At 40.6% G+C, this 57,671-nt stretch carries 49 protein-coding genes and 5 pseudogenes (1 of these 54 only partly in view); 27 read left to right on the forward strand and 27 right to left on the reverse strand.

Translation table 11 applies throughout. The annotated features are described in order from the left end of the window. Positions 1-30 precede the first annotated feature (30 nt). From KA717_23980 to KA717_23990, 3 genes are all read right to left on the reverse strand, one after another. Positions 31-441 carry a DUF1816 domain-containing protein gene (locus KA717_23980; protein ID UXE59005.1) on the reverse strand — a complete coding sequence of 137 codons (411 nt, stop codon included), beginning with the start codon at positions 439-441 and terminating at the stop codon, positions 31-33. 163 nt (positions 442-604) lie between these two features. After that, complete coding sequence (locus KA717_23985) at positions 605-1,282, reverse strand: bifunctional 4-hydroxy-2-oxoglutarate aldolase/2-dehydro-3-deoxy-phosphogluconate aldolase (protein ID UXE59006.1); 678 nt, start codon at positions 1,280-1,282, stop codon at positions 605-607. A gap of 275 nt (positions 1,283-1,557) precedes the next feature. Continuing rightward, the gene (locus tag KA717_23990; protein ID UXE59007.1) at positions 1,558-1,776 is read right to left on the reverse strand and encodes a BrnA antitoxin family protein; all 219 of its coding nucleotides are present in this window, start codon (positions 1,774-1,776) and stop codon (positions 1,558-1,560) included. 126 nt (positions 1,777-1,902) lie between these two features. On the opposite strand from KA717_23990, the gene KA717_23995 reads away from it, so the two are divergent. The 12 genes and pseudogenes from KA717_23995 to KA717_24050 all read left to right on the forward strand — a co-directional run bounded on the left by KA717_23995 (position 1,903) and on the right by KA717_24050 (position 19,135). Beyond that, complete coding sequence (locus KA717_23995; protein UXE59008.1) at positions 1,903-2,133, forward strand: hypothetical protein; 231 nt, start codon at positions 1,903-1,905, stop codon at positions 2,131-2,133. Positions 2,134-2,230: 97 nt separating this feature from the next. Next, on the forward strand, positions 2,231-2,458 hold the full coding sequence (locus tag KA717_24000) for a hypothetical protein (protein UXE59009.1): 228 nt from the start codon (positions 2,231-2,233) through the stop codon (positions 2,456-2,458). After that, the gene (locus KA717_24005) at positions 2,458-2,742 is read left to right on the forward strand and encodes a type II toxin-antitoxin system mRNA interferase toxin, RelE/StbE family (GenBank protein UXE59010.1); all 285 of its coding nucleotides are present in this window, start codon (positions 2,458-2,460) and stop codon (positions 2,740-2,742) included. The genes KA717_24000 and KA717_24005 overlap by 1 nt, the downstream gene beginning before the upstream one ends. A gap of 232 nt (positions 2,743-2,974) precedes the next feature. Beyond that, the gene (locus tag KA717_24010; GenBank protein UXE59011.1) at positions 2,975-7,231 is read left to right on the forward strand and encodes a hypothetical protein; all 4,257 of its coding nucleotides are present in this window, start codon (positions 2,975-2,977) and stop codon (positions 7,229-7,231) included. A 65-nt stretch (positions 7,232-7,296) separates the two neighbouring features. Then, positions 7,297-7,862 (forward strand): annotated as a pseudogene (locus KA717_24015) (ISKra4 family transposase). Positions 7,863-9,462: 1,600 nt separating this feature from the next. Next, the gene (locus tag KA717_24020; GenBank protein UXE59012.1) at positions 9,463-9,927 is read left to right on the forward strand and encodes a DUF29 domain-containing protein; all 465 of its coding nucleotides are present in this window, start codon (positions 9,463-9,465) and stop codon (positions 9,925-9,927) included. A 306-nt stretch (positions 9,928-10,233) separates the two neighbouring features. Then, the gene (locus KA717_24025; protein UXE59013.1) at positions 10,234-11,205 is read left to right on the forward strand and encodes a transposase; all 972 of its coding nucleotides are present in this window, start codon (positions 10,234-10,236) and stop codon (positions 11,203-11,205) included. 59 nt (positions 11,206-11,264) lie between these two features. Next, positions 11,265-12,546, forward strand: a pseudogene (locus tag KA717_24030) (ISKra4 family transposase). Between the two features lie 36 nt (positions 12,547-12,582). Next, the gene (locus KA717_24035; GenBank protein ID UXE59014.1) at positions 12,583-13,059 is read left to right on the forward strand and encodes a hypothetical protein; all 477 of its coding nucleotides are present in this window, start codon (positions 12,583-12,585) and stop codon (positions 13,057-13,059) included. A gap of 112 nt (positions 13,060-13,171) precedes the next feature. Continuing rightward, a complete protein-coding gene (locus KA717_24040; GenBank protein ID UXE59015.1) occupies positions 13,172-16,261 on the forward strand; it encodes an alpha-mannosidase in 3,090 nt (1,029 codons plus the stop codon). A gap of 568 nt (positions 16,262-16,829) precedes the next feature. Then, positions 16,830-17,123 carry a hypothetical protein gene (locus tag KA717_24045; protein ID UXE59016.1) on the forward strand — a complete coding sequence of 98 codons (294 nt, stop codon included), beginning with the start codon at positions 16,830-16,832 and terminating at the stop codon, positions 17,121-17,123. A 455-nt stretch (positions 17,124-17,578) separates the two neighbouring features. Further along, the gene (locus KA717_24050; GenBank protein UXE59017.1) at positions 17,579-19,135 is read left to right on the forward strand and encodes a hypothetical protein; all 1,557 of its coding nucleotides are present in this window, start codon (positions 17,579-17,581) and stop codon (positions 19,133-19,135) included. Between the two features lie 19 nt (positions 19,136-19,154). Here KA717_24050 and KA717_24055 read toward each other — a convergent pair. Then, positions 19,155-20,436, reverse strand: a pseudogene (locus KA717_24055) (ISKra4 family transposase). A 223-nt stretch (positions 20,437-20,659) separates the two neighbouring features. Here KA717_24055 and KA717_24060 point away from each other — a divergent pair. The 3 genes from KA717_24060 to KA717_24070 all read left to right on the forward strand — a co-directional run bounded on the left by KA717_24060 (position 20,660) and on the right by KA717_24070 (position 25,547). Beyond that, complete coding sequence (locus KA717_24060) at positions 20,660-24,604, forward strand: hypothetical protein (protein ID UXE59018.1); 3,945 nt, start codon at positions 20,660-20,662, stop codon at positions 24,602-24,604. A gap of 129 nt (positions 24,605-24,733) precedes the next feature. Further along, the gene (locus KA717_24065; GenBank protein UXE59019.1) at positions 24,734-25,075 is read left to right on the forward strand and encodes a DUF4164 domain-containing protein; all 342 of its coding nucleotides are present in this window, start codon (positions 24,734-24,736) and stop codon (positions 25,073-25,075) included. 172 nt (positions 25,076-25,247) lie between these two features. Next, positions 25,248-25,547, forward strand: a complete 300-nt coding sequence (locus tag KA717_24070; protein UXE59020.1) for a DUF4090 family protein — start codon at positions 25,248-25,250, stop codon at positions 25,545-25,547. A gap of 47 nt (positions 25,548-25,594) precedes the next feature. On the opposite strand, the gene hisD is transcribed toward KA717_24070, so the two are convergent. From hisD to der, 12 genes are all read right to left on the reverse strand, one after another. Then, on the reverse strand, positions 25,595-26,902 hold the full coding sequence (gene hisD / locus KA717_24075) for a histidinol dehydrogenase (protein ID UXE59021.1): 1,308 nt from the start codon (positions 26,900-26,902) through the stop codon (positions 25,595-25,597). A 311-nt stretch (positions 26,903-27,213) separates the two neighbouring features. Further along, positions 27,214-27,552 (reverse strand): YbaB/EbfC family nucleoid-associated protein, encoded by a 339-nt coding sequence (locus tag KA717_24080; protein UXE59022.1) that lies wholly within the window; start codon positions 27,550-27,552, stop codon positions 27,214-27,216. A 286-nt stretch (positions 27,553-27,838) separates the two neighbouring features. Continuing rightward, a complete protein-coding gene (locus KA717_24085; protein UXE59023.1) occupies positions 27,839-28,090 on the reverse strand; it encodes a hypothetical protein in 252 nt (83 codons plus the stop codon). A gap of 84 nt (positions 28,091-28,174) precedes the next feature. Then, complete coding sequence (locus tag KA717_24090; protein ID UXE59024.1) at positions 28,175-28,819, reverse strand: type I restriction endonuclease subunit R; 645 nt, start codon at positions 28,817-28,819, stop codon at positions 28,175-28,177. A gap of 134 nt (positions 28,820-28,953) precedes the next feature. Further along, positions 28,954-29,214, reverse strand: a complete 261-nt coding sequence (locus KA717_24095) for a Txe/YoeB family addiction module toxin (GenBank protein UXE59025.1) — start codon at positions 29,212-29,214, stop codon at positions 28,954-28,956. After that, entirely contained in the window at positions 29,211-29,465 is a 255-nt protein-coding gene (locus KA717_24100) for a type II toxin-antitoxin system Phd/YefM family antitoxin (protein UXE59026.1), read from the reverse strand. Before KA717_24100 ends, KA717_24095 begins: the two co-directional genes overlap by 4 nt. 227 nt (positions 29,466-29,692) lie before the next feature. After that, positions 29,693-29,929 carry a DUF2283 domain-containing protein gene (locus tag KA717_24105; protein UXE59027.1) on the reverse strand — a complete coding sequence of 79 codons (237 nt, stop codon included), beginning with the start codon at positions 29,927-29,929 and terminating at the stop codon, positions 29,693-29,695. Further along, a complete protein-coding gene (locus tag KA717_24110; GenBank protein ID UXE59028.1) occupies positions 29,920-30,219 on the reverse strand; it encodes a hypothetical protein in 300 nt (99 codons plus the stop codon). Before KA717_24110 ends, KA717_24105 begins: the two co-directional genes overlap by 10 nt. Positions 30,220-30,257: 38 nt before the next feature. Then, on the reverse strand, positions 30,258-30,659 hold the full coding sequence (locus tag KA717_24115) for a hypothetical protein (GenBank protein ID UXE59029.1): 402 nt from the start codon (positions 30,657-30,659) through the stop codon (positions 30,258-30,260). A 37-nt stretch (positions 30,660-30,696) separates the two neighbouring features. Further along, complete coding sequence (locus tag KA717_24120; GenBank protein ID UXE59030.1) at positions 30,697-34,260, reverse strand: DUF4020 domain-containing protein; 3,564 nt, start codon at positions 34,258-34,260, stop codon at positions 30,697-30,699. Between the two features lie 77 nt (positions 34,261-34,337). Further along, complete coding sequence (locus KA717_24125; GenBank protein UXE59031.1) at positions 34,338-34,790, reverse strand: DUF29 domain-containing protein; 453 nt, start codon at positions 34,788-34,790, stop codon at positions 34,338-34,340. 26 nt (positions 34,791-34,816) lie between these two features. Then, the gene (der, locus tag KA717_24130) at positions 34,817-36,175 is read right to left on the reverse strand and encodes a ribosome biogenesis GTPase Der (GenBank protein ID UXE59032.1); all 1,359 of its coding nucleotides are present in this window, start codon (positions 36,173-36,175) and stop codon (positions 34,817-34,819) included. Between the two features lie 280 nt (positions 36,176-36,455). Here der and KA717_24135 point away from each other — a divergent pair, with 280 nt between their 5' ends. Next, positions 36,456-37,523, forward strand: coding sequence for a trypsin-like peptidase domain-containing protein (locus KA717_24135; GenBank protein ID UXE64767.1), 1,068 nt, complete (start codon positions 36,456-36,458; stop codon positions 37,521-37,523). 326 nt (positions 37,524-37,849) lie between these two features. On the opposite strand, the gene KA717_24140 is transcribed toward KA717_24135, so the two are convergent. From KA717_24140 to KA717_24155, 4 genes and pseudogenes are all read right to left on the reverse strand, one after another. Beyond that, positions 37,850-38,314: a hypothetical protein gene (locus KA717_24140; GenBank protein ID UXE64768.1), complete on the reverse strand. Its 465-nt coding sequence runs from the start codon at positions 38,312-38,314 to the stop codon at positions 37,850-37,852. Positions 38,315-38,570: 256 nt separating this feature from the next. Beyond that, a pseudogene (locus KA717_24145) lies at positions 38,571-39,908 on the reverse strand (IS5 family transposase). A gap of 252 nt (positions 39,909-40,160) precedes the next feature. Next, complete coding sequence (locus KA717_24150) at positions 40,161-40,454, reverse strand: hypothetical protein (GenBank protein UXE59033.1); 294 nt, start codon at positions 40,452-40,454, stop codon at positions 40,161-40,163. Between the two features lie 402 nt (positions 40,455-40,856). Further along, a pseudogene (locus tag KA717_24155) lies at positions 40,857-41,162 on the reverse strand (ISKra4 family transposase). Positions 41,163-41,319: 157 nt separating this feature from the next. Between KA717_24155 and KA717_24160 the strand changes: the two are divergent. The 3 genes from KA717_24160 (at position 41,320) to KA717_24170 (ending at position 44,197) form a co-directional block, all read left to right on the forward strand. Beyond that, positions 41,320-42,377, forward strand: a protein-coding gene (locus KA717_24160; GenBank protein ID UXE64769.1) for an ISKra4 family transposase whose coding sequence is annotated in 2 segments (ribosomal slippage) — positions 41,320-41,476 and positions 41,476-42,377 — 1,059 coding nt in all. Because the reading frame shifts where the segments join, the coding sequence is not laid out codon by codon here. A gap of 432 nt (positions 42,378-42,809) precedes the next feature. Further along, complete coding sequence (locus KA717_24165; protein UXE59034.1) at positions 42,810-43,004, forward strand: transposase; 195 nt, start codon at positions 42,810-42,812, stop codon at positions 43,002-43,004. A gap of 17 nt (positions 43,005-43,021) precedes the next feature. Next, positions 43,022-44,197, forward strand: coding sequence for an IS4 family transposase (locus tag KA717_24170; GenBank protein ID UXE59035.1), 1,176 nt, complete (start codon positions 43,022-43,024; stop codon positions 44,195-44,197). On the opposite strand, the gene KA717_24175 is transcribed toward KA717_24170, so the two are convergent. The 3 genes from KA717_24175 to KA717_24185 all read right to left on the reverse strand — a co-directional run bounded on the left by KA717_24175 (position 44,194) and on the right by KA717_24185 (position 48,149). After that, positions 44,194-46,182 carry an AarF/ABC1/UbiB kinase family protein gene (locus KA717_24175; protein ID UXE59036.1) on the reverse strand — a complete coding sequence of 663 codons (1,989 nt, stop codon included), beginning with the start codon at positions 46,180-46,182 and terminating at the stop codon, positions 44,194-44,196. The two genes, KA717_24170 and KA717_24175, sit on opposite strands and share 4 nt — an antisense overlap. A gap of 155 nt (positions 46,183-46,337) precedes the next feature. Further along, a complete protein-coding gene (locus KA717_24180) occupies positions 46,338-47,591 on the reverse strand; it encodes a competence/damage-inducible protein A (protein UXE59037.1) in 1,254 nt (417 codons plus the stop codon). A 240-nt stretch (positions 47,592-47,831) separates the two neighbouring features. Beyond that, the gene (locus KA717_24185; GenBank protein UXE59038.1) at positions 47,832-48,149 is read right to left on the reverse strand and encodes a transposase; all 318 of its coding nucleotides are present in this window, start codon (positions 48,147-48,149) and stop codon (positions 47,832-47,834) included. 121 nt (positions 48,150-48,270) lie between these two features. On the opposite strand from KA717_24185, the gene KA717_24190 reads away from it, so the two are divergent. Continuing rightward, a complete protein-coding gene (locus tag KA717_24190) occupies positions 48,271-48,471 on the forward strand; it encodes a helix-turn-helix domain containing protein (protein UXE59039.1) in 201 nt (66 codons plus the stop codon). Here KA717_24190 and KA717_24195 read toward each other — a convergent pair. Both KA717_24195 and KA717_24200 read right to left on the reverse strand, forming a co-directional pair. Continuing rightward, positions 48,448-49,053 carry a hypothetical protein gene (locus tag KA717_24195; protein UXE59040.1) on the reverse strand — a complete coding sequence of 202 codons (606 nt, stop codon included), beginning with the start codon at positions 49,051-49,053 and terminating at the stop codon, positions 48,448-48,450. The genes KA717_24190 and KA717_24195 overlap by 24 nt on opposite strands. Before the next feature lie 66 nt (positions 49,054-49,119). Continuing rightward, on the reverse strand, positions 49,120-49,812 hold the full coding sequence (locus KA717_24200; GenBank protein ID UXE59041.1) for a hypothetical protein: 693 nt from the start codon (positions 49,810-49,812) through the stop codon (positions 49,120-49,122). Between the two features lie 143 nt (positions 49,813-49,955). Here KA717_24200 and rpsO point away from each other — a divergent pair, with 143 nt between their 5' ends. The 4 genes from rpsO (at position 49,956) to KA717_24220 (ending at position 52,395) form a co-directional block, all read left to right on the forward strand. Next, positions 49,956-50,225, forward strand: coding sequence for a 30S ribosomal protein S15 (gene rpsO, locus KA717_24205; protein ID UXE59042.1), 270 nt, complete (start codon positions 49,956-49,958; stop codon positions 50,223-50,225). Between the two features lie 22 nt (positions 50,226-50,247). After that, complete coding sequence (locus KA717_24210; GenBank protein UXE59043.1) at positions 50,248-50,724, forward strand: PAM68 family protein; 477 nt, start codon at positions 50,248-50,250, stop codon at positions 50,722-50,724. Between the two features lie 79 nt (positions 50,725-50,803). Then, positions 50,804-51,865 carry a 3-deoxy-7-phosphoheptulonate synthase gene (aroF, locus tag KA717_24215; protein ID UXE59044.1) on the forward strand — a complete coding sequence of 354 codons (1,062 nt, stop codon included), beginning with the start codon at positions 50,804-50,806 and terminating at the stop codon, positions 51,863-51,865. A 101-nt stretch (positions 51,866-51,966) separates the two neighbouring features. Further along, positions 51,967-52,395, forward strand: coding sequence for a hypothetical protein (locus tag KA717_24220; GenBank protein ID UXE59045.1), 429 nt, complete (start codon positions 51,967-51,969; stop codon positions 52,393-52,395). A 190-nt stretch (positions 52,396-52,585) separates the two neighbouring features. On the opposite strand, the gene KA717_24225 is transcribed toward KA717_24220, so the two are convergent. Continuing rightward, positions 52,586-53,776, reverse strand: coding sequence for a tetratricopeptide repeat protein (locus tag KA717_24225; GenBank protein ID UXE59046.1), 1,191 nt, complete (start codon positions 53,774-53,776; stop codon positions 52,586-52,588). Between the two features lie 156 nt (positions 53,777-53,932). Between KA717_24225 and KA717_24230 the strand changes: the two genes are divergently transcribed. Genes KA717_24230 through KA717_24240 form a run of 3 tightly spaced genes read left to right on the forward strand, consistent with a single transcriptional unit; the run spans position 53,933 to position 56,431 of the window. Then, positions 53,933-54,973 (forward strand): hypothetical protein, encoded by a 1,041-nt coding sequence (locus tag KA717_24230; GenBank protein UXE59047.1) that lies wholly within the window; start codon positions 53,933-53,935, stop codon positions 54,971-54,973. Positions 54,974-55,028: 55 nt separating this feature from the next. After that, complete coding sequence (locus tag KA717_24235; GenBank protein ID UXE59048.1) at positions 55,029-55,895, forward strand: TIR domain-containing protein; 867 nt, start codon at positions 55,029-55,031, stop codon at positions 55,893-55,895. Then, entirely contained in the window at positions 55,892-56,431 is a 540-nt protein-coding gene (locus KA717_24240) for a hypothetical protein (GenBank protein ID UXE59049.1), read from the forward strand. The genes KA717_24235 and KA717_24240 overlap by 4 nt, the downstream gene beginning before the upstream one ends. Positions 56,432-56,767: 336 nt before the next feature. On the opposite strand, the gene KA717_24245 is transcribed toward KA717_24240, so the two are convergent. Beyond that, positions 56,768-57,671, reverse strand: partial view of an IS630 family transposase gene (locus tag KA717_24245; protein UXE59050.1) — the 3' portion only. 140 nt of this gene lie beyond the right edge of the window; the window shows 904 of its 1,044 coding nt (coding positions 141-1,044); its start codon lies off the right edge, out of view; the stop codon is at positions 56,768-56,770.

Below are 57,671 nucleotides of genomic sequence, written 5' to 3' on the forward strand. Positions count from 1 at the left end.
TAATCAGAACCCGCTAAAATCTCCTCTTCGCTACCATTCTTGAGTCAGGGTTTGAGGATGACACTGCTTAATCTGTACAGAAATATTATCGGCTCCCTCCTGCTGAAGATCTTCCACATAGCCCGTTTGATGGTACTGAGCTTCTGCTTCACTGTTGAAAGGGCCAAAATAGTAAAGACAACGGGGATTATCGGTATAAACTTCTAACCACCAATCCAGATTAACCGTGGCTAAAAGCAGGGAAACGGGTGTAATACGGAGAATTTTGACTCCAAGACAGGTAAGCTGACGAATTTCTTGGCTAAGACGGGTAACGGGAACTTTGAGGAACCATTGTCCTCGGCGTGGAGAAAGTCCGGTCAAGGTTTTACCAGGGGATTGGGACGCAAGAGTTACTTCTAGCAGAAAAAGCTGGCTGTCGGCTCCGTTATTGATCACCATATATAATCGTTACGTTCAATTGATAAAATCCATAAACAGAGTTTGCCCTTCATCGAAATAGGCGGTTAGGACTCGTCTGGAGAAAGGCTGATCAGAGATTAAGAAGACCGAACTTCTTAACTGTCACCCTATTATTGACCAAAAAGGGACATTCGGCTGAGTGTTACCAGGAATTCCCTGACATATTCTTAAGTTGCTCACATAGCAATCTTGCCTTTTGAGTAATGGCTGTCCAATTTTGTGCAGCAATCAGATCGGGGGGAAATAATTGACCGGATAGACCCACCGCGATCGCCCCCGCCTGAATAAACGGTAAGGCATTATCAAGGGTCACACCGCCGGTCGGAATGAGAGGAATATTTCCCAATGGCCCCTGCAACGCTTGAATATAGTCTGTCCCGCCCAGGGCCTGTACCGGAAAAACCTTGATGGCACTGGCTCCCATTTGCCAACCTGTGACAATTTCGGTCGGAGTGAGAGCACCTGGAATAATAGGTATTTCTGCCTGAAGGGCCCGCTCAATTAAGCGAGAGTTAACATGGGGCGTAAAACAAAATTGGCTACCACAGGCGATCGCTCCTTCCAAATCTTCTAGAGTTAATACCGTTCCCGTGCCAATTAAACAGTGGGGTAGGGTTTCACGAAGAGAGGCAATAATCTGTTCAGGATGGTTACTGTTCCAGGTAATTTCGATCAGGCCCATTCCCCCTTGGGCTACGGCAGCAGCTAATACTTGACCTAAAGAAACATCCCTAACACGCAAAACGGCGATCGCTCGGTCTTGTTGCAAACGTTGCAGCCAAGCTTGGGCATAGGAATGAAGAGGGGCAAAATCAGACAAAATTTCCACCTGTAAATAATTAGTTGATGATTCTGAAGGGGCGACAAGACCATGTTAATCCCTTACTAGATAAGCATTCTAGCCTGTCGAGTTTCTGAAAGATGCTCTTTTTTAGTGCGTACTAACTAACAATAGAATGCGGATATTGTCAAAAAACGGGCGGCAGAAGTCCGAAGGCTAGAAATTAGGTCAGAATGTCGTGAGGCTTTGGCAGAGTACCGAACAGGGGATTTAAAACCAATGTCGGCGGAAGAAGTTATCGCAGAATTAAATCGTTATCTAGAAAGTGATTCAGTCAGTGAGCGTTCAATAACGGATTGTAAAGATATTCCTAAGTGTTGAGCTTCTTTTTCTAAGGCTTCTAGCATCCATTGGGGCAGATCAATGTTGATAGGTTTCTTTTCTAAACCAGGGCGTTTGAGATTAGCTAGATCAAAAAATTCTAGAATGTCTTCACCGTCATCAAATCGTCGCTCTAATTCTTCAGCTTTCATACAGTTTTACCTCGCTTTTGCACGAACGTCTAACGGAAATAATTCTTAGCTTTAAATTATAGCAGTGTAAATTATGCCTATTGTAAGTTATAAAATAAATTAGGCTATTAACAGGGAGTTTTTAAGATGGTTACTTTAACGGATGTTCTGGAGGCGGTGGAACAGTTAACGGACGAGGAACAAGAAGCATTTGCAGACATTATTCGTCAACGTCAAATTGAGCGGCGACGGGATGAAATTGCGAGAGATGCTCAGGAGTCAAGGTTGGCTTATCGGGCGGGTTTATTGCCTTCCTATACCGCAGAAGAGGCGATCGCCCATTTAGAGATGGTACTCGAAACGTCTGATGAACTATGAAAAAGGTTATTGTTTCCCAAAATTTGACCGTGCTTTCTGATTTTTAAATTTAGATTTATACTGAATTGAGAGATTAAATTGAAACTCAGGAGTCAAGATGATTACGTTTGAAAATGCGTTAGAGGTGGTCAGTCAACTACCCAGAGAACAGCAAGAATTATTGGCTGATATTGTCAAAAAACGGGCGGCAGAAGTCCGAAGGCTAGAAATCATGGAGGAATGTCGTGAGGCTTTGGCAGAGTACCGCACAGGGAATTTGAAACCAATGTCGGCAGAAGAAGTTATCTCAGAATTACGTTGTTATCTGGAAAGCGATGAGGATTAATGAGAGAGTTAATTTTAACGGCTAGATTTAGGCGATCTTTTAAAAAGTTTGTCCAGCGTAACACGGCATTACAGCGACAAGTTGAAAAAACGTTGCTGCAAATGAGGGAGGATGTATTCGCGCCCAATTTGATGACTCATCGCCTAAAGGGTGAGCATGATGGGCTAAGGGCTTGTTCTTGTGGATATGATTGTCGGATTATTTTTACGATTCAAAAAAACGAGCAGACGACTCAAGATGAGATTGTTTTGCTTAATATTGGGACTCACGATGAGGTTTATTGAGGGTTGTTAATTGTAATTAGATTATCTGTTAGAACGGAAAGGCGGTTTTGGTGGCTCTGAGTCTAATGATAAGATGGAAACAATCTTGGGAATGCGCTATCCGACTTAGGCGAAAAAGAAGAAGCGATCGCATTTGAATAACGTGCAGTCTTAATGAGTTATTGAAAATATGCTAGAGTATTAACTCAAGATATACGAGAGACTGGCTATGTCTAGCGAAAATGTAGATGTTTTGATTGTTACAGCCCTCAAGCAAGAATTTGATGCTCTACTTGAAGTAACGGGGGGTGAAGCAGAGTGGGAAAAAATTACTGATGAGCGCAATTTTTCTCAGTATTATGTTCGTAATTTTGACAGTGAGCAGGGCTTCTCCTTTCGGATAGCGGCAATGTGGGCAAATCAGATGGGAACGACATCTGCGGCAGTGTTAGCAACAAGGTTGACCGAGCAACTTAAGGCAAGATGTATCGCAATGTGTGGAATTTGTGCGGGAAAGCGTGGAGATCTTTTTTTAGGAGATGTCATAGTCGCGGATCGTATTTTTCGATATGACGAAGGTAAGCTCAAAAAACAAGGTGAGAATGAAATTTTTCAGCCCGATATTACTACATTTAATCTCAATCCAAACTGGAAACGAGCCGTTGAAGAAATTCAGAATAAATGGCAACCATCATTTATTAGTGAAAGACCGCTTTCTATAGACTATCAATCTAAATGGTTGTTACGAGCATTATATGATTGTAAGCAAAATCAAAAATTATCAATTGAAAATTATCCTGGTCTTCAAGAATATTGTCACAAACGCAAAGAAGCGATTAAAAAGTTAAGACAAGAAGGATGGATGAATTTAAGTGGCTTTAGTTTGACTTCAGAAGGACAGGAAAAAATAGAAGAAGAACTATTTTGTGATAAGAGTTTTCCTGAGAAAGATCCTGCTTTTAATATTCACTTAGGAGTGGTCGGTACGGGAAACAAAGTCATACAAAATTCTTCAATATGGGAACAAATTTCTACTTCAGGAGAAAGAAAAATTATTGCTCTAGAGATGGAGGGAGAAGCTATTGGAATAGTTTCAGCCATTCAAGAAGTTGACTATATGATTTTTGTGAAAGGTGTTTGTGATTATGCCGATGAGTTTAAGGATGATTCTTTTCATCATTTTTCGGCTAAAGCTTCGGCGGCTTTTTTGATTGATTTTCTGAAATCTTATTTACCCAAACAAGAGCCAGCAAAAAATTCTCTAAAAGCTGACCAGATTAAATTACAAAAAAAAAGTCAACAAGTAATCGAGCAAGTCTCGAATAAAATTGGGGGCGAAGTCTATTTACTAAGAACCAATCAGTTAGAGAAATTAGAAAAAAACACGGTTGACAACACTGTAACAATAATTGTTGGTGCTTCAGGTGTTGGCAAGTCTTCGTTAGTAAGAGATTATGCAGAGACACAAATTCAAAAAGATGAAACTGTTTTATGGTTTGATTCTCGCTCGTTTGAAAAAATAGATTTTGCGGCTTTTGAATCTGATTTACAGCTTGCAAATTCCCTAGATAAAGTAGTTCAGTCACTATCCACTAAAAAAGGATTACTGGTTCTTGATGGACTTGATCGCCTCTACAATACTGACTCATTTAAATTGCTCTCAACTTTTCTGAGATTATTTGATTTTCATCAAGAGCAACCACAGTGGCGGCTTTTAATAACTTGTCAAAACCAAGATTTATCACGATTGAGCGAGAAATTAATTCATACATTACCACGTATTAGTTTTAATGAGTTTATTTGTAAACCTTTGTTAATAAAAGACTTAGAGCCACTTTGGTCTAGCTTTCCTAAAGCCAGCAGACTCAAGTATCAAACTCAATTACAAGATATTCTTGGCAATTTAAAAATTTTAGATTTGGTAGCAACTAGACTTAATTTAGATGACGATATTCAAGTTGATCAATGGGTCGGTGAATCAAGTGTAATTGAATGGTTTTGGAATTCCTATATCAAAAATACGGAACAAGGTATTTCTAAATCTTGTTTGGTTCAAAAGGTTGCAGAATATCAAGCGGATAATCTCAAACAGAGATTTCCCCTATTACAGACTGAACAATCACAATTAACAATCATTGAAGGTTTAATTAAAGACAAAATTTTTAATCAAACACAAGATAATAGTATTGTGTTTCAACATGATTTATATGGTGATTGGTTTCGGTTGCAACTTCTTATTTCCCATTCTGATAATCTTGCCAGTTATCTTAAAGATCGTCTTGTCTCTCCAATGTGGCATCGTGCTGTTCGTCTTTATGGGCAGTATCTCTTGGAAAACTGTCGGGACGTTGAAAAATGGACTAATACCCTTGACAATCTTAAAAATAATGACATTTTACTTGCCCAAAATCTTTTACTCGAATCGCCAATTTTTGCGGCTGATCCTTTTCCATTGTTAGTATTGATATACCAGAGCTTAATCGCTAACGAAGGTCAATTACTGAAACGCCTACTAGCCCAATTTTTGATTTCTGCAACATTGCCAGATCAACAAATGCTTGAAATCAGTCGTTCTTTAGGACATAACGAAACCGAAGCTTCAGCAAACTTTCGTATTCCTTACTGGCCATTATGGTTGCCAATACTTCGTTTTATTAATGATTATCGTGATGAGTTAATCAACATTGCCCCTATTGAAATTTGCCAAGTTGTTCATTTGTGGCTTGAGCATATTCCTCAAAATTCAATATTTCGATCGGAAGTAGCTGAAATCGGATTGATGTTAGGAAAAAAAGCTTTATTGGCAAAAGATAATTATAAATCGGTTTTCCACAAGAATCGTAAAGATTTTTATCGTGTAGCTTTAATGGGAGCGAGAGAATTTCCCGAACAAATTAGTGATTTTGCCTTAAGAGCAAGTGAAAGAATCGCAAGAGCTAATACTCCTGAAGAGGATGAGGAATTAAAATATATTCCTGACAAAAGATTTTTTCCCTTATCTTTTGATCCGACTGAACCTTTACCCGAACCTTGGCCAGATGGGCCAAAAAGAAGAGTTGACGATGATTTTCGCCATGTAGTTCTTGAATTACAAACAATTTTGCCATTAATTCAAGTTGATCCTTCCGTAGCACGAGAAGTTATTTTAGCAGTCTTGATTAGTGTTCGTAGAAGACTGAAAAAATATTTAATTCGTACTTATGAAGTTCAATTTGACATCGAAAAAATTCAAGATTGGCATATACCTACATATTGTCACGGGCCTTTTTTACGCTTTTTACAGATTGACTTTAAAGAAGGATTAGAATTAATTGCTCGCCTTGTAAACTTTGCAACCGATAGGTGGTTATTTGATGCTATTTTAGGTGCAAATGAGTATGCTTCACAATCTCAAAGAGAATTTGATAACGCTATATCCCATTTCATTAAAAAAGATTGTTGTTATCCACAGCCCCTAAGTATTGTAGTTAATCAGTGTAAATATGAGTTTATCGGTGATTCTAGGGTATATGGATGGTCATCTGGATTGGGAACAATTCCCCCTGATGAAGTTGTTGTTGCTCTAATGGCTCTTGAGCAATATTTTTATCTTCGCATCGAACGAGAAGAAAACATTGATGAAGAGATAACTCTTGTTTTAAAAAAAGTGAAAAGTACCGCAATTTTAGGACTTTTGTGTAATGTCGGAAAACGATTACCGATGCTTTTTGAGGGGCCTCTCAAACCTCTTCTTGGTATTCCTGAACTTTATTTTTGGGATATTGAAGTGATCATAGGTAGGCGTAATCATTTAATGATTGGCTCTTTTTTTGAAAGTAAAATTATTATCGAGTTATCACACAAATTTAATCAGTTAGAACATCGAAAAAAGGATTTACGTCATCTGGCTTGTGAATTATTTTTAACTAGCTCTAATATAAGAGATTTTTTTGAAGATATTAGACCTCAATGGGAACAAAGATTATCTATGAATGTCGAAAGTGAGTTGCGTGATTTTCTCAAACAACTGATTATCACTTTTGACATAAATAATTTTGAAATTCAACAACATTCAAAATTTGGTCAAGTAATTGTTAATGTAGCCGCTCAAAAGTTAGAAGAAGAAGAAAAAGCAGAAGAAATACAAGCGGCCAAAATGAATATGCTAATTTCTGTATTTCCATATCGTTGCAGAGAAATACTCAAAAAAGATAAATGTTTAGAAACGGATGAATTAGAGCTATTGTGTCAAGAACTTCAACAAATCGAACTTATCTATATTCATAAAGATCAATATTTACAATACTCTGTTAATCAATTAGCTGCTTGTATTTTAGGTGGGATTTCTGTATTTATCAAGTTTCATCAAAGTTGGTTGGATACATACTCAGAGCGTAAGCAATGGTGCTTTAATTATATTAAAAATTTTATTTTTGAGCGGGAGCATCTCACTTATGCAATAAGTATTAATACTTATGGGCAGAAAAATAAGACTTTGAACTTTATCGAACTTTATCAAAAAAAGAAATGAGAGTATAATAGTCGAGACCCACTTTCCAAAATCTATCCCAATTGAGGAACAATCTCATGTTATCAGTGTTATCAGAAAATGAAAAAAGGATTCAAGAGTTATGTCAAGAGTTGGGAGAATGTCTCTATCAACAATCTCAAGTTAAAACATTTAATAATTTGGGAGAAATAGAGGAGACTGTCAGAGACTTAATGATTCAGTATGTCAACCCAGAAATAGGTATTTTTTTGTCAAAACAAGTACCGAGGAAACCACAGGTCGGATACGAACAGTAAAAAGTATTTTGGGGGAATTGCCCATTACAGAAAAACAAGCGAAGAAATTAGAACTAAAGCCTCGAACTCAGATGAGTCCAATGTTAGAGAAGAACTGTTTGCTACTGAGTGGCGATGAGTCTTATGAAAAAGCAGCTAAGAAAATCCAATCATTGACGGGAATTGCTGTTTCTCACAGTACGCAACAACGCCTTGTACATCGCTATCATTTTGAAGAATTACCCTCTAACACAGAAGTCGAAGAAATTAGCATAGATGGTGGGAAGGTACGACTCAGAACTCCCAAGGGAGAACCCTTAATTTGGCGTGATTATAAAGGAGTCAGTTTTCATCAATTGGGGGTAGCTGCCTTTTTTTTTGAGCCGCCATCATCGGAACAATTTGATGTGCCTGAATCAATAGGGGATACTCATTGGGATTGTTTTCTTGCAGAAACACTTCCTTTAATATGGCGTGAGAATATCAACGATAAAAATATTCGTGAGCTTATTGCAAGCATGGTTTTTACTTACCATTATAATGCAGTGGATATTTTCTTCTGCCGTTGTAGTGAGTTCCGCGCTCTTGCTGGCAAAGATTTCACTCGATTACGCCGACTTTTATTTGAATGGGCTTTTGTGAGAAATCGTATTATATCTGTTGAACAAATTCAAGACTTAACCGATCAAAAAGTAATTGATAAATTTTTTGAGGATTTGAATCAATGGATAGAAAAGCAAATTAAAGCATTTGTTGATAAAAAAATAGAACCTATTATCAAAAGTTGGCCATTAATGGATCAACCCCAAAGTTTTCGTGCTATTGATAAAGTATTACCTCAGTGGAGACAGCAATATTTTTTAGATTTTTCACTTATAGAAGCAGGTCACAGTTGGTTTCCTAATTTAGATAAAACAGTTAGTGACGAAGAACGTCGTGACATAATATCTTTCTGGCAAGAAGCATTAGCTTACATAATCAAACCTATTTCAGAACCACGAGAAAAAAATCAATTATATAGGGAAAATTTTGTTCCACATGGTTACGAAGTATGGGTATTAGAAAATATTGCTAAAATCATACAATATATGGATTTAAGTGAATGTCCTCGAAAACTATGGCAACCTATCTTAAATCTTCCTGAAGAAGCTCATTATTGGCCTGAGTATTTTCTTCGAGGCTTCCACCGTTATGGACTTCAACAAAATCCAATCTGTCCTTCTTATATACCAGTTCTTAGGTCGATTATTGACTATTTATTACCTTCAAATCGTAAAAATTTTACTAAATGGTCATACCATGATGATGTTTGGAGCGGACTTATCGGTTTAGATCAAGTCTCTATCCATTATTGGGAAGAACACAACACTTATCTCGTTCAAGAAATACAAGATTTAATTGAATATTGGTTTAAAAATGTTCCAGTCTATAGTCAGCAAGTAGATCGTTTTGCTCGATGGTTAAAGACAGCCGCAGCACAACCAATTCGCCTACAAGGTATAGTTTGGGTTGAACAAGTTATAAATCAGCAAAACAATAATCATCTTCTTAAGGAAGAATCCGTAATGGATTCTATTGCTTCTTTGCTAAATGTTGCATGGAATAATGATCAAAAACAACTCCGTCAAAAAGACTTATTTTTTGATGCGTTTAAATCCTTGTTGTATCTTCTTTCCGAAAGACAAAATAAAGTTGCAATCGAACTATCAAGGCTTTTAACAAGTTAACTTCCTTTTTAATTTAAAAATGAATGTGATCACCTTTTTATTTTTAATAAAACCTAAAAGCCTCTCATATCAACAGATTAAATCCTATGTTGAAATAATTAATCACAAACCCCTTTGGCAAAAAAATAAACCTCAGATTCGCTCAAAAAAGGTGATCGCGGCTTAAACCTGACATCAAAAATAACAGCGATCATTCAAAATCGTTACAATAATTCTTGTTATTAAAAACTTTTATTAGGAAGAACAAAAAATGCCGACAACCTCAACCCAAGACCAAACAATCTATGACCGTGATATTTTGCTATGGGTAGAAACCACCGTCGCTAAACTCAAAGCACGGGACTTTGAAAACCTAGATATAGACAACTTAATTGAGGAGGTAGAATCCTTGGGAATTTCGCAAAAAAAAGAACTTCTCAATCGCTTAACCACTCTATTAGAACACCTGCTAAAACGAATTTATGTTGATATTCCCTACGACTATAACGGTTGGGAAAGAACCATTCGCACCCAACGCAAAAAACTAGAAGTCTTACTCGTTCAAGTTCCTAGCCTTAAAAGCAAATGGGAAATTACCTTTGATCAAGCCTGGAAAATTACTCTCAAAACCGTCAAAGCCGAATATGCTCAAGTCAACTTTCCCGAATCCTGGCCCTTTACTTCAGACCTCGAAGCCATGCTTAATCATCAATTTTGGCAAGAAATTAATCCCTAAAACACTTAGGAAAAAAGGCGATCTCGGCTTAAACCTGACAAAAATAACGGCAATTATTCAAAATAATTATAATAATTCTTGTTATTTAAAAACTTTCATTTGAGAGCATAATCAATGCCAACAACTTCAAACCAAGACCAAATAATCTATGACCATGATATTTTACTTTAGTTTAGAAACTGGACAGTGGGAAGTTCTCGAGCAGGGTAAGTGAGAAAAGAAAATCGGACATGCGATACCCAAGAGTGCCGTTATGTCCGAAACTGGCTGATATAGAAAATCGATAGCCAGTGCTATCTATCAATTATGCAACTATGTCAGCGACTAGAGCAAATCCTAGAGAATCTCCGTCCCGCCTTTAGCCGAGAAGCAACGTACCAATGGTTTATCCTATTAGCCTGGGGAGTAGTGCTCAACAGCCAACCGAGCGCAATAACAAGCTATGTCAATGCCTTAGGGTTAACAGAGAGCTACTACCATCAGGCACTACATTGGTTTGAATCCAAGGCATTTAACGTCAAAGGACTGACCTTGGGATGGTCGAAGTGGGTAAGTCAGCATGAAAATCTATATCGAATCAAGGAAAAACGAGTGTATGTGGGGGATGGAATCAAAGTGGGGAAAGAAGGGCGCAAGATGCCAGGGGTAAAACGACTACACCAAGAATCCGGAAATGTGGCGAAGCCAGAATGGATAAGGGGGCATTACTTCAATGCCTTGAGTGTTTTGGTGGGAGCAGGAAAAGCCTGCTTTGCCTTGCCCTTAGTGTTGCGGCTAGACGATGGCATCAAGTCCAAAGCAACGGTAAAGGAAGGGAAAAAAGGCAGCAAAAAAGAGAAGACTACTCTAGTCACGAAAATGGGGGAGCTTTGCACTACCTACGCAGAGGCGGGAAGCTATGTGATTTTGGATGCTTACTTCGCTTGTGGAGCAGTGCTCAAAAGTTTTCGCCAAAATGCCTTGCATCTCATCACCCGAGTGCGTTGCTCTACAGTGGCATATGCTCCCTTTTCTTCCGTTCCGACCTTGAGGGGGAAAGGACGACCACGGCTTTGGGGGAGTTCAATAAAACTAGAAAGCCTGTTTGCTCTTGTGGAGGATTTTCCCACCGCTAAAGTCTGGCTCTATGGTCAACAAGTCTCCGTTTCTTATCAGTGCTTTGAGTTCCACTGGGATAGTCCCCATCAGCTCGTTAAGTTTGTCCTCACCCAATTGCCCAACGGACAAAGACTGATTCTGCTTTCTACTGACCTCTGTTTGACTGGGTGTGACCTTTAGTTGATGAAGGAAAAGAAAAGTGTTAACATGGGATGAAAAGTGACAAAGAGGAAACAATGATGACAGCAAAACTAATTAATGTAGAGGGTTCAAAGATAAAAATAGAACTAACATTAGAACTCAGTCGTTCAATGTTGGATACAGAAATAAATATTCAAAAAGGCTTAAACGAAGTAGGTTGCATCGCCAGCAAAGAAGCCTTGAAATATTTAGATACAGATGGTTCACCCTTAAAAATCGGTGAAGAAATCTGGAAGAGTAAGGGAGAGCAACCGAAAGAATATCAAACACCTTATGGTGAGGTTATAGTGAATCGTCATGTATATCAGCGTTCACCTTTGAGGAAAAACGTATTGCCCCTTAGAAAGAGAAGCAAGGATAATCATAACATCAACGCCATTATTGGCAAAACAGGTATCCTCAAAAATGTCAGGGATGGCAGGCAAAGAGGTGAAAAATGATTTATTAGAAAATCATGGTAGAAAAGTAGCGCTATCCTATATCCAAAGATTGAGTGAAGCAGTAGGAAGTGTGGTACAGGCAAAAGAAGAAGCGTGGAGTTATGCCCCGCCCAAGGAGGATAGCCAAATTGCAACAGTGGGAATAGGATTAGATGGAACCTGTATGCTGATGTGTGAGGATGGCTACCGTGAAGCAATGGTGGGAACCGTTTCCCTATACGATAGTGAAGGCGAACGTCAACCTACAATCTATCTAGGTGCGGCACCAGAGTATGGAAAAAAGAGTTTTCTAGAAAGATTAGAAAGAGAAATTGAGCGAGCGAAAAACCGTTATCCAGAGGCAACATTGGTCGGGATAGCAGACGGGGCAGAATCAAATTGGAAGTTTTTAGAAAAGCAAACGGAAGAACAGATATTAGATTTCTATCATGCCTCTGGTTACTTAGGTGCCTTGGCAGAAGCGTTGCATCCGAATACCGTGTCAAAACAAAAAGAATGGTTGACTGAAAATTGTCGAGAACTCAAGCATGAAAAAGGAAAAGCAGGAGAACTGCTAAATCTGATGAAAGAAGTCAAAGAAGAAAAAAGTCATTCTAAGAATCTTACCGAGAAACTACAAGCGGCGATTACTTATTACGAGAATCATCAGCATCAAATGGATTATGCTGAATACTTAGAAAAAAAGTATCCGATTGGTTCAGGTGTTACGGAAGCAGCTTGTAAGACGTTGGTCAAACAACGATTATGTTGTTCAGGGATGCGATGGAAGGAAAAAGGAGCAGGAATTATTTTGAGCCTACGAGCTTTGGTATTGACCAAGGAACGATGGAGTCAATTTTGGGCAAAACTTGATCAATATGGGTTCCCTGTAGAACCCTGATTACAACAGCTTTTATCAACTAAAGGTCGCACCCGTTTGACTGGACCTGAGATTATTGCCGCTTACGGTCTCCGATTTAAGATTGAAGTCACTTTTCGTCAATTAATCCATCTTTTGGGCGGCTTTGCCTATCGTTTTTGGCTTAAGGCTCTTCCTACTTTACCGACCTGGCCTAGCAATCTTATCCTCCCTGACTATCCCCAAACTGTTCAGACTCAGATTTTAAACAAAGTAGAAGCCTTTGAGCGTTTTGTTAATCTTCATGTCATTGTTCTCGGCTTACTTCAAATTCTTTCCTTAGAGTTACCCCAGGGGATTTGGGCTAATTTCCCTCGCTGGTTTCGGACTCTACCCTCCCATGGCTATCCTAGTGAACGCATTGCTCAACTAGCCATCCAACATCAAGCCCCAATGATTTTTCCTCAAAGTCCACCTAGTCTGCTTTTGCCTAAATTCCTTGCCGCTAAACTTGACCCTTTTCCAAGTCCTGATAGACTTACTTTGGCCGCATAGTCATTACCTTCTCTGCCATCCATAAACTTCCCACTGTCCAGTTAGAAATAAAGTTCACATTTTTGATAAAATTAAGATTCCAGGTAGTCCATAACTCTCAATTTTCCCAGCCGTGAACAATATTGAAGCCATCTCTCAATACCTCAATAAACTCCGTCAACTGACCCAACTTGATATTCAGTCCCAATGGTATTTAAGCTCAGAAATGAGTCTGACCAATCCGACCGAGGAAATTCTAGAAAATATTGCTCCTCTGAATGAAAATCATTATATTACTTGGGAAAAAGGTCATCAAGTTCAATGGTTAACCCAGAAAGTAACTATTCCTTTCCATTTAGCAGACTATCCTCTTGATGGTTTTAGCCTGAGATTATCCCTTGCCTGGTGGGCCGAAGATGCTCAAATTTATGTTAATAGTAAGCTGGCTCAAGCAGGGGATTTATTCGATTCTAGTACGCGAATTGTTCTGGCAGAATCGGCTCAACCAGGAGAGAGTTTTAACATTGTTTTGCGTCTAGTTAGCCCTGGCCATGATATAGGCGGTTTAATGCGATCGCGGCTAATCTATGAACGAGAATTTCCAGCTATTGATCCTGGCTTCGTTGCCGATGAACTGGCCGTCTTAGCTCAATATTGGCAAGCCTTTGAAGCAGAAAAATTAGAAAACTTATTAATAGCTTTAAATGGCATAAATTGGGAAAAAGTTGGTGATAGAAATTTATTTGATCAATCCTTAGCAAGATTACGACAAAACTTAAAACCCCTAGCCCAAAACATCAAAGAACGGGAATTTTACCTTCTAGGTCATGCCCATTTAGATATGGCTTGGCTTTGGCCATTGGCAGAAACCTGGGAAGTGGGAGTCAGAACCTTTCGTTCGGTGTTGAATTTACAACAGGAATTTTCAGATTTAACCTTCGGTCATACCAGTCCTATTTTATATGAATGGATTGAGCAATATCAACCTGAACTATTTAAAAAAATTCAAAAAGCTGTCAATGATCAACAATGGGAATTATTAGGTGGAATGTGGGTTGAACCGGATGTTAATTTAATTTCAGGAGAATCCTTAGTACGCCAATTACTCTACGGTCAAAGCTATTTTAAACAAAAGTTTAATCAAATCAGTAAAGTAGCTTGGCTACCCGATAGTTTTGGTTTTTGCTCTCAGTTACCGCAAATATTCAGTCAAGCTGGCATTGAGTATTTTGTGACCGGCAAACTACACTGGAATGATACAAATAAATTTCCCTATGGCGCGTTTTGGTGGCAATCTCCCGATCGCAGTCAATTAATGACCGTCTGTTCGCCGCCAAATGTAGCGGGGGTCATGGATACCAATCCCATAACCATGAGCAATTATAGTGTGCAATGGGAACAACAGACCGGTTTAAAAGCTAGTTTTTGGCTACCAGGGGTCGGCGATCATGGTGGTGGCCCCACCCGCGATATGTTAATGGTGAAAAAACGCTGGCAAGCCTCTGAATTTTTCCCTAAAATTACTAGCTCAACCGCCTTTCATTACTTAGAAAAGATTAAACAGCAATTATTACAAAAGCCAGAATTAATTCCAGTTTGGCAGGATGATCTGTATTTAGAATTCCATCGAGGTTGTTATACCACCCACGCGGATCAAAAAACAGCCAATCGACGGTCTGAAAACCAACTTTATGAAGCAGAACTATGGTCAAGTTTGGCAACCTTAAGCAGTGGGTTAGATTATCCTCAAGCCTTATTAGCATCAACTTGGAAAAAAGTTTTATTAAATCAATTTCATGATATTTTACCCGGTACTTCTATTCCCGAAGTTTTTGTCACAGCAAATCAAGATTGGCAACTCGTTCAAGCAACAACGGAGCAAATTATCAACCAGGCACTCAAGGCGATCGCTGCCCAAATTCACTATCCAAATCCACCTCAAATTAATGCCCAACCCCTGGTTATCTTTAATGGTTTGAACTGGCAACGCTCCGACCTGGTGAGAGTTAAGGTTGATTCCCCTAATTGGCAAGTCTGTGATCTGGATGGCCAAACTGTTATCACCCAACTCACCACCGACAATGAATTACTGTTTTTAGCGGAAAATATACCGGCGATCGGCTATCAACTTTACTGGCTCTGTCCTCAGCAAGGCGAGTTATCTTCCCCTCTTATTGAAAATCAGCCAATTTTAGAAAATACCTATGTGCGAGTTACCCTTGATCCAGAAACAGGAGATATCCAGAGTCTATGGAATAAGGTTCAGCAACGAGAAATTTTAGGCGGTAATGGTAATCAATTACAATTTTTTGCTGATCAAGGTCAGTATTGGGATGCTTGGAATATTGATCCTCATTATGCTAACTATCCTTTATCCCCTACCATCTTAGAATCCATAGAAATATTAGAAACAGGGCCAATTCGTTGGCGTATTCGAGTCATTAAACAGTTTCAATCTTCCCAATTTTGCCAAGATTATCTACTCGAAATTCATTCACCAATTCTTAAGATCAAAACTCAGGTGAATTGGCTGGAAAGTCAAGTCTTAGTTAAAGCTGCTTTTCCCCTAAATCTTACCAGTGAAACCATTACCTATGAAGTTCCCTGTGCTGTTATTGAACGCCCAACTTGTCCTCAAACGGCAGCCGAAAAAGCGAAGTGGGAAGTGTCTGCACTCCATTGGGGAGATTTAAGCGATCGCCATCAAAATTATGGTGTTAGTTTGCTCAATGATTGTAAGTATGGTTATGATGGTCAGCCGAGTCAATTGCGTTTAACTTTATTACGCAGTCCCAATTGGCCTGATCCAAACTGCGATCGCGGAGAACACCATTTTACCTACGCTCTTTATCCCCATCTTGGTGACTGGAAAACGGCCCAAACTGTCCGTCAAGGCTATCAATTAAATCGTCCTTTGCGGGTGTATTTCCCCACCGTTATCAAGAAAATTAGCAAGGGAAATCTATCTTCTCGTCAAAGTTTATTAACCCTAGCAGCCGACAATCTTTGCTTAATGGCTTTCAAACGTCAGGAAAATGATCCCCAGGCTTGGATATTACGTCTTTATGAATATCAAGGACAAAGTGCAACTTTCTCCTTACAAAGTCCTTTTCCTCTGGCGATTACAACTGCTGTCAATTTATTGGAAGAAAAAACTGACTTAACTTTAAGTATCTCCTCTTGGAAAATTGCTAGTTTTAGTCTAAAATATCAAAATAATTAGAAGTACGGGGCACTGGAGGAGTACTGGTTCAGGCTCGTTAAAAGTGGGAAGCCTTACTGGCTATGCCTTAGAGAGACAAGAAGTCAATATAAGTTTGGAAGATAACGACTTTAAAGTTATAGCAGTTTAACAAGTATAATAACATAAATAAATCAGCTAAAAAAGGAGAGAAGGTATGTCAGTCCAAGAGATAAACCCAAGACAAGAGTTGAATGACTCTATATTTTCCAATGGCAAAGAAAAAGAATTGTTCAAGCGAGACTGTCCTCATTGTCATAGCAAGGAAGTGACAGTTTACTCTCATTATCAAACTAAAAATAATGGGGAGAGAAAGATGTTTATCTGTCAAGAATGTGAGTCACTATTTCAGGGCAAACGCATCTTATTTTTGAACGATAGGCTAGGTAAAGGTTTCAGCAATCATTATTGATTTTTTATGAAATGCTAAAAGGCTTGTCAAATAAAGAGTCTAGAATTTTGATGCGTTTGCCCTGATTGATGACACGCCCTAGGTTTTCTACAAGAAAGTTTAGATTTTAAAATTCAACAATTTGAGGAGGAAAGAACTATGCCTTTATTAAGCAATAGGTCACTTCGTGGTATAGAGCGAGACAAGGAAATTGGCAAGGAAATTGGGGCTTTGCAAAATGCTCGTGATTATATCAAGGCAGTTTTACAAGTTCGTCTTGGTGAACTTCCCTTAGAAATAGAAACTTATCTAATGAGAACTTCTGATTTATCGGTTTTGGATGAATTATTAAAATTAGCAGCGACAACAAATTCTTTTGAGGATTTTAGGCACTGGAGAGTGCGAAGTTCTCTGTCAGACATTTTGACAAAATGCCTAAAAGCCTTGCATTGAAAGCCTTTCAGCGATTGTGAGTCTGGAAGAGGGGTGAAGGACGTTGGGGGCTGAAACCCTAGTAAACTCGTTGATTTTCCTAGAACTTCGCACTGTCCAGTTAGGCAATCAATAGAATAAATTATTTAATGAATTTTAAATGATGGCCAGAATGATGACTTTACCTAATCCTTTCAGTAGCGAGTTGAAATTAATTATAAAATGTGGGATGGGCATCCTGCCCGTCAAAGGTTAGAAGTTTGTAATAAAATTTAACATTCGTCTCTAGCCCTTGTATCTACTAGCCTTGTGGTAATTGACTCCTAGGACAGGGCTTGTTTTTTTGTATTTATTTGATAGACTAACGAAAGTTGGCCCGCTAAGAATATTACTGGAATAACTTCTGTTGTTAGAGATTCTCTTTTTCGCAGCTCTGAAGTTTTTAAATCAATATAATCACTTAACTTGTTACTATTATGAGCATTAACTCCGCATTGACTCTTGCCTATAACCAACTCACTGCTTTTGCGGGTTTGGAAAATTTCTGGAATTTGTTTGATACGGCGTTTGGAACGCAATACGACTATTTAACGGCTTTCACGCTTAAGTCGCAATGGCAAAGTCACGATTTTAGTTCGTTTCCCCAAATTGAAGTCGTCAGTAGCGAGGTTTTGGGAACGGCGAGGGGAGCTTATGCCATTAGCACGAATACAATTTATTTGTCGGATGCGTTTATCAGTTCGGCGAGTCAGCAATCTTTGGAAGCGGTTATTTTAGAGGAGTATGGGCATTTTGTGGATGCTCAGGTTAATCAAACCGATACGGCTGGGGATGAAGGGGAATTGTTTTCGGATTTGGTGCGAGGAGTTAATTTGAGTGCGGCTGAGTTGAGTCGGATTAAAACGGAAGATGATCATGCGACTCTATCTCTCAACGGCAATCTAGTACCAGTAGAACTTTCCGCCACCAACCCAAACTATCCCTGGATAACGGGCAGTTACGACACCTCAGGTTATGCCTTTGGTGTACAAATAGTGGGTAACTACGCCTATGTTGCAGATTACTATTCAGGACTACAAATAATCGACATCAGCAATCCCGCTTCTCCTACTCTCAAAGGCAGTTACAACACTCCAAGTTATGCCCAAGGTGTACAAATAGTGGGCAACTACGCCTATATTGCTGATGGTGATTCAGGACTACAAATAATCGACATCAGCAATCCCGCTTCTCCTACTCTCAAAGGCAGTTACAATACCTCAGGTTATGTCCGAGGTGTACAAATAGTGGGTAACTACGCCTATATTGCTGATGATAGTTCAGGACTACAAATAATTGACATCAGCAATCCCGCCGCTCCTACTCTCAAAGGCAGTTACAACACTCCAGGTTATGTCTTTGGTGTACAAATAGTGGGCAACCTCGCTTACGTTGCAGATTACTATTCAGGACTACAAATAATCGACATCAGCAATCCTGCCGCTCCTACTCTCAAAGGCAGTTACGACACCTCAGGTTATGCCCGAGGTGTACAAATAGTGGGTAACTACGCCTATATTGCTGATGATAGTTCAGGACTACAAATAATCGACATCAGCAATCCTGCCGCTCCTACTCTCAAAGGCAGTTACGACACCTCAGGTTATGCCCGAGGTGTACAAATAGTGGGTAACTACGCCTATATTGCTGATGATAGTTCAGGACTACAAATAATTGACATCAGCAATCCTGCTTCTCCTACTCTCAAAAGCAGTTACGACACTCCAAGTAGTGCCCAAGGTGTACAAATAGTGGGTAACTACGCCTATATTGCAGATTATGATTCAGGACTACAAATAATCGACCTTTCCACCACTAACCCGAACTATCCCTGGATCAAAGGTAGTTACGACACCCCAGGTTATGCCCAGAATGTCCAAGTAGTGGGTAACTTCGCCTATGTTGCTGATCATAATTTGGGCTTACAAATAATCAGCATTGGCAATCCTGCTTCCCCTAGCTTCAAAGGCAGTTACGACGGGTGCGACCTTTAGTTGATAAAAGCTGTTGTAATCAGGGTTCTACAGGGAACCCATATTGATCAAGTTTTGCCCAAAATTGACTCCATCGTTCCTTGGTCAATACCAAAGCTCGTAGGCTCAAAATAATTCCTGCTCCTTTTTCCTTCCATCGCATCCCTGAACAACATAATCGTTGTTTGACCAACGTCTTACAAGCTGCTTCCGTAACACCTGAACCAATCGGATACTTTTTCTCTATGTATTCAGCATAATCCATTTGATGCTGATGATTCTCGTAATAAGTAATCGCTGCTTGTAGTTTCTCGGTAAGATTCTTAGAATGACTTTTTTCTTCTTTGACTTCTTTCATCAGATTTAGCAGTTCTCCTGCTTTTCCTTTTTCATGCTTGAGTTCTCGACAATTTTCAGTCAACCATTCTTTTTGTTTTGACACGGTATTCGGATGCAACGCTTCTGCCAAGGCACCTAAGTAACCAGAGGCATGATAGAAATCTAATATCTGTTCTTCCGTTTGCTTTTCTAAAAACTTCCAATTTGATTCTGCCCCGTCTGCTATCCCGACCAATGTTGCCTCTGGATAACGGTTTTTCGCTCGCTCAATTTCTCTTTCTAATCTTTCTAGAAAACTCTTTTTTCCATACTCTGGTGCCGCACCTAGATAGATTGTAGGTTGACGTTCGCCTTCACTATCGTATAGGGAAACGGTTCCCACCATTGCTTCACGGTAGCCATCCTCACACATCAGCATACAGGTTCCATCTAATCCTATTCCCACTGTTGCAATTTGGCTATCCTCCTTGGGCGGGGCATAACTCCACGCTTCTTCTTTTGCCTGTACCACACTTCCTACTGCTTCACTCAATCTTTGGATATAGGATAGCGCTACTTTTCTACCATGATTTTCTAATAAATCATTTTTCACCTCTTTGCCTGCCATCCCTGACATTTTTGAGGATACCTGTTTTGCCAATAATGGCGTTGATGTTATGATTATCCTTGCTTCTCTTTCTAAGGGGCAATACGTTTTTCCTCAAAGGTGAACGCTGATATACATGACGATTCACTATAACCTCACCATAAGGTGTTTGATATTCTTTCGGTTGCTCTCCCTTACTCTTCCAGATTTCTTCACCGATTTTTAAGGGTGAACCATCTGTATCTAAATATTTCAAGGCTTCTTTGCTGGCGATGCAACCTACTTCGTTTAAGCCTTTTTGAATATTTATTTCTGTATCCAACATTGAACGACTTAGTTCTAATGTTAGTTCTATTTTTATCTTTGAACCCTCTACATTAATTAGTTTTGCTGTCATCATTGTTTCCTCTTTGTCACTTTTCATCTCATGTTAACACTTTTCTTTTCCTTCATCAACTAAAGGTCACGCCCGTTACGACAGTCCAGGTAATGCTTTTGATGTCCAAATAGTAGGCAACTTGGCCTATATTGCCGATGGTGATTCAGGACTACGCATAATCGACATCAGCAATCCCGCACTTCTTACTTCCAAAGGCAGTTACGACACTTCAGGTACAGCCTTGGGCGTACAAGTGGTAGGCAACTACGCCTATGTTGCAGATTATAATTCAGGACTACAGATAATCGACATCACCAATCCTGCTTCCCCTACTCTCAAAGGCAGTTACTACTCTTATCTTGCCCGTGATGTACAAATAGCAGGCAACTACGCCTATCTTGCTAGTGACACTTCAGGACTACAAATAATCGACATCACCAATCCTGCTTCCCCTACTTTCAAAGGCAGTTACAACACTCCAGGTGTGGCCTTAGAGGTACAGATAGTGGGTAGCTTGGCCTATATTGCCGATGGTGATTCAGGACTACAAATAATCGATATCACCAATCCCGCTTCCCCCACTCTCAAAGGCAGTTACGATACCCCAGGTTCTGCCCTTAATTTCCAAATAGTCGGTAATTTAGTCTATATTGCTGATAACTCTTCAGGAGTACAAATAGTTGATATTAGCAATCCTGCAAAACCGACATTCAAAGGCAGTTACGACACCCCAAATTATGCTCAAGGAGTGCAAATAGTCGGTAACTTTGCTTATGTTGCTGATAACGCTTCAGGACTACGAATAGTTGACATCAGCAATCCCTCTTCCCTTAAAGGTAATTACGACACTCCAGGTAATGCCCGTAATCTCCAAATAGTCGGTAACTTAGCCTATATTGCTGACTATAGTTCATTACAAATCATCGACATCAGCAACCCCGCTTCCTCTGTCTTTAAAGGCAGTTACAACGCTGGTTATGCCAATAATCTCCAAATAGTCGGTAACTTGGCCTATATTGCGGATGGCTCTTTAGGATTACAAGTCGTCAACATCAGCGATCCTACCGTTCCTACTTTTCAAGACAGTTACGATACGACAGGTGATGCCCAGGATGTCCAGATAGTAGGGAACTTTGCTTATGTTGCTGATGGCTCTTCAGGATTACAAATAATTGACATCAGTAATCCCTTTTCCCTGACCTTCAAAGGCAGTTACAACACCCCAGGTACTGCCCGTAATCTCCAAATAGTCGGTAACTTAGCCTATGTTGCTGATGATGATTCAGGACTACGAATAATTGACATCACCAATCCTGCTTCCCCCACCCTCAAAGGCAGTTACGACACTCCAGGTAATGCAGTAGATGTACAAATAGTAGGCAACCTGGCTTATATTGCTGATGGTGATTCAGGACTAAAAATAATCGACATCACTAATCCTGCTGCTCCGACTCTCAAAGGCAGTTATAGCACCCCAAATTTTGCACAAAGCGTGGAAATAGTGGGCAACCTCGCTTATATTGCCGATGATGATTCAGGAATACAAATAATTGATATCACCAATCCTGCCGCCCCTACTTTCAAAGCCTTTTATGGTACTCCAGGTGCAGCTTTGGGAGTAAAAGTAGTAGGAAGTACGGTTTATGCAGCCAGTGACACAAATGGAGTCAGTATCTTTGGAGCCTATAGCAGTGGTACAACTCTTAGTCTTGCCGCTACCAACGCCGTCCAAACCGAAGGCAACTCTGGCAGTAAAGCCTTTACCTTTACCGTCACCCGCACAGGCGACATCACCGCCACTAATACCGTCAACTGGGCAGTTACAGGTACAGGCACTAATCCTGCTGCGGCGGCGGACTTTGCTGGCGGCGTTTTGCCCTCTGGAACCGTCAGCTTTGCGGCTAACAGCACTTCCCAAATTATTAGTGTTTCTGTCAATGGCGATACCACCGTTGAACCCGACGAAACCTTTACCGTTACTCTTTCCAGTCCTAGTAATGGCGCGACTCTTTCCACTGCCACTGCCACAGGAACCATTACCAACGATGACCTGCCCAGTATTACTCTAGCCGTCGCTCCAACCAGCGTTAACGAAGATGGCACAACCAATCTGGTCTATACCTTCAACCGTACTGGCCCCACCACTTCTGCCCTAACCGTCAACTATGGGATTACTGGCACAGCCGATGCGACCGACTACACTGGCGCGACTCATGGTACTGGCAAAACCATCACCTTTGCAGCCAACTCAGCCACAGCCACTCTCACCATCGATCCCACAGCCGATACCACCATTGAAAGCAATGACACCGTAGCTCTAACCTTAGCAACCGGCACAGGCTATACCGTAGGCACAACCACCGCCGTCACAGGAACCATTACCAACGATGACCTACCCTCTATTACCCTAGCTGTAGCCCCAACCAGCGTTAACGAAGATGGCACAACCAATCTGGTCTATACCTTCACCCGTACTGGCCCCACCACTTCTACCCTAACCGTCAACTATGGCATCACAGGCACAGCCGATGCGACCGACTACACTGGCGCGACCCCTGGTACAGGAAAAACGATCACCTTTGCAGCCAACTCAGCCACAGCCACCCTCACCATCGATCCCACTGCCGATACCACCATTGAAAGCAATGACACTGTCGCTCTAACCTTAGCAACCGGCACAGGCTACACTGTAGGAACCACTGCCGCCGTCACAGGAACCATTACTAACGATGATTTCCCCTCTATCACCCTAGCCGTCGCCCCAACCAGCGTTACCGAAGATGGTACGACTAATCTGGTCTATACCTTCACCCGCACTGGCCCCACCACCTCAGCCCTCACCGTTAATTACAGCATTGCCGGCACAGCCGATGCTACCGACTATACTGGCGCAACTCCTGGCACAGGAAAAACGATCACCTTTGCAGCCAACTCAGCCACAGCCACTCTCACCATCGATCCCACAGCCGATACCACCATTGAAAGCAATGACACCGTAGCTCTAACCTTAGCAACCGGCACAGGCTACACCGTAGGAACCACTGCCGCCGTCACAGGAACCATTACCAACGATGACCTACCCTCTATTACCCTTGCTGTAGCTCCTACCAGTGTTACCGAAGATGGCACAACCAATCTGGTCTATACCTTCACCCGTACTGGCCCCACCACTTCTACCCTAACCGCCAACTATGGCATCACTGGCACAGCCGATACTACCGACTACACTGGCGCGACTCCTGGTACTGGCAAAACCATCACCTTTGCAGCCAACTCAGCCACAGCCACCCTCACCATTGATCCCACTGCCGATACCACCATTGAAAGCAATGAAACCGTCGCTTTAACATTAGCAACAGGCACAGGCTACACCATTGGAACCACTGCGGCAGTCACGGGAACCATTACCGATGATGACACCTCTGTCCCCAGCATTAGCTTGGCATTAAACTATGGCGGTATCAGCGAAAACAGCCCCAGTAACTTCATCTATACCTTTACTCGTACTGGCTCAACGACCAACGCCCTCACCGTTAATTATGGGATTACTGGAACCGCCGATGCGACCGACTATATAGGTGCAACTCCTGGGACAGGCAAAACCATCGTCTTCAGCGCAGGAGCCGCTACGGCCACCCTTGCCCTGGACTCAATCGGGGATACCAGCGTTGAAACTGACGAAACCATCAGCCTACAACTAGCCGCAGGAACAGGTTACACAGTGGTTACTAGTACCGCTCAAATCGCCACCATTATCAACGATGACGGAACCCGTCGCCAAAAAGGAACCAATGGCAAAGATGTCATTTTAGGCACTAATCTCGGCGACATTTTATCGGGCGGACTGGGCAACGATACTCTGACAGGGAGTGATGGCGGTGATTCTTTTCTCTTTAATGCAACCAATGAGGGCATTGATACGATTACCGACTTCTCTGTCGGCAGTGATTATTTGTTAATCAAAGGTTCTGCTTTTGGAGGTGGTTTGGTTTCGGGGGATACGATTACCTCTGCTCAGTTTATTATCGGTACAGCCGCTACTAATGCAAGTCAACGTTTCATTTACAACGCGACGAATGGAGCCTTATTCTTTGATGTGGATGGTAATGGTGCTACTTCAGCTATTCAATTTGCCACTCTCAATCCGAAGTTAGGCCTCACATTTGAAGATATTTTTATTAGCTAAATGTCGTTAAATAGGTGATCGCTTTTTTCTTAATTGGGAAAGGAAGGGGCGATCGCTTTTTTGTAATTGGGCTAGGACGGGATTATGTGCCATAAACTATAATCAACTTAATATTACTTGGAGTTAACCATGACTACTAGTCCAAAAACTACCATTAGTTATACTCTTGAAGATATCCTTGATCGCCTTGAGCAGAAAATAGATGGACAATTTGCCGAAGTCAATCAAAAAATCGACAAACAGTCCGCCGAAGTTAACAAACAGTTTGCTGAAGTTAATCAAAGGTTAAGTAAGCTAGAAATTGGATTAGTGGAACTTTCAGGTGAGATTAAAATCCTAGATGAAAAGTTTAATGGCGTGGGTAAACGTATAGATAATCAAGAATTTCTTAATCGAGGAATCTTAGGGGCGTTAATTGTGGCACTGGTCGCTGGTGCGGCTAAACTATTTGGCTGGTTGCCAACGCCTTAATTGATGATGACAAGCGGTGATCGCTGTTTATGTTTATCGGTAAGGGGCGATCGCCTAACAGCAATGACGATCCGCAGCCTTTTGTGATAGTCGCGTTATTTGATTGGCACCAAGAGAATAATCCCGCAAAAATGACAGAATAGAGACAAGCAATTATTCAACTTCCCTATTTATGTCAGACCATTCAACGCCTACTTCTACCACTGGGGCCGATGCCATTGATACCGCGATCGCGTCTGGTATTGATTTTGATGGAACGCCCATTCCCAACGCCAAACTAGAACTATATAATCGTGTGATGGGTTTAGAAGGCCAACGACAACGCAGTGGGGTTAGCAATACGATGCGCTCTCGCATTGTCCGAATTGGGGCTAAACATATTGCCCAGGCTGAACTGGATCAACAATTATTAGATGCGGGTTTTGCACCCTTAAAAGACAAGGAAATCGCTTTCTTTTACGGCGGTAAATAGGAGCCTTGAAACACTCTAGGACGAGAGAATCATCGTTTTTAACTCTTTTAAGAATCTGTATTTTCTCGTTCTCGAATTGCTAAAGCATGGGCTGGAAAATCCTCGTAATCAGCCAGAATTTTAACTGTTTCCTTCACTCGATCAAATCCTTCTTGAGTTAAATAAGCGAGGGTAGAACGCTTCAGAAAATCAAAAACGGAAACTGCCGAATAGGAGCGAGCAAAGCCTCCCGTCGGTAATACTGCATTAATGCCGATCGCATAGGTAGCTGCGGAGGAAGGGGTATAGGAACCCAGTAAAATTTCTCCGGCATTGTCAATTTTGCCGATTAATGACAGGGGATTTTGCACCAAAAGTTCTAAATGTTCTGGGGCATAATCGTTAATAAAATCCAGGGAAGCTTGTAAACTATCGGTTAACAAAATACCACCATAGGCGGCCAAACCCTGTTCACAAAAATCTCTGCGCCATTGCGGTAATTGTTGTAAATAATGCTCCAGATATTGTTGAGCTTGTTGAGCTAAATTTTCACTGTGAGTGACTAATAAAGCGGCAGAATCAGAGCCATGTTCGGCTTCAATCAACAGATCTAGGGCTGCTAATTTCGGATCGGTTGTTTCATCCGCTAAAACAATTGACTCACTGGGGCCAGCCGGTAAACCCACATCAATCGTGCCAAATAAGAGACGTTTAGCAGCCGCACCGTAAATGCTACAGGGGCCGATTAATTTATCAACTTTCGAGACAGTTTTTGTTCCTAGGGCGATCGCTGCCAGGGCCTGAACTCCTCCTAACTTATAAACCTCTGTCACTCCCGCCATCTCTGCGGCTACCAGGGAAACCGGTTCTACTTTCCCGTCTTGATCAGGAGGGGTACAAACCACAATCTTTTTAACACCAGCTACCATCGCTGGCACGGCTAACATCAGCATCATGGACGGGAAGGCCCCTTTTCCCCTAGGAACGTATAGTCCCACACTCGGAATCGGTGTAATTTTTTCGCCAGCAAAGACCCCTGGTTCCACTTCTCCTAGGTGCATCTGTGGCGGTATTTGGTCTGTATGAACGGTCTTAATATTTTTAAAACTATGTTCAACGGCTCGTCTCAGATCAGGATTGACTAAACGTTGGGCTTCGGCAAATTCCTCGGCAGTCACGCGCAGATTTTCTACCGTTGCTCCAGCATAATCAAACTTCCGTGCATACTCAATTACTCCCGCATCTCCCGTTTCTTTGATGCGATCAATCACTGTCCGGGCGATCGCCATGGCCTGATCAATATCTAATTCAGAACGGCGTTTCAGTTTGGCCAATTCGGTTGGGGTTAATTGAGATAGTTTGATAATACGGATCACAGTTTTTCTCTGTTGGTTTTATTAACTAATTAAAAACCTTGGTTTTACTTTCATTTATTGAAGACGTTAAACTTCAGATTAGGCAATTTTCCCCTTCAAAGCGTTGGTTTTCTGTTTAACCTGATCTGTTCCCCCCTAAATTAAATTCCTCAATTATGGGGAACGTTGAATTCAAAAAGACTCTGAACGCCCCCCAAAGTTGGGGGCGTAAAATGAGGGTAACTAACAATTTTGTGTACCCAGTCGCTTCAAAGAGGCGTTAGGAGAAAAGACTTATGACTGAAGCATTCGCCGATTCTGACCCAAATCTCCTACATTCCAGGAAGATTTAAACCACTGGTTAGGTTTTCCATTTTAGAGCGCATTGTTTCCGTGGATTGGGCATAGGCGGCCTTCATCGCTTCGGTAATAGAGGCACTGAGAGTTTCAACACCCTTTGCCATGGCCGCAGGATCGATCACAATACCCAGGGGTTCCTGGTTGCCGCTCATGGTGACAGTCACTAGACCATCTTCACTACTTCCGGCAACTGACATTTCTTCTAATTCTTCTTGAAGACGTTTAGCCCCTTCCTGTACCTGCTGGGCTTTTTGGAAAGCTTCTTGTAATTCTTTAATTTTGCCGAATCCGAATCCTTTACCTTGTGTCATAAGTTGTTCTGGTTTTTAAAAATTACACGGGTTAGTGATGCTCTAGTGAAAACTAGGTTGACTGGGTTATTACACACCCTTAGCCTGACTGAAATTATAGCTCATTGGGTCGTGGGGAAGCAGTAATTCTAAATTTAGGGTTTCATGACATAAAAAGCCTTATAACAAGAGGGTTGTACAATTCTTAACAATGACAGTGATCGCTGAAACGACGCAAAACCGTTCCAAATTTATTTTTGCTGGTGGGGAAGGGCGATCGCGTTTTTGACAGGTTTTTGAAAAGAGGTTACTTATTCGCCGTTAATGAGAACCATTGACCTATCTTGTTGATTAACCAACTCAGCAAGGCTCCTAGAATCAAAATACTAATTGCCGGATTGAATAGGGGCAGCCACAGTTTTTGCCAGAGATGGTAGCCCAAGGGAAGGCCAGTTGATTGTCCCACAACGGCGATCGCAAACCACACAAAGCCCAATAGGACGAGAAAAACGTCAAAGACGAGAAAGCGGTTTAACCAGGTTAAAAATAGTTCTTTCATGGCTATTCTAGCCCTCTAGTTGCCTTATTTTTGTAGCCTGATTTTACCAGAGAGAGTCGCTACATAAACTAATCATTCTTAATTTTATCGGCGATCGGCGATCGCTCCAGAAATTTTTTTAAGAATTTGAAGAATTTCATACAGTTTATGACGACGGGCAATTAACAAAGAAAATGGTTCGGAAAAATCGTAGATAATTTCAGTCTTTTCTTGTATAAGTTTAACAAACATAAATAAGTCGCCATCTGTCACCAGGCCATAGAGCGGTTGGGAGGGTTGGGGATTGCCTAGCATATAAGCCAAACATTGAGGAATAGCGGCAGTGAGCGCAACGGAACGTTTGGATTCAACGATTAAAATCCAGATTTCTTGTTGAATAATAAGGGTATCAATTCTGCCTTTTAAGATTTCGTGAGTATCTTGAATTTCGATTTGAACGGGGGCTTCGGCGGTAACGAAAAAGGGTTCATCATAAAATCCAGCAAGTTCTAACAGAGGAAAGACTAAAAGCAGTTTAACGGTTTCTTCAGATAATTCTGCTCTGTCCCGATGTCTTCGATAACGTTGGTAGTATTTATCTAGAATTTGTTTTTCGAGAGTAGTAAGTTCGGGTAGATTTTCTCTCCATTCGGGGAAAAATTGATCATTATTAGCTTGAACGAGGGGAAATTTTTGAGTGAGTTGTTCAAGGCTGATAATTCGTTTTGAAATACTGGTAATAGTCGGCATAATTGTTGATACTCATAATCAATAGCATTCTGTTTTCAAGTTTTAAAGGTTGATCGCCGTTTAATTTAGCCTACCAAAAGCGATCACCGATCACTCCAGAAATATTTTTAAGAATTTGAAGAATTTGAAGAATTTCATAAAATATAATGGAATCTACAGGCGATAATTGTAATTTCCTCGAATGCAACATTATAAATTAATCGGTGTTCGGAGGTAATTCGTCTTGACCAATAACCTGATAAATTCGCTTTTAATAATTCGGGTTTACCAATTCCTTCTGTGGGATTTCTAAATATATCCTTGATCAAAAGATTGACTCGCTTCAATAATTTTTTATCATTATCCTGTAACCAAAGATAATCTTCCCAAGCGGCTTCTGTAAAGGTAATTTTCATGGTTCAATGAGTTCCTTCACTACGGTTTTGCCCGTGTTAGCTTGTTCAATAGATTTACGTAAATGTTCGGCATTCGCAGGATTTGACAACAGATATAGAGTTTCTTGCCAAGCGTTAAATTCGTCTAGGGACATTAAAACAGCTTGTTTGCCTTGTTCATTACAGACAATGGTGGGTTCTGCATTGAGATTTACTCGATCAATCAGTTCATCGAGTCTTTGTTTTGCTTGATTACTGGTAATGGCTTCCATAGTTTTTTTGTTCAGTTTTAGATTTTAGGGAAAGGTATTGGTGAGTTCGGGTAGATTTTCTGTCCATTCAGGAAAAAATTGGTCATATTGGCTTGAACGAGGGGAATTTTTTGAGTGAGTTGTTCAAGGCTTATAATCCGTTTTGAAATGCTGATAATGGTCGGCATAAAGTGTTATATATTGACTCTAAAAGCCTTATCAATGTGAAACACTGGGCGTAATTTGAGTTAGCGAGTGCTGGCGTGGAGAATGGTGAAACCAACAATTTCGTCTTTCTCTCCATAGCGAATTAAAATGTCATTGTCAGTTAATTCTGTGTCATCACTAGAGTGAGGGGGATTATAAAAGTCAATGTAGAGAACATCGGCTTCATAATCATAAACCATTTGAAAAGCTCTTTTGGGGAGCGTTTTAAGAACGGGAATAAGTTTTAAATAATCTAGGTTTTCTTGGGTTAGGGCCATAATTGAATTCTCCTGGTTAATGAATTGAGCCGACGAGTGGGAAAAGCGGTAATGACGAAACCATCTTTGTTGGAAGTTTCTTTATAAACGACAACTAAAACTCTGCCTATTTCTAAGGTACGAATTGCCATTAATGCTCCTTCATTACCATCTAAAATGATTTCTGGTTCAGTAATAGTTGCCAATACAAGAGATTGCTGATTAGTAAGGGCAGAATGGCGAGCGATGATATGTTGCCATCGTTCTTCTGGTAAGCGAATAATGAAACCACTTTTAGATATGGCCGTCATATTCATATCTGTGTACCCAGTTGTCGTTATATTTTTAATTACCTTTGCAGAATTAGCCAATCAATTAAGAGTAATTTCAAGTAATCTAGTTTTTGTAAATATTGATAAAATAGGGGAAATTGTTTATTTTTTGTGAAATAAAGTTCGGCAAGGAATTGATTCTCAAGAAGACACATAGACCGCAATATGGTTAAGGCTTGATCGGGGTTTTGAATTTGTTGATTAATGCTTATCTGGCTGGCATAGCCTCGTAGGTCAGTGGTTAGTAAATCAATTTCTTCGAGGATGGATAGAGTTTGATCATTAGGAGGAAAGGTTTCAAGTAGTAGGGTTTTATCTTGTTGTAAAAGTTGTTGATAGTCTTGGGTTAATTGATTGAGTAAATCAATAATTTTTTGAGTACTTTGTTCTAAGGAATTAACGAGTATTGTATCTAGCATTTTAGTTGACTCCGTAGGTGACTATTTTTTCAATAGATTACTCCTCATTATTTAAAAGTTGACTAAGTTCTAATGCGTTGGGACAAATTAATCTACTTAATTCATCGCAAATTTTGCAGAGTTCACCGCGAGGAACTTCTGTTTCAACTAGTTGACGGAATATTTTTTCTATGTAGTTAAAGTGTAAAATTTGATTTGGGGATGTATTTTTCAATAAATGCAAAAGTAATTTAGTTAATGCTTCTGGATATAGCGTGGCATAGTATCTATCTTCACTTAATTGATGAATATCAAAAGAATTTATTAATCCATTGTCAGCAGAGATAAGACTTTCACAGAGAAGATCTACCGCTTCATTAAAAACTGGTTTTAAATAAATTAACCAATTTACCATTTTCTTAAGCTCATCAGATTCTAAAGAAACAGGTCTTCCAATATTTCGTTCTTGCCAGTAAGTCTTGAGCCATTCATTCCATAGTTTTTTAATGGAATCTTTTTGCATATTTCCAAGAGAAGAATAAATTGTCCAAGAAAATTGTTCTCTTATTTTAGAATCAACCTGTTTTATAAAATCAGAAATAAAAGTTAATTTTCCTTGATTACCTTTATCAAATAAACTTGGAGAAGCATAAATTAAAATAGATACTATCTGTTTACAAAAATCTAGTGCATCTTCACGATCACTCAAATCAACTACTAAATGACTAAAAGTTTGTTTGTAGAGAGGCATTAAATCAGATAGTATTTGTTCATTACATTTTCCCCACATAAGAAATCCGCACCAAGCTTGCTGTGCCTGTTTTTTCTCAGTTTTCCAAGCAAATAACGGAATTATATTTTCTCTTGTCCAATTAGAATCTAAACTAAATAAAAAATTTAATTGGCTACATAAAATAACTCTACCTAATTCTGCTTGGTAATCCTCTCCCTCTAAAATTTTATTGAAATTGACTTGATAATCATGAGGAATTTTCTGAGTTACTTTTTCCAAATTTTGTTGTTCTTTAGAAAGCATTCGTAACCATAAAAAAGTAATTTTGCCACCATCATTATTAATTGCTTGAAATAACCAATCAAAGTCTTCCCGCACTCTTTGAGGATTATTTTTTCCAATTTCCCATAGGCTCTCAGTTAACTCTTTAACAAGAGAAAAACAAGAAAGGGGAATTTCGGATTGTTCTTGTCTAATATTTAATAAATCAACAATGCGATCCCTAAAAATATAAAGCTGCGGATGGTTAATAAAAAAGGAAAGAGTTTGTTCCCATTGTTCTTCAGTAAATTTACTCTTTTGCCAACCTAATAATATTACTCGCCAGATATCTGAACTCCAATCTTGCCGTTCTTGAATAGCTTTGGCTAATTGATATGACCATTCAAAATTTTGAATTACAGCTTTTTGAATTTCTTCTAAAAGATAGCCTCTTTTTAAACTCCAATTTACTTGTTCATCATAAGTTAACAACCAATCAATTGTATCTGTATCTGCTAGATTTTTTTGTAATAGCTCTTCAGCAGTGATAGGAGTATAAGCTATGTTAGGATGTCTTTCTGATTCAACATCAGCAAAAGCTTGTTTGATATTTTCAAATTTTTGTGTTACCAAATCACACTCTGGAGATAATTCATGTAGTTGCTTTAATATAAGAAAATAGTCATGATTTTCAGAATAGATAGAATAGTTTTTATCTTGATTATTTACGGGATCATGCAGGCCTTCAATTTGTTGTAACAAGCTTTGATGTGTAGTATTTGATGCTAATAAGTAAGCATTTTTTAGAAGACGAGATATTTCATCTTGAAAACTACTATAATTAATAATCAGATCATTTTTAATAAGCCATTGAATTTTTTCGTCAGAAGATAATTGAGTACTTTTAATAATTCCATGAATAGCAAGTCGTCGAAGAATACGAATCCCAGAAATATTCCAACCTTCAATTACTCCATGAGCATAATCAGGTGTTTCAATAAGTAGATTTTCCAAAATATCTCGCGTGGCATCAATTAAGATATCTATATCTCTTATGCGATAGTCAGAATCGTCTTGATATGGTTCAATAGTAAGGCGAAAGCCACTCAGAAAACAGAAATTTTCATTATCTCTATAAATTGCGTTTGTCATCCATGATGCTTTTTGTAGATGACTGGTAACAATTGGTTCTAAATTGATAGCAAATCCAGATAAATTAGGTTTAAAAAAATCTTTCCATGACTTTTTAAGCCAGCAACAATCACCGACCAACGATATTCTATGACTATTTGCCCATTGTGGTTTGGTTAAATATTCAAATAGAAGTAACGCTGCTTGTTTATCATCTGGATACTTGCATTTTTTAAACACGTGGTTAATAAAACTAGATTGATATTGAACTTGACAATCATGTAATAGAAAGATAATCCATCTTAAGAAAATATTTGGTTCCATACGAGCATCGTTAGTACGCCAGATTTTATCAAAGAATAAACGCCATAATTGATGGCTTAAAAAAATTCCTTTACTTTGAAAAAATATTAAAGTTTCTTCAGGATAATCAACTATGTACTGAGCTAACCACTCTGACATCTGACTGCTAATATCGCTAACAGGGCTATTTAATTGAAAAAGCTCATTAAAAACTCCTTGCTTATCAACCCAAGATAGCCAGTCTAGAGTTTTATTACAATGTTTAGTAAAATGACCAATTTTTGCAGTATCTGTAAGTGTATTTTCAAGATAAGATAAATCTTTAGATTCTAAAGGGGGAGATGGTGAAGAAACAATCTCTTTAATACGATGTTCATGTTTTAATGCTCCCATTTCAATATGTTCCACCCAAGATTGCAAACATATTCCCAAAGCTTCATGCCTATTTTTATTAGAATAAGTTACAGGCTGAATATCTAAATGTTCCCAACGAGTGGGATCATCACTATCGCTAATAAAAGCAAAACGAGAATTATTAGAACTAGGTGGTAATCCTCTTGTTAAATAAGGAACTACTGGATCTGTGTAGCTGTATCCAATAAACAAAACGGTATATTCAGAAAACATTGCCTGAAGAAAGTTTCTTGCCCATCCTTCCGTTAAATAGGCGCGTCCAAAATCTTTGTCTGTAATAACAATGCGCTTTTCATCTTTTAAAACCGAACCATGAAGATAGACGATTCCAGTAAAATCATTACCTAATGGCAATGCAGGCGCATAATAATAATCTAGATCATTTTGTTTCCATGAGTTTTCAGCATATTTATTAAATAAGCAATCGAAGTTTGTTGTTACTAAACGAACCTGATCAGGAGTTTTAAATAAATTGAGTAACTCTCGGTGAAGTATTGTTGGTTCTGCTTCTGTTTTTTTAAGTAAGCTACGAGCTATATTTTTCACATTAATTAAATTTTCTAATCGACCTAAAAAACGATCAATCGGTTCATCCCAACTACCTTTTTCATTAATAGGAAGAGGCAAAGTATTGTTATTAATATCTTCTGCTAATTTACCAAAGCCTGGATAATTTGCAGGCTCTCCCATCGAGACTCCAGCCCCAGCGAAAACGACTAGCTTATTATTTTGCAGAGCTTCTAAAAGTGCTTCAGGTATCTCGACGCTTCCAAATAGCATAGTTTTTTAAATGTTAATTTACGTCTTTTAGAATATTATAACAATCTTAGCACTTTTAGTTTTAGTGCTTTAGTCTTCTAGATTTTGATTACCCAATCAGTATCGAGTAATTGTTCAAGTGTATAAGGACAATTTACTGGAAAATCAACCTTAAAACGAGTCTTAATCTTGACATAAACAAGAGCGTCTCCATAAATTGACAATAACTCCTGAGATAAATAATTGCGTAAATTGGTTGTTAATCGCCTTCTCAATTGAGTGCGAAAACTAACAATTTCTGCTTGCCAATGTCCAATATTATTTTCTCTTTCCATTTCCCAAAACTCTAATAACAATAGATGGCGAATCAGTTGCTCTAGTAAACTCGAAACAGCGTTTTTCTTTTCACTGCCTAAATCCTCTAACTCCTCAATCAAATTTTCTAGATCCAGATGATCAAATTGACGAGCCTTAAGTCGCCCAACAGTTTCTTCCAACCATTGAACATCATCAATTTCATAAAGTTGTTTAAGCGCAGTTGTTACAGCCATCTTTGTTAAACCTTACTAAATAGTCTTTAAACCTTAGTGGCACGATTGGAACTCGCTTCCATTTCCCGAACCTTTTTACCTCGCCAAAAGAGCCGAATGGGTGTACCGCTAAAACCTAACTGTTTACGGAATTGACCTTCGATATAGCGTCGATAATTCTCATTGAAACGACTGGGATCATTCACAAAAAGAGCGATCGCCGGTGGCCGAGTGGAGACTTGAGTACCGTAGTAGATTTTTCCCTGTTTTCCCTGACGAGTCGTAGGGGGAGAATGCCAACTGACTGCTTCTTCTAGCACATCATTAATAACCGAGGTTGTCACTCGACGACGGTGTTCTGCGGCAGCCCGATCCACTGCTTCTAAAATATTTTGTACCCGTTGTCCCGTTGCTGCACTCGTAAAAATCATTTCTGCCCATTCCATGAAGTAAAGACGAGCCAGAATATTTTGTTGATAATCGTAAATGGTAAAACTATCCTTTTCCACCGCATCCCATTTATTGATCACTAAAATAACCGCCCGACCTTCTTCCATGATCCGACCCGCTAATTTCAAATCCTGATCCGTTACCCCATCTAAAACATCAATGACAAAGAGGATCACATCGGCTCGACGAATCGCTTTAAAGGCACGATTAATGCTAAAAAACTCGGCTCCGTAATCTACATTTTTCTTGCGACGAATACCTGCTGTATCAATTAAGCGATAAACTTGACCGTTGCGCTCCACAATCATATCGATCGCATCTCTGGTTGTTCCCGCCACAGGACTGACAATGGCCCGATTTTCCCCCGTAATCGCATTGAGTAAACTGGATTTACCCACATTGGGACGGCCAATAATCGCAACTTTTATTTCATCGGGTTCCGCATCCAGATCAATAATCGGCAAATGGGGCGTTAAAGCATCCAATAATTCTCCCGTCCCGCTCCCATGAATGGCCGATATGGGGAACGGTTCGCCCAATCCCAATGACCAAAACTGAGCCGCTTGAATAGCACCTTGATCGGGGGATTCGCATTTATTAACCGCCAGAAAAACCGGGACTTTTTGGAGCCGTAGCCAGCGAGCAATTTCTTCATCACTGGGCATCGGCCCTGTTTGACCATCAACAACAAAGATGGCAACTTTGGCTTCTGCCAGGGCCAACATGGCCTGTTCTCGAATTTGGGGCAGAAATTCCGTATCATCATCAAAAACTAATCCCCCTGTATCCACTACTTGAAACTCTCGATCCTGCCAAAAACCGGGCCGATAGGTGCGATCGCGGGTGATACCCGGTTCATCATGCACGATCGCCTGTTGATTACCAGCAAGACGGTTAACAAGGGTCGATTTACCAACGTTGGGTCGGCCAATAACAGCAATAATAGGCAGGGGCATAGGTCAGCACGGACGGAGGGCAGACTTCCATTGTAGTCTTTATTCGTAAAGCCCAGGTATGCAAAGGAAAACAAATAGCTCTGTTAGGATAGAAGGAATTAAATCTTTAGCCTGATTCAAGTCTAATTAATTGAGTACAATTTTGTTTCGGACAATGATAAATCGTCTTTCCTTGCGCCGTTTAGCTCATTATTTATTCATTCTGCTGCTCGGAACAGTAACAACCTTCACCCTACTACCGAGTCTAGGCAGCTTTGCAGATGAACTAAGCCAGACGGAGATGGCCCCCAGAGCATCGTTGATCGCCAAAATCCAACCCAGTGGCGAAAGTTTTGTTGCTGCTGCCGTGGCCCGCACCGGCGATGCAGTGGTTCGTATTGATACTGAAACGCTTGTGACTCGAAGAGCAGATCCCCTATTTGATGATCCTTTCTTCCGTGACTTTTTTGGCGGTTCCTTTGCTCCTCCCTCCGAATTAGAACGTAAGATTGTGGGTCAAGGCTCTGGTTTTATCATTGATCATAGTGGTGTGATCCTGACAAATGCTCATGTGGTGGACAATGCCAACAAAGTGACCGTTACTCTCAAGGATGGTCGTATTTTTAAAGGTGAGGTGAAAGGGGTTGATGAGATCACCGATCTAGCCGTCGTTAAAATTAATGCCCAAGGTTCAGAATTACCGATCGCACCCCTAGGGGATTCTAGTACTGTACAAGTGGGGGATTGGGCGATCGCAGTGGGTAATCCGGTCGGTTTAGATAACACTGTCACCCTCGGCATTATTAGCACCCTGGGGCGATCGGCCGCCAAAGCCGGTATTCCCGATAAACGAGTGGAATTTATTCAAACGGATGCCGCTATTAATCCGGGTAACTCTGGTGGCCCCCTATTAAATGCCCAGGGTGAAGTGATTGGCATTAATACTGCTATTCGAGCTGATGCCATGGGAATTGGCTTTGCAATCCCGATTAACCAGGCCAAGTCTTTGCAAGCTTTACTGGCTTCAGGGAAAAAGGTTCCCCATCCCTACATTGGGGTGCAAATGGTCAATTTGACTCCTGACCTAGCCCGACAGAATAATCGTGATCCTAATTCTCTCTTCATGATTGCCGAAGTGGAAGGCATTCTAGTAGTCCGAGTCATGCCCGATTCTCCGGCGGAAAGGGCTGGTATTCGTCGCGGCGATGTGATTGTGGCCGTGAATAATCAACCCATTCAAGATGGTTCCAAGCTTCAATCTTTGGTAGATCGTGCCGGTTTAAATCAAGTACTCAAACTTAAAATTCAACGCAGCGATCGCTCTTTGGAACTAACCGTACAGACAGCCCAGATGTCCAATGCGGCTTAAACTTCTTGGCTCTAGGGTCTGGAGCTTATCTATGCGCTTTGTCGCCCCTAGTAATTGGACATGGAAAGGAGCCAAATTATCCAAAAACTTCCGAGTCTGTTCTAGCAATATTTGAGGTGACATCTTTAACGATTTCTTGCCTGTCATTTACTATCTTAATTTGTTGGGTTGCACTTTTTTAAACTCAACCTACCAGCTACTACTAACCACTGAAACCTCTCTATAGTAAAGCTTTAGACTATTTTTACTGTAGAGAAATTATTTTTTGTCCTGTACCTAGAGATTCAATCTCCTCTCGGCTTAATCTAGCAAATTTTTCAGAACTTTTATTGTCGATTAGCCAAAGGATCAGGTACAGGAAATGGCTCCGAGTTTAAGGAGACAAATTGACTTTTATCCGCATTGTAAGCAAGGATATTACCCGACTCAATTTCATAAAACCAGGCATGAAGAGAGATTTGATTGACGTGTAGTTTGGAACGAATTACGGGATAGGTTTCAAGATTTTCTATTTGAGTTAAAACGTTTTCTTGGATCGCAACTTTTAGAAGTTCTTCACCTTGAAAATCTTGATAATTGTCTTTTAAAAGACGACGAGTTGATTCAGCATTATTCTTTAACCAATCATACACTAGCGGCATTTCTTCAACTAAATTATTCAGTTTTAATAATCCTTTTATGCTGCCACAATGGGAATGACCACAAACCACGATATTCCGAATATTCAAGGCTAAAATATCATATTCAATGGCCGCACCTTCCCCATTATTTGCAGTTCCATGACAGGGAATAATATTGCCTAAATTACGAAGAATAAATAGGGCTTGCTGAAAAAGTCAAAAAACGAAAGAAATGTGGGTTAGGGAAGTATGGACTGAAAAAGCATAGATAACTTATCCTTATGGAAACAAATCAAAATACAGATTTTGTTTAATCTATTGTTCCTTTCTGTCTAAAAAGGTCAACACAAATCACTCCTCACAAAAGAGAGGAAAATTAACACCATTTTTCACAAGAAAAACGACTCTACAACTTTTTACTTTTTGTCTTCTGAAGTAGAGTAGAAAGATTCATTACCAAAAAGTTCATCGCAATTACCGTTTCCGAGGTCTCAGGTAGTTTGGCCATCACTCGACCAAGACTAAATTTCCTCTTTCCCTGTCCGAATTTACCCTCAATGGCATTACGCACTCTTTCATCTGAGCGTGCCTCTTTCTTTTTTTCTTTGCTCACCTCTTTCGGCGGTCTTCCCAATCGGGGACCACTCATTCTTATATCCCTTTCTTTACAATAAGCTCGATTCGCTTTTGTTCGATAGATTTTATCCACATGAACCGATTCCGGATAACATCCTGTTTCCCTTTTATATTCTTCTATTCGCGCTTGTAAATCTCCCGATTCGTTGTAATTATCCCAACTTAATTTGTCTAAGAAGACAAAGCCATTCACATTACTTGCCGATATTTTAGCTCCAAACTCTACTGCTTTTCCCGCTTTTCCACGCACTATTGGACGCACGTGAGGTTGGCTTACACTCACAATTCTGTTTTCTACTTTATTTGTCTTTTTTTCATACATTTCTAACTGTTGCTCATACACTTTTCCTATCGTTACAAGCTCTTCTTGCTCTTTTTTCGTTAGTTTTTCTAACTTTGCTCCCTCTTCTATCATTTTTTCTATATCAGACAAGTTTCTTTTTATATATCCTAGTTGTTTTTTTGTTCCTTTTCTTCTTTCTTTTTTTGACACACGACGTTTTTTTGCTATGGCTAAGTACTCTTTTCTTGCCACTTCCCTATAAGTCCTCGGCTTTTCTTTCCTTTTCTCTTTTATTTCTTCATACAGCTTATCTATTATTTTTTCTGTTTTTTCTCTGGCATCATTCAATATTCCTATATCCGTTGGATATTTTATATCTGCTGGTGTACAAGTCGCATCTAACAATAACTTTCCTTCATTTTCTTTTTTTTCTGACGCTACACCCGTCGCTTTTTTTTCTATTTCTTTATTAATTTTATTTATTAATTCCATTCCTATTTTTTTACGAAAATGAACCATCATTGACGCATTAAATGCTTCTTTGCTACTATAGCTTTCCATTCCTATAAAGTACTGTAAATAAGGGTTCTCTTTTATTTGTTCTACTGTTTCTCTGTCACTTTTTCCTGAAATTTCTTTGATAATTAATGCTCCTAATGCCATTCTAAATGATTTGGCTGGGGCTCCTTTTTTTTCTGTGAAGTTTTTTGCATATTCTTCCTCATATTCTTCCCAAAGAATCATTTTTGACATTTCTATCCAACGATTTTCGTCGTCTAACTGCCCGCCGAACAGATTTTTCAAGTTTTCTGGTGTTTCAATTGAGTACTGTTGCTTTCGGTACATCTGCTTTCTCTCTTCTTAATGCAATGGTTTTGAGGCATTCTACCCTATTTTCGTGCATTCTAGCGGTTCTTAATTCGCCTACTATTTTTCTCCGTAAAGGTTTCAGCTTTTTTCAGCAAGCCCCACTTACACGCCTCGAGAACTTCCCACTGTCCAGATAAAAAACTCAAATTTTTAAAATGTTTACGACAAAAATTTTATGGTTTAAGATAACAAAAATTAAGCCATAAAACTTTTATCAAAGTTGAGGAATTAATGTTCAATCCATTGGGCATTGCTAGTAATACAAACACCACCTGCTTTTTTTAAGTAAGGATTAAGGTGTTCAGTTACATAATTAAGCTGCTTTTCGTTTGTGCAAACAGTCATAATATAAATGCCCGAAAAGAAACAACTAAAATCGGAACAGGATTCGCCGCGATCGCCTCTGCCCGAAGTTTCATCAATGACTGTATAACCAGAAACTTTAGCCTGATCCAGTAGCTTTAAAACATCCTTAAATACGGCATGGTCAACAATCATTTCAACTTTGGTTACTTCTTGCATAAATACCTCTTAGGAAAGTCTATATTTTTAATAAAACTATTAGTGGACTAACCAATTTGCCTCGGTGACTAAAAAGACACCACCCACCTTTTTAAGTAATGGTGTAATCATTTTTACTAACTGTTCTAGTTGTTGTTCATTAGTGCAAACAGTCATAAAATAACTATTACTAAATTCCCTGTCCAAATCATTATAAGTTTTCCACAGCCTAACATTTTTAAGAGTTACGCATTGTGAAATTTTCCCTAATGTGAATGGACGAAATAAAGACGTTTGAGCCCTCCAGCACAATGTCTAGGAACAGGTCTAATGACGATAAATGTCGCCGAAACCCAAGCAAAAATATAGGGAGCATCTCACCTTTGCAATAAGTAGAAATACTTAACGAGGTAAATGAAAGAGTCAAAAAAGGTAATCATTTAAATAGGAACAGCGATGACGAAGTACTTGTGGTACATTGTCAGAATTCCAACTCGCACCAGTAATTTTAAGACGATGACCAATTTGTTTAACTTGAGATTCGACAGAGCCAGAGCCAATAGAAATGCCCTCTGCCTGCAAATAACCATAATTGACAATCCGATGTTTATGCTTGTTTAAATAAATGATAAAATTCTCAGCTTGAGGCTCTGACCATCCCTCAAAACAGGAGATAGCGGCATCCACTTCACCCGTCCAAAGAAAAGACTTGACCTCCTCAATTCGCTGGGGAGCATCTCACTTATGCAATAAGTATTAATACTTATGGGCAGAAAAATAAGACTTTGAACTTTATCGAACTTTATCAAAAAAAGAAATGAGAGTATAATAGTCGAGACCCACTTTCCAAAATCTATCCCAATTGAGGAACAATCTCATGTTATCAGTGTTATCAGAAAATGAAAAAAGGATTCAAGAGTTATGTCAAGAGTTGGGAGAATGTCTCTATCAACAATCTCAAGTTAAAACATTTAATAATTTGGGCGAAATAGAGGAGACTGTCAGAGACTTAATGATTCAGTATGTCAACCCAGAAATAGGTATTTTTTTGTCAAAACAAGTACCGAGGAAACCACAGGTCGGATACGAACAGTAAAAAGTATTTTGGGGGAATTGCCCATTACAGAAAAACAAGCGAAGAAATTAGAACTAAAGCCTCGAACTCAGATGAGTCCAATGTTAGAGAAGAACTGTTTGCTACTGAGTGGCGATGAGTCTTATGAAAAAGCAGCTAAGAAAATCCAATCATTGACGGGAATTGCTGTTTCTCACAGTACGCAACAACGCCTTGTACATCGCTATCATTTTGAAGAATTACCCTCTAACACAGAAGTCGAAGAAATTAGCATAGATGGTGGGAAGGTACGACTCAGAACTCCCAAGGGAGAACCCTTAATTTGGCGTGATTATAAAGGAGTCAGTTTTCATCAATTGGGGGTAGCTGCCTTTTTTCAAGATAACTCGGCTTTATTAGATTTGGTTAATTCTCAAATTTTGGCTAAGCCTTTAATTTGTTTGGGAGATGGACATGATGGTATCTGGAACTTATTTCGTGAGATAGGACAGAAACATGAGCGAATTGAAATTTTGGACTGGTATCACTTAATTGAAAACCTCTATAAAGTTGGGGGGTCATTCCAGCGAATTGAGGAGGTCAAGTCTTTTCTTTGGACGGGTGAAGTGGATGCCGCTATCTCCTGTTTTGAGGGATGGTCAGAGCCTCAAGCTGAGAATTTTATCATTTATTTAAACAAGCATAAACATCGGATTGTCAATTATGGTTATTTGCAGGCAGAGGGCATTTCCATTGGCTCTGGCTCTGTCGAATCTCAAGTTAAACAAATTGGTCATCGTCTTAAAATTACTGGTGCGAGTTGGAATTCTGACAATGTACCACAAGTCCTTCGTCATCGCTGTTCCTATTTAAATGATTACCTTTTTTGACTCTTTCATTTACCTCGTTAAGTATTTCTACTTATTGCAAAGGTGAGATGCTCCCAAAATATATCTTAGACTACCAATTTTTACTTATTCACAATTAAGGGCTTTTGCCAATGCGTAACTTCTAACAGAAAGAAATATTATGGCGGATTGAATATTTTAATCTGCAAACTAATGTTTATAGCGATTGTGTTCTGGGAATGCCCCTGGTAAGCTCGGTATCGGTTCAGGTACCTGACTTTTCCCGTTAAGTCCAAAATCCAGCAATGCAAACTTCTAGAGGCTTTATCTGGCAAGGGTTTGAGTAATGATTCTCTTGACAGGAAAAAAATATTCTGAAGCCATCATCCCGCTTATCGTTCAAATTTCAAAAACAAAGGATGAAGGGAGTATGAGACTGTAAAATGGAGAAAATCTTAAAGGGCAGGTCAAAAAATGTTGGAATGGTGGACAAAAAACTTTGCCAGTTGTGAATTGGGAGACGAGAGGCTAAACAATCGTGCCTTCTCGATTGGGAAAAAGTTAAGTGAGGGGTTTGGAAAAGCCTTATCAGAAGTGTTTAAGGGAGGAAACGAGTTAAAGAGGGCCTATGAATTTTTGGGAATCCGAAAACAGACTTTGTCAAGATAATAGAGCCGCACTGTGAAATGACAACTGCCGCCGTAGAAGAATATAAGATAATGCTATCAGTCGGAGATACGACCTTCTTAGATTATCGCAATATCAAGGAAAAAAGGGAAGGGTATGGGCCGACTGGAAAAGGAGGGAATGGATTAATACTGCATAGTGCTTTAGCAATTGAGCCAGAAAAAGGACAAGTATTAGGTTTATTATGGCAAAAACTGTGGAATAGGGAGGTAAAAGAAAAGCCCCCAACAGATGAAACGGCGAAGCAGAAAAAAGAAAGACAGAAAGAACAAAGAAAAGCAGCTCGTCAAAGACCATTTGAGGAAAAAGAATCCTACAAATGGGTAGAGGCTCTAAACACCTGTGAGAAACAGGTAGAAAGTTCAACGAGGGTAATTCATGTATTTGACAGAGAAGGAGATGTTTCAGAAGTCTTTGACTCAGTGCGTCAACTCAAGCATACAGGAGTGCTGGTCAGAGCGTCTCATAATCGTAGTTTAGACAAAAATAGTGAACGACTTTGGCAACATTTGGAATCAGAACCGATTCGTTTTCATCAAGAAATCGAGATTCCGAGTACAGGAAAAAGAAAAGCACGGAAGGTTAAGCTTGCCGTCCGATTTTGCTCAGTTAATCTACGAACTCCCTATCGTTTTGATAATCGTGACCCGTTGAATGTCTATGCTGTTTATGCGACAGAAATCGATTGTCCCGAAGGCGAAACTCCTTTATCTTGGATGCTTCTGACTACAGAAGTTGTTGAGACTATTGAGATGGCTGTCACTATTCTTCGTTGGTACACCTACCGATGGCGGGTTGAAGAATTTCATAAAGTCCTTAAGTCTGGTTGTCAGAGTGAGCGTTATCGACTTGCCTCTGATGGAATGAAAACTCTTTTGGGTTTTTTAAGTGTCATTGCTGTTGAACTTTTACACGTTACTTATCTTCATCGTACCCAGCCCGATGCTCTCGCGATTGAAATTCTTAATCCTCTTCAACTTCAGGTGTTAAAAGCAGCCGCCTCTCAAAAACTTCCCCCTATTTTGACTGTTGCTTGGGCTGTCGAGTCTGTTGCTTTTCTTGGTGGTTATCTTGAACATCGTCGTAAAACTCCTCTCGGTATCCAAGTCCTTTGGCGCGGTTGGTTGAAGTTGCATGACCTTTGCCAAGGCTGGCAGCTTGCAATCCGCACTTAACGGGAAAAGTCAGGTTCAGGTACTTGCCCCAATTCCAAGGCCCAGGTGCGAATTAAACGGGCGATCGCCTTTTGAAGAAGACCTTCCGCAATCTGTTTTCCCATCTGATGAGTGGTGGGATTAACCAATAATTGGCTGATGACGGGAACTAATTTCATCGGATCAAAACCTGGGGTTGTTTCTAGAATTTGCCAAATATTCTTTAAATGTTCAATTGTTTTGGGATTATCATCTATTTTAGGTGGCATCTTCGATAAGGTTTTGGGCTGAACGAAGCCCAGTTGCTCCTGAATAGTGAGAGTAAAATTAAACCAGCTATGACGACCAAAGGCATCAATGACATTGATCAACTCATTAACCAATTTCTCACGGATATATTGACCTCGTTCAGAAAACAGAAAATCTGTTCCTTGATTTAAGATCTGATCAAAATCGTAATCACTAGAAGTCCGCGCATTGCGTAATAAATTTTCCAATCGATTCCAACGAAAATTCCCATCTTTAAAGAGTAAATCCCGCAGTGAAGTCCGCAATTCCGGCGATTGATCGGTCAGTAAACGTTTGGCAATGTAGGGATAGGCTTTACTGAGCACTTTAAAATTGGGATCAATCCCGATCGCAATTCCTTCTAACGTCACCATTGAGCGAATAATGAGGGCATAGTAAGCTGGAACCCGAAAGGGAAATTCATACATCATGGCGGACATTTGATCGGTAATACTCTTAAAGTTTAATTCCGCTACACTCGCACCCAGAGCATTACCAAATACTTGGCTTAAAGCAGGCACAATCGGTCTTAAATCAGTATCGGGTTTTAAAAAATCTAATTTGACATAATCCTGGGCCAGTCCTTCAAAGTCACGGTTCACCAAATGCACCACTGCTTCAATTAAGCCATAGCGTTGATAGGGTTGGATCGTGCTCATCATGCCAAAGTCTAGATAAGCTAATCGGCCATCGCTCATTGCGAGCAGGTTGCCTGGATGGGGATCGGCATGGAAAAAGCCATGTTCGAGTAATTGCCGCAGGGAACATTGAACTCCCACTTCGACCAAATGGGTGGCATCAATCCCCTGGGCTTGAATAGCTCGAATATTGGTTAATTTAGTGCCTTCAATCCATTCCATCGTCAGGACTCGACGACCGGTATAAGCCCAGTAAATATGGGGAATGTAGATTTCCGGTAAATGTCCATAGAGTTCGGCAAATTTTTCGGCATTGCGTCCCTCCTGGATATAATTCATTTCTTCAAAAATACGGCTGGCTAGTTCATCGGTAATGGCCACCAGATCGGATCGCAGTCGTTTAATATTTTTCTTAGCCCAAAAGGAAAGCGATCGCATGATATAAATATCCAAGGTGATGCGCCGTACTAAATCAGGCCGTTGCACCTTAACCGCTACTTTTTCGCCTGTTTTTAACGTTCCTCGATAAACCTGTCCTAAAGAAGCTGCGGCGATCGGACTTTCTGACAGATCAGCATAAATTTCTGTGGCTGGCGCGCCTAACTCTTCCTCAATAAACTGATAGGCCATTTCATTGGGGAAAGAGGGCAATTGATCCTGAAGGGTTGTTAATTCTTCCAGATAGAGGGGAGGAACGAGATCGGGACGGGTGGAAAGAGCCTGTCCCACCTTGATATAGGTTGGCCCTAGATGGGTTAGCAGTTCCCGTAGTTGAATAGCACGTTTGCGAGAGGTTTTAGCATTTTTTTGCCAAAGGCCGTCCCACCACAGTCCAATGGCAAACCAGAGAAAGGGAAAGAGAATATTTAAAAGTCGTCCTAAAACCTGAAAAGGCCGTCGTCGATAAAATTCAGTAATAAGTTCGGGATGATATCGCCAGCTTTCTGGAAAACTATCGCTCACTGGGCCAATATCTTCTGTATGGCCTATGGGTACATGACTGGGTTGAACTTCAATAGTAAGAACTTCGATGAGATTTTCCTCTAGGCCAGAACTGGGTGGCAAGACGGCTTGGGGCATAGGTTCGCACTGACTAGGACTGACTTTGTAAACTATTGTAACAAGTCTGGGGAACGGCGATCGCTAATCAGCAGAATGGGCGACTGTTTTGGCTTAACCTTTTCGAGGGCAGAGATCACGGTTTTGGGGATGAGTCAGGGCGATCGCGGTAAAACTTAATCGCCTTGAATGAGTTGACGGCGCAATTGATCTAAGGCCGTACAGGCTCCCAGATATCGCACTGCTTCCCGTCCTCGGATCGCTCCAAAACGATGTTCTTGGCTGATGACTGTACCATCAGGAGTTGCAAGGCCGATATAAACCAAACCGACTGGTTTCTGCTCACTGCCACCACAGGGCCCCGCAATGCCGGTAATACTGATTCCCCAATCTGTTCCTAGCCGCGTTTTTACTCCCAGGGCCATCTGTTCCGCCACAAGACTGCTCACGGCTCCATATTGGGCCAAATCCTGGGGATTCACTCCTAAAAACGACACTTTAACCCGATTATCGTAGGCAATAATTCCACCCCAAAAGTAATCAGAACTACCCGCCACTTCTGTTAATATCGCCCCTAAACCTCCGCCCGTACAGGATTCTGCCACACTCACCGTTTGGCCTTTTTGTCGCAATTTTTCTCCCACTACGGAACCTAGCGTCTCGTCATCCTTGCCAAAATAATCTAGTCCGGCAATGGCTCGAATTTGCTCGGCAATAGGGGCGATCACGGCTAGAGCTTCCCCTTCAGAAGAGGCACGACTGGAAATCCTTAAGCGTACTTCACCCAGACCCGCATAGGGGGCAACGGTCGGATTTTGTAACTCAAAGAACGGAGCCACTTTTTCTGCCAGGGTTGATTCTCCAACGCCTCGAAAGCGCAGAACTTGACTATAAATGCTGGTCTGACCCCAACCCTGGGATTTGAGATAGGGAATGGCCGTCTCTTGCCACATCCGTTTCATTTCAGAGGGAACCCCTGGAAAGGTCAAAAGGGTTATCCCTGGCTGGGGTTGCCAGATTAAGCCTGGAGCCGTTCCGGTCGGATTGGCTAAAATGTCAGCCCCCTGGGGCAAAAGAGCCTGTTTACGGTTATTAGCAGCCATTGTCCGCCCAATTTTGCTAAATTTCTCGGTAATATCGGCAATAATTTCCGGTCTTTCTTGCAGGGGCGTTTTAAAAAAAGCGGCGATCGCTTCAGTGGTGAGATCATCGGTTGTCGGGCCCAGACCGCCAGTAAAAATCAGAATAGAAGCCCGTTGGAGAGCAGTTTCCATTACCTGATGAATGCGTTGAAGATTATCGCCCACAACGGTTTGATAGTAATGGGGAATCCCCAACTGCGCTAATTCCTGAGCCAAAAACTGTACATTACTATTGAGGATTTCGCCTAAAAGCAGTTCTGTTCCAACACAAATAATTTCGGCACTCATGGTCTAACCTCATACTCTAAATCGGCTTCTGGCTATTGTCACGGATTATAGTATTATTCTCGCTTGAATTCTCGCTGATTTTCAGATTAACCTCAAGTTCCTCGCCTCCGTCTAATCAATTTGACTGGTTTGTAACTTGACCCCTCAGCGATCTCGCGAACAAAGATTGAGTTATGCCACCGCAATCGCTGATACTGGGACATAACTAGTAGGCTTGGGCGGGAATAGAGCGACCGTTTATCATTGCTTTAATGCCTTGCCTTGATAAGTCCATTTGAAGGGTTTAGCCATAGTGCGATTAAAGTAATCAATGAAGTCAAGGATGCGAGTTTTGAGCTGTTCTCTGCTCATGAAATTGCCTCGTCTGAGTAACTTACTCATCAGCATACTGAACCACATCTCAATTTGATTGAGCCAAGAGCAATGCTTGGGGGTGAAGTGGAAGACAATTTTATGACTGGGCTCTCGCAAAAATTCAGAACGGCTTTGCATTGATTGGAGAATGCCTGATTTTCCTTTGATGCCCAAGTCGGTCTCAAGTCCTTCGACTTGCGCCACCCAAGCCTACTAGTAGTCTAAGGCGTAAGTTAAGATACTATTATTAGGCAACCGATAAAAAGATAAATATAGGTATATAGGAGAAAAAGTCATACCCCGATTAGCCCCCAAAGAGTTAAAGTTGGAAGCAAAAGAACGAGAACATCTAGAAAAACTGATAAATCGTCATACAACAGAGCAGCAAATTGCCTTAAGGGCAAAAATAGTGCTTCTGGCAGATGAGGGAGAAAATAATCGAGAAATTGCTAGAAAATTAAAAATCAGCCGAAAAATGGCCAGCAATTCTAAATTTGAAAAATCAGGAGGAATTAGTGGCGGGTAGAGGGTCAAATGGCTCAAGCATAAAATCAAGAAGGTGTTGCCAGCTATCAAAGACAAAATAGATAGTAAGAGTGCGTAAATGGGAAAAAAAGCATCTTCGAGCCCCTAAAAGTAGTCGGATACGTTGGTAGGACTCATCTAAAAGCTGTAAAACGGTGTGAAACAAGAAAGCCAGTAAATTTAAGGTGAGCAAAAAGGTAGCAAGATGGTGGTCACCATGTCCAAAATTGTGTTCTAGATGGTAGCCCTGAGTCTTAAGAGTATTATGGTTCTCATTTTCGGTTTTCCAACGAGAGCGAGCGACACTGACTAACTCAACAATGTTATCGGCTTGGGGAAAAAGGTCGGTAATCCAATCGTTGTGAAAGAGAACCTGACCGTCAGAACGGCGAGTAACAGTGACCTCAAACCAATGAGTATTGAGGGCGGCGGAACCATCTCTTAGGGGCAAGTGATAAGTCCAACGATAATGATAGTCATGCCAATCGCGACCATGACGACGACGCTCATGGAAAGAGTAAACTTCCCCAATCTTCTCGGCATAGTCCAAAAACTCATAGAGAGTAGGGTGAGATTCAGGCAAACGACAAAGAGATAGTGAAAGTGGTTTTGAAGAGCCTCTTCGCACATCGGTTGACGACTATAGAGGTCATCCCCCAATCATAGTAACGCTAAACGGGTCAAAGAATTCTCGATGTCTGTGGAGCCAACGTTTTGCCGCCGCTACCTCACAGTCCTGTTTCTCGTGACCATCTTGAGGAGTAATAAATTCAGGGTCAAGACTAATCACTGCTTTTTGCTGAGGTGAGACAATTACCGGTAAAATTGCCGAATGAAAGTAAGTCACTGTCCCGTTTTTATGGGTTCGATGGGAACATTGCTCACAGTGGATATTTTGGGAGGAGAAATACTCTGTGCCATCTAGCGGAATTAGTAATTGCTTGTCTAACACCTCATACCGAGTCAATATTCCTCTGGTCTTTAGTAGTTGATAAATGTCACTAAACACCACAAATAACGAATTGGCTTTGATTTTATCCAGGATATTGCGAATTTGATTGTCACTAGGTATTTTGATGGCACCGAATAGAGTTTGAAGATTATCCCTACCGTTGCGACTATGCAGTTGTCTTTGATGTTCTAGGAATGATTCACATTGCATTAGAAACAGGCTGAAACCACCTAGTACCGCATCTTTTAGGCTGTAGGTTGTATTTGGACTGGGTTGGCGAGGGTCTTTCATTTTCTCTATACTTGCTACCAAGTACGCTATCAGACCAGTCATACTGATTATTCCTTGCATCTTTTCTTCCTCTCTGGCTACCTTGTTGTCCTTTCCCATTATCCTTTTTTTCTACAACCCTTACCTCGCCTTAAATTTAGAATTGCTGGTTTTCGTCAACTTTTTCGATGAAACTTTAAAAGAGATGGTATAGTAAGAGGTTGCAGCTTTAAATTGATTTAGACAACTATTTTCTCTGAACTATGGCATTAACCCAAACCCGCAAACAAGAATTGATGACCGAGTATCAAGTGCATGAAACCGATACAGGTTCTTCAGATCTACAAGTCGCTTTTTTAACGGATCGGATTTCCCAACTGACGGGTCATCTGCAAGCGAATCCCAAGGATCATGCTTCCCGTCGTGGTCTCCTCAAGATGATTGGCCAACGCAGACGGCTTTTAGGCTATATCAACGCGAAAGAACCCGAACGGTATCAAGCTTTGATTAAACGCCTCGGTATCCGTCGTTAATCTCTATTTTTTACTGTCTGTTATGCCTGCTCCATCTTCCCGTAACCGCCTACCCTTTGAAGGCAAGTCCAAGAAAAAAAAAGTCGAAAAAAAATCCCCAATCGGATCTTCCGAACAAAACAGTCCCTTTGTTGCCAGTAAAACGAAACGGAAAGGACAGTCCGGTACTATCCCAGAGGTCGTCAGTCAACGGATGGTTAAGCGGATGGCCCTGTTTTCGGGGGTTCCAACGGGTTTAGGAATGTTTTCCTTTCTGGCTTTCTATTGGATTGTAAGTCATGATTGGCTAGAGATTCCCACCTACGTTGTTCTTGCCGTTAGTCTATTGCTATTTGGACTAGGGGTTTTGGGATTAAGTTATGGTGTCCTTTCTACCTCTTGGGAAGAAAATCAGCAGGGTAGTTGGTGGGGTTGGCAAGAATTTAGATTGAATTTTAGTCGAACTGTAACTGCTTGGCGTACTGCAAAATCAGAGAGCCAAACCACGAAAGAAAGTTAGTAAAATTAAGAAGATTCTGGATTCAGTCAACTTAGAAAAATTTCCTTATTCTATTCATTAATCATCGAGGCATTTTGTCATGATCGTCGTCATGAAGGTCGGGACTCCCGAACTAGAAATTGAGCGCATCAGTCTGGAGTTTATTGATCGCGGCTTAACACCGGAAAAAATTGTTGGTAAGCACAAAGTGGTAATCGGTCTAGTCGGCGAAACGGCGGGTCTAGATCGTCTGCAAATTCAAGAGGTCAGTCCCTGGATCGAAGATGTTTTGCGTGTTGAACAACCCTTTAAGCGGGCCAGTTTGGAGTTTCGTCATGGGGATTACAGTGAAGTCATTGTTCCCACCCCCAATGGCCCAGTGGCGATCGGCAAAAATCATCCTCTGACGGTTGTTGCTGGCCCCTGTTCGGTGGAAAACGAAGCCATGATCATCGAAACAGCTAAACGGGTTAAAGCGGCAGGTGCTCAATTCCTACGGGGGGGAGCTTACAAACCTCGGACTTCTCCCTATGCGTTCCAAGGTCATGGCGAAAGTGCTTTAGGATTGTTGGCCGCAGCCAAAGCAGCCAGTGGTCTGGGAATTATTACCGAGGTGATGGATACCTCTGATTTGGAAAAAATTGCTGAAGTGGCGGATGTGATCCAGGTCGGTGCACGCAATATGCAGAATTTTTCCATGCTTAAGAAAGTGGGTGCCCAGGATAAACCGGTGTTATTAAAACGGGGTATGGCCGCTACCATTGAAGAGTGGTTAATGGCAGCCGAGTATATTCTGGCAGCAGGAAATCCCAATGTGATTCTCTGTGAACGGGGCATTCGGACTTTTGATCAGAGATATACTCGTAATACACTAGATTTATCTGTCTTACCCGTTTTACGCAATTTAACGCACTTACCAATCATGATTGATCCTAGTCACGGTACCGGTAAATCGGATTATGTGCCGGCTATGGCCATGGCCGCGATCGCGGCGGGAGCAGATTCTTTGATGATAGAAGTTCACCCCAACCCAGCCAAAGCCTTATCGGATGGGCCCCAATCTTTAACCCCAGAACGTTTTGATGATGTGATGGAACAGCTATCAGTGATTGGTAAAGCCGTCGGACGTTGGCCCCAAAAAGTAGCAGTCGCTGTTGCTTAAAATTTAATCTCAATAGTTGAAGAAGGATAGAGTCAAACGATTCTGTCCTTTTTTCATGACATTGATCCTGATTTGGCCAAGCTCAATCTCGCTTTGAGTGATTGTTGATTCATTGTGTTGGTTTTTGGGAGTTTTTTGTCTTCTTTGGGAACGATAAACACGAAACTTATCTGTGTTTAGTTGCCATGAGGAAAAAAGCCAAGCGAGGGGATATTATCAAAGGGATTTTCCTTTACACAATCATTGATGCACTTGGTGCATTAGTGCTTTTTGGCTTGGGAGTTAAGTCTTTCCCGAATCCTATCCTACAGTCATCGGTAGAGGTGATTTCTCACTACAGTCTTAAGTATACTATCTATGCTTCTGAGCAGCAGTTTTATAATGCAACTAGTAATGTTGAGACTGAGTGGCACAACTGTGTAGATGCAGCCCAGAAAAAATGGCTCTCAGAAAATCCAGGCAAAGTAGTGTATTGGCCAAAAAAGGACTATCAACCGACATTCCGCAGGTTGCCGCCACCCATAGAGTAATTAATTTAAACTACTCTATTCATGGTGTATTAAAACAAATTAACGCCATATAGAAAGAGCATCTATTTGTATTTATGCGCTATCTGTAGCGTTTGCGGAATGTGGGAGCAAGATTATTGATGAATGATGAACATCTTGACGCAAAGGATTCTGGGATGGTAGAAGGGGAAAAATGGAGCCTTGTTAAGCTCTAAATCATGCCCATGTCCTGTAAAGATTGACGTAATTTCTCGGCTTCAGGAGAACTTTTTGACTCATAAAGACTAATTGCTTGCTTAAAGGCAGCCAAACTTTCCGGCAATAAACCGGCCTTAAAACAGGTCACTCCTAAATTTTGATAGGCTTCTGCATAGTGGGGATTTAAGGCGATCGCTTTTTGATAGGCTTTGATCGCTTCCGGTAAACGGTTACTGGCCTTTAAAACCATACCCAAATTATAGTAACCAACGGCTAGGGTTGGATCGATACTAATTACCGTTTCATAAATTTTTTTTGCCTTAGACAGATCTCCTAAACGTTGAAGAAGGCCACCTAAATTATTTAAAGCTCCCAATTTTAAGGGTAATAAAATCGGTTCATTAATGGCTTTTTGATAATGCTTAAGAGCTAATTCCCACTTTTGTTGACGATTATAGGCATTAGCCAGATGATAGTGCAATTCAAAACGGACAGGAGCCTGGGCTTTATTGACTTTTAAGCCCTGTTTTAATAATTTCATCCCCTCTTTTTCATTCTCTAGCTGTAAATATAAAGCTCCCAATTTGCTGCATAGATAGGGATCCTGGGGATTGGCCGCGATCGCCTTTTCGAGAAGCCTTTTAGCACGATTGGCCTTGTCTAAATTCTGGATCGCCTCGGCAGTATAACCGTGATGGATAATGGCAACGCCTGGTAAATCCACAATTTGCCACTGGGGTTCCTGTTTTAATAAAGCGAGAACACTGTCATCAATGGTTTCATGGTAGGGACGATTAAAGCGAATAGCAGGATGATGGCGAAATAACCGAGAAACAGCAGAGTAGGGAGACTGGGCCGCCCCAATTTCCTGACGCATTAAATTAATCACTAAATTTTTGTCATCGGCGATCGCTTGATTGACTAGCTCTGCCATTCTAGGATTAAACTGTTCATCTCCATCTAGCACCAAAACCCAATCTCCTGTCACCGATTGCAAAGCCTCATTTCTGGCTACCGAAAAATCTTCAGTCCATTTACCTTCAATCATCTTGGCTCCATAACTTTTGGTGATCGCCACGGTGTCATCCTGGGAACCCGTATCTAAGATCACCATTTCATCGACCAAAGACTTAACACTATCGAGACATTGGGGTAAATTCGCCGCTTCATTGTGGACGATCATGCAAAGGCTGAGGTTAGGCATCGGTTTAATCAAGAGTTGTTTAAAAAAGAATACAAGAGTTGATCTCACAAACCACAAAATCTTCCTAAACAAAGAGAGACTGGCCAGTTTGACCATGTGATACTGTAAAGGATTGTCTGATCTAGCCAGATTGTTTCCCTCTTTTCCCAATTTACTATGCTCCAGCCTGCACCTTCCCCTGACGACATTGTGGCGGCCCTGCAAACCCCTACTGACTTGAATTTTGAATTGCCTGACCCTGAAGATGAAGCCATTCAAGAACATGATTTTCAAGAACAGTTAGATAGTTTCTGGAAGGTTTGTGAACGTTTCGATCTGCAAACAGAAATTTGGCGGGGTCGTATCCTGCGGGCAGTACGCGATCGCGAAAAACAAGGGGGAGATGGCAGGGGAACTGGCTTTCTCGATTGGCTCAAGCAACGGGAGATTACCAAAAGTCAAGCCTATGCCTTGATTCAATTAGCCAATAGTGCCGATACCCTATTATCGGAAGGACAACTTGATCCCCAATCTATCAATAATTTCAGTAAACGGGCCTTTATCGAAACCGCTAAATCGTCTCCTGAAGTCCAAAAACTGATCAGTGAAGCAGCCCATAGCGGCGATCGCATTACCCGTCGAGAAGTGAAGCAACTGGCGGATGAATGGACTGCCATGAGTTCAGAATTGTTACCCGATGAAATCAAAGAAAAAGCCGCCGATGGTAGTTTACCGTCTCGACACTTAGCTCCTTTGGTCAAAGAATTAGAAAAGCTACCGGATAGTCATTTAGTTTCTCTACAACACGAAGCCGCCGAAAATCCTGATGTGGATACGGTCAAACAGTTAACCACTTCGGCCCGCAATTTATCCAAATATCTCGATGCGGCTGCCCAGGTACAAACCCTGAAAAAATTCCCCCTCGATTTGGAATTGGCCTTGGAAGAAGCTTTGCGTTTAGATTGCCTCAATACGGCGGCCGATCTAGTGAAGCAAGCCACCCAATTGGAACAGTTTGCGGCCAAATTATTTACCACTTGGAAACGTCTGGGAACCCTCTCCGATCGTCTTTATGTGGATACGGGAGCCAGTACCCCTAATCTGCGATCGCTGTTAACCGCCTTAGAAGGTCTCACTCAAGAAGTGATTGAAGTGCAATTAGACGAAAGTGGGGAGCGATCGGTACGCTTACGAATTTTAAATAACGATCCAGAATAAATCGTAGCGTTATCATAATCAATAAATAAGCCGCGATCGTCCTTAAAGAAAAGTTATGAATGACCTACAAACAGAAACCTTAGCCCAACCGCCTGTTTTTTTAAATTATTCAATCAGCGATCATGATTTGGCTCAAACCCTTGCCAAAGAATTGCGATCGGCAGGCGTTAATGTTTGGATAGATGTAGATAAAATAGAACCAGGACAAAATTGGCGTGAATCTATACGGACAGGACTTACTGCAAGTTCCTATTTTATCTTTCTACTTTCTCAAAGTTCAGTACAATCTGCCTGGCTCAATGATGAAATTACAATGCTTCAGGAACTCCAAAGCCGGAATATTACATTCTTACCTGTCTTAATTGAAGATTGTCAAATTCCCGAATCTATTTCTCATTATCAATATTATGATTTAAGGGATAGGAAAGAAAATTCTTTAAAACAACTAGCAGCAAACCTAAGTGAAATTGGTAAAATTAATTTTAAAGTTCTATCTCCTCAACTTTTTGAGAAGTTAATTGTCGAATTATTACAACAATTAGGTTTTATAACTTTACCCTTAGATAGTTCTCAAGATCAAGGGGTAGATGCAGTGGTAAAATACCGTCAAAAAGACCCCTTCGGTGCGGAATGTCAGGATATTTATGCTGTGGAAGCCAAATTGTATCGTAATTCACGGGTTGATCTGAGTTCCCTGCGTCAATTAGTTTCCTATGTTCACAATCATCCTAAAGTCAATAAAGGGTTATTAGTTACTAACAGCAATTTAACTTCCGTTACCCTTGACTGGGCAAAAAATGCACAAAAAACAACTGGAATTCCTCTACGAGTTATTGAAGGCACAGAACTCAAAAGATTGCTTTTACAACATACAGACCTGATTAATAAATACTTTTGGGATGGATTAAGTCACGCTGTATGAGTCAAATTATTGATCTTGTTAACCGACTAGAAAACTGTTCTACGGGCGAGAAAGGATGGCAAGAATTTGAGGTTCTCTGTCTAGAAATTCTAGAATTTCTCTTTGTTCCGCCCTTAATTAGACCGATTATTCAAGCCCGAACCTATTCAGGGACTCATCGCCGTGATGCAGTATTTCCTAATCGTAATTTTGACGAAAAACACAATTGGGGCCTGTTACTGCGAGAATTACAGGCTAGAATGGTTTTATTTGAATTCAAAAACTATCAAAATAGCAAGATTGGAAAAGAGGAGGTTCTTCAAACTGACAGCTATCTTAGCGAGCCGATGGGAAAATTGGCTATTATTATTTGTAATAAACTCCCTGAGCGCGGGGCTTATATTCAACGGAATAGTATTTATAGTCGGCAAGGTAAGGTGATTTTGTTTATTACGAGGGAACATCTCAAGGAAATGCTCTCGATCAAAGAACGGGGAGAAGACCCTTGTGATTTGATTATTGATCTAGTGGAACAATTCTATTTACAACATGAGTAAATCCTATTGCTTAACCGCCTTAGAAGGTCTCACTCAAGAAGTAATTGAAGTACAATTAGACGAAAGTGGGGAGCGATCGGTACGCTTACGGATTTTAAATAACGATCCACAATGAATCACAGCGTTATCATAATCAATAAATAAGCCGCGATCGCCATTGCAATAGCTAATCCTAAACCAGCCCCTCCCGTATGACGAGAACGATCGCCCTTTTCAATCTGATCAAAAAGCGATCGCGTCTAACAATCCGTTATCCTAGAAAGCCTAAAGAGACAAGGGGGCTGAATTTAGGTTAAACGGAAAATCAAAAACTTGTGTGTACACAGTAGCTATACTTCAAACGTTCATAATCTGAGATTTATCAAAGCGTTGAAATCGTAAGGTGAGCAGAGAATCAAGCTCCTCCTTATATTTTACGTTAGCATCCTCAAGACATCCTGAAATTGCTGCAGAAAACTGCGTAAAATCTTCATAATATTTTGCGTATAAACACTTCTTCTTCACAAACTTCCACAGTCTTTCAATTAAATTCAAGTTAGGAGAATAAGGAGGTAAGTACAGTAACTCTATTCCTAATGATTCTGCCAACTCCTGCACAATTCGGCATTTTTGATAACGAGCATTGTCTAATACCAACGTAATCGGTATTAATAGTCCTAATTCTGCTATCTTTTCTAGGAGTTCACAAACCTGAGTTCCCGTAATATAAGAACTGTTCGTTACCATAATTACTTCATGGGTAATTGCATTTAATGCTCCTAACACATTAAAACGTTTTCTCCCTGATGGTGACTTAATAAAAATCCTCTTGAAGCACCATATAAAATTTACAAATGCTCCCATTACAAAATGAGAGGCATCTACAAAGAAAACTGCCCTTTTTCCTGCTTTTGCCTCTTCTAGCCTTGGTTCTAGCTCTTTTTCTCTATAGCTATCCTGAGCTTCTACATCTGCTTTTGATGGAATTGTTCCCACCTTTAGACACCTCATTCCTATTGACTTTAAAAATTTTCTGACTTGCGTCGGACTTCTTTTTATTCCTGTTAATTCTTCTATTCTTTTTACTGCTTCATTTATTGTTGCTGGTGGATTTGACTCAAAATATGCCTCAATTGTCCCTTGATGCTCTGTTAACTCGCTTTTCGGGCGATTAAATTTTATTTCTTTTAGTTTTTCTATCCCGCCCTCTTGATAATCACGGATATAGCTTGTCACCGTATTTACTGAAACTCCTGCGAAT

Origin of the sequence: Woronichinia naegeliana WA131, assembly GCA_025370055.1 — a bacterium.
Lineage (GTDB): Bacteria > Cyanobacteriota > Cyanobacteriia > Cyanobacteriales > Microcystaceae > Woronichinia > Woronichinia naegeliana.

Excerpts from the sequence above, each read along its gene's own strand:
- KA717_23980 (UXE59005.1), bottom strand. The coding sequence starts at position 441 with ATGGTGATCAATAACGGAGCCGACAGCCAGCTTTTTCTGCTAGAAGTA.
- KA717_23990 (UXE59007.1), bottom strand. The coding sequence starts at position 1,776 with ATGAAAGCTGAAGAATTAGAGCGACGATTTGATGACGGTGAAGACATT.
- KA717_23995 (UXE59008.1), top strand. The coding sequence starts at position 1,903 with ATGGTTACTTTAACGGATGTTCTGGAGGCGGTGGAACAGTTAACGGAC.
- KA717_24000 (UXE59009.1), top strand. The coding sequence starts at position 2,231 with ATGATTACGTTTGAAAATGCGTTAGAGGTGGTCAGTCAACTACCCAGA.
- KA717_24005 (UXE59010.1), top strand. The coding sequence starts at position 2,458 with ATGAGAGAGTTAATTTTAACGGCTAGATTTAGGCGATCTTTTAAAAAG.
- KA717_24020 (UXE59012.1), top strand. The coding sequence starts at position 9,463 with ATGCCGACAACCTCAACCCAAGACCAAACAATCTATGACCGTGATATT.
- KA717_24025 (UXE59013.1), top strand. The coding sequence starts at position 10,234 with ATGCAACTATGTCAGCGACTAGAGCAAATCCTAGAGAATCTCCGTCCC.
- KA717_24045 (UXE59016.1), top strand. The coding sequence starts at position 16,830 with ATGCCTTTATTAAGCAATAGGTCACTTCGTGGTATAGAGCGAGACAAG.
- KA717_24050 (UXE59017.1), top strand. The coding sequence starts at position 17,579 with ATGAGCATTAACTCCGCATTGACTCTTGCCTATAACCAACTCACTGCT.
- KA717_24065 (UXE59019.1), top strand. The coding sequence starts at position 24,734 with ATGACTACTAGTCCAAAAACTACCATTAGTTATACTCTTGAAGATATC.
- KA717_24070 (UXE59020.1), top strand. The coding sequence starts at position 25,248 with ATGTCAGACCATTCAACGCCTACTTCTACCACTGGGGCCGATGCCATT.
- KA717_24080 (UXE59022.1), bottom strand. The coding sequence starts at position 27,552 with ATGACACAAGGTAAAGGATTCGGATTCGGCAAAATTAAAGAATTACAA.
- KA717_24085 (UXE59023.1), bottom strand. The coding sequence starts at position 28,090 with ATGAAAGAACTATTTTTAACCTGGTTAAACCGCTTTCTCGTCTTTGAC.
- KA717_24090 (UXE59024.1), bottom strand. The coding sequence starts at position 28,819 with ATGCCGACTATTACCAGTATTTCAAAACGAATTATCAGCCTTGAACAA.
- KA717_24095 (UXE59025.1), bottom strand. The coding sequence starts at position 29,214 with ATGAAAATTACCTTTACAGAAGCCGCTTGGGAAGATTATCTTTGGTTA.
- KA717_24100 (UXE59026.1), bottom strand. The coding sequence starts at position 29,465 with ATGGAAGCCATTACCAGTAATCAAGCAAAACAAAGACTCGATGAACTG.
- KA717_24105 (UXE59027.1), bottom strand. The coding sequence starts at position 29,929 with ATGGCCCTAACCCAAGAAAACCTAGATTATTTAAAACTTATTCCCGTT.
- KA717_24110 (UXE59028.1), bottom strand. The coding sequence starts at position 30,219 with ATGACGGCCATATCTAAAAGTGGTTTCATTATTCGCTTACCAGAAGAA.
- KA717_24115 (UXE59029.1), bottom strand. The coding sequence starts at position 30,659 with ATGCTAGATACAATACTCGTTAATTCCTTAGAACAAAGTACTCAAAAA.
- KA717_24120 (UXE59030.1), bottom strand. The coding sequence starts at position 34,260 with ATGCTATTTGGAAGCGTCGAGATACCTGAAGCACTTTTAGAAGCTCTG.
- KA717_24125 (UXE59031.1), bottom strand. The coding sequence starts at position 34,790 with ATGGCTGTAACAACTGCGCTTAAACAACTTTATGAAATTGATGATGTT.
- der (UXE59032.1), bottom strand. The coding sequence starts at position 36,175 with ATGCCCCTGCCTATTATTGCTGTTATTGGCCGACCCAACGTTGGTAAA.
- KA717_24135 (UXE64767.1), top strand. The coding sequence starts at position 36,456 with ATGGCCCCCAGAGCATCGTTGATCGCCAAAATCCAACCCAGTGGCGAA.
- KA717_24150 (UXE59033.1), bottom strand. The coding sequence starts at position 40,454 with ATGCAAGAAGTAACCAAAGTTGAAATGATTGTTGACCATGCCGTATTT.
- KA717_24165 (UXE59034.1), top strand. The coding sequence starts at position 42,810 with ATGTTGGAATGGTGGACAAAAAACTTTGCCAGTTGTGAATTGGGAGAC.
- KA717_24170 (UXE59035.1), top strand. The coding sequence starts at position 43,022 with ATGACAACTGCCGCCGTAGAAGAATATAAGATAATGCTATCAGTCGGA.
- KA717_24175 (UXE59036.1), bottom strand. The coding sequence starts at position 46,182 with ATGCCCCAAGCCGTCTTGCCACCCAGTTCTGGCCTAGAGGAAAATCTC.
- KA717_24180 (UXE59037.1), bottom strand. The coding sequence starts at position 47,591 with ATGAGTGCCGAAATTATTTGTGTTGGAACAGAACTGCTTTTAGGCGAA.
- KA717_24200 (UXE59041.1), bottom strand. The coding sequence starts at position 49,812 with ATGGGAAAGGACAACAAGGTAGCCAGAGAGGAAGAAAAGATGCAAGGA.
- rpsO (UXE59042.1), top strand. The coding sequence starts at position 49,956 with ATGGCATTAACCCAAACCCGCAAACAAGAATTGATGACCGAGTATCAA.
- KA717_24210 (UXE59043.1), top strand. The coding sequence starts at position 50,248 with ATGCCTGCTCCATCTTCCCGTAACCGCCTACCCTTTGAAGGCAAGTCC.
- aroF (UXE59044.1), top strand. The coding sequence starts at position 50,804 with ATGATCGTCGTCATGAAGGTCGGGACTCCCGAACTAGAAATTGAGCGC.
- KA717_24225 (UXE59046.1), bottom strand. The coding sequence starts at position 53,776 with ATGCCTAACCTCAGCCTTTGCATGATCGTCCACAATGAAGCGGCGAAT.
- KA717_24230 (UXE59047.1), top strand. The coding sequence starts at position 53,933 with ATGCTCCAGCCTGCACCTTCCCCTGACGACATTGTGGCGGCCCTGCAA.
- KA717_24235 (UXE59048.1), top strand. The coding sequence starts at position 55,029 with ATGAATGACCTACAAACAGAAACCTTAGCCCAACCGCCTGTTTTTTTA.
- KA717_24240 (UXE59049.1), top strand. The coding sequence starts at position 55,892 with ATGAGTCAAATTATTGATCTTGTTAACCGACTAGAAAACTGTTCTACG.